General features: G+C 35.9%; 52 protein-coding genes and 1 riboswitch (2 of these 53 cut by a window edge). Of the genes, 31 read left to right on the forward strand and 21 right to left on the reverse strand.

Translation table 11 applies throughout. The annotated features are described in order from the left end of the window. Positions 1-767, forward strand: partial view of a hypothetical protein gene (locus AB9K26_RS04020; RefSeq protein WP_369971252.1) — the final stretch only. Its footprint begins 808 nt before the window's first position; the window shows 767 of its 1,575 coding nt (coding positions 809-1,575); its start codon lies off the left edge, out of view; the stop codon is at positions 765-767. On the opposite strand, the gene AB9K26_RS04025 is transcribed toward AB9K26_RS04020, so the two are convergent. Then, positions 701-1,261 carry a hypothetical protein gene (locus tag AB9K26_RS04025; protein ID WP_369971253.1) on the reverse strand — a complete coding sequence of 187 codons (561 nt, stop codon included), beginning with the start codon at positions 1,259-1,261 and terminating at the stop codon, positions 701-703. The two genes, AB9K26_RS04020 and AB9K26_RS04025, sit on opposite strands and share 67 nt — an antisense overlap. 1,014 nt (positions 1,262-2,275) lie before the next feature. Here AB9K26_RS04025 and AB9K26_RS04030 point away from each other — a divergent pair. Further along, on the forward strand, positions 2,276-3,325 hold the full coding sequence (locus AB9K26_RS04030) for an aldose epimerase family protein (RefSeq protein WP_369971254.1): 1,050 nt from the start codon (positions 2,276-2,278) through the stop codon (positions 3,323-3,325). Positions 3,326-3,421: 96 nt separating this feature from the next. On the opposite strand, the gene AB9K26_RS04035 is transcribed toward AB9K26_RS04030, so the two are convergent. The 3 genes from AB9K26_RS04035 to AB9K26_RS04045 form a co-directional block, all read right to left on the reverse strand. After that, positions 3,422-3,667: a hypothetical protein gene (locus AB9K26_RS04035; protein ID WP_369971255.1), complete on the reverse strand. Its 246-nt coding sequence runs from the start codon at positions 3,665-3,667 to the stop codon at positions 3,422-3,424. Between the two features lie 7 nt (positions 3,668-3,674). Continuing rightward, positions 3,675-4,028 (reverse strand): hypothetical protein, encoded by a 354-nt coding sequence (locus AB9K26_RS04040; RefSeq protein ID WP_369971256.1) that lies wholly within the window; start codon positions 4,026-4,028, stop codon positions 3,675-3,677. Positions 4,029-4,142: 114 nt separating this feature from the next. Continuing rightward, positions 4,143-5,369, reverse strand: coding sequence for a 3-deoxy-D-manno-octulosonic acid transferase (locus AB9K26_RS04045; RefSeq protein WP_369971257.1), 1,227 nt, complete (start codon positions 5,367-5,369; stop codon positions 4,143-4,145). 88 nt (positions 5,370-5,457) lie between these two features. On the opposite strand from AB9K26_RS04045, the gene AB9K26_RS04050 reads away from it, so the two are divergent. The 3 genes from AB9K26_RS04050 (at position 5,458) to AB9K26_RS04060 (ending at position 8,007) form a co-directional block, all read left to right on the forward strand. Then, positions 5,458-6,612 (forward strand): DegT/DnrJ/EryC1/StrS family aminotransferase, encoded by a 1,155-nt coding sequence (locus AB9K26_RS04050; protein WP_369971258.1) that lies wholly within the window; start codon positions 5,458-5,460, stop codon positions 6,610-6,612. A 4-nt stretch (positions 6,613-6,616) separates the two neighbouring features. Beyond that, complete coding sequence (galE, locus tag AB9K26_RS04055; RefSeq protein WP_369971259.1) at positions 6,617-7,639, forward strand: UDP-glucose 4-epimerase GalE; 1,023 nt, start codon at positions 6,617-6,619, stop codon at positions 7,637-7,639. Between the two features lie 176 nt (positions 7,640-7,815). Then, the gene (locus AB9K26_RS04060; protein ID WP_369971260.1) at positions 7,816-8,007 is read left to right on the forward strand and encodes a hypothetical protein; all 192 of its coding nucleotides are present in this window, start codon (positions 7,816-7,818) and stop codon (positions 8,005-8,007) included. A 32-nt stretch (positions 8,008-8,039) separates the two neighbouring features. On the opposite strand, the gene lspA is transcribed toward AB9K26_RS04060, so the two are convergent. The 3 genes from lspA to AB9K26_RS04075 form a co-directional block, all read right to left on the reverse strand. Further along, positions 8,040-8,537 (reverse strand): signal peptidase II, encoded by a 498-nt coding sequence (lspA, locus tag AB9K26_RS04065; RefSeq protein WP_369971261.1) that lies wholly within the window; start codon positions 8,535-8,537, stop codon positions 8,040-8,042. 5 nt (positions 8,538-8,542) lie between these two features. Then, complete coding sequence (fabD, locus tag AB9K26_RS04070; RefSeq protein WP_369971262.1) at positions 8,543-9,436, reverse strand: ACP S-malonyltransferase; 894 nt, start codon at positions 9,434-9,436, stop codon at positions 8,543-8,545. A 107-nt stretch (positions 9,437-9,543) separates the two neighbouring features. Next, positions 9,544-10,473: a dihydrofolate reductase gene (locus tag AB9K26_RS04075; RefSeq protein WP_369971263.1), complete on the reverse strand. Its 930-nt coding sequence runs from the start codon at positions 10,471-10,473 to the stop codon at positions 9,544-9,546. A 299-nt stretch (positions 10,474-10,772) separates the two neighbouring features. On the opposite strand from AB9K26_RS04075, the gene AB9K26_RS04080 reads away from it, so the two are divergent. Beyond that, the gene (locus tag AB9K26_RS04080) at positions 10,773-11,072 is read left to right on the forward strand and encodes an isoamylase early set domain-containing protein (protein WP_369971264.1); all 300 of its coding nucleotides are present in this window, start codon (positions 10,773-10,775) and stop codon (positions 11,070-11,072) included. A 58-nt stretch (positions 11,073-11,130) separates the two neighbouring features. On the opposite strand, the gene AB9K26_RS04085 is transcribed toward AB9K26_RS04080, so the two are convergent. From AB9K26_RS04085 to AB9K26_RS04110, 6 genes are all read right to left on the reverse strand, one after another. After that, positions 11,131-11,997: an energy transducer TonB gene (locus AB9K26_RS04085; protein WP_369971265.1), complete on the reverse strand. Its 867-nt coding sequence runs from the start codon at positions 11,995-11,997 to the stop codon at positions 11,131-11,133. A gap of 5 nt (positions 11,998-12,002) precedes the next feature. Further along, positions 12,003-12,827 carry a thymidylate synthase gene (locus AB9K26_RS04090; protein WP_369971266.1) on the reverse strand — a complete coding sequence of 275 codons (825 nt, stop codon included), beginning with the start codon at positions 12,825-12,827 and terminating at the stop codon, positions 12,003-12,005. Between the two features lie 128 nt (positions 12,828-12,955). Then, on the reverse strand, positions 12,956-14,665 hold the full coding sequence (locus AB9K26_RS04095; RefSeq protein WP_369971267.1) for a nucleoside transporter C-terminal domain-containing protein: 1,710 nt from the start codon (positions 14,663-14,665) through the stop codon (positions 12,956-12,958). A 13-nt stretch (positions 14,666-14,678) separates the two neighbouring features. Next, the gene (locus tag AB9K26_RS04100; RefSeq protein WP_369971268.1) at positions 14,679-15,290 is read right to left on the reverse strand and encodes a bifunctional nuclease domain-containing protein; all 612 of its coding nucleotides are present in this window, start codon (positions 15,288-15,290) and stop codon (positions 14,679-14,681) included. 112 nt (positions 15,291-15,402) lie between these two features. After that, a complete protein-coding gene (locus tag AB9K26_RS04105) occupies positions 15,403-16,365 on the reverse strand; it encodes an electron transfer flavoprotein subunit alpha/FixB family protein (protein WP_369971269.1) in 963 nt (320 codons plus the stop codon). Positions 16,366-16,386: 21 nt separating this feature from the next. Next, a complete protein-coding gene (locus AB9K26_RS04110) occupies positions 16,387-17,133 on the reverse strand; it encodes an electron transfer flavoprotein beta subunit/FixA family protein (protein WP_369971270.1) in 747 nt (248 codons plus the stop codon). 276 nt (positions 17,134-17,409) lie between these two features. Here AB9K26_RS04110 and AB9K26_RS04115 point away from each other — a divergent pair, with 276 nt between their 5' ends. The 5 genes from AB9K26_RS04115 to AB9K26_RS04135 all read left to right on the forward strand — a co-directional run bounded on the left by AB9K26_RS04115 (position 17,410) and on the right by AB9K26_RS04135 (position 25,176). Beyond that, positions 17,410-18,393 carry a pyruvate dehydrogenase complex E1 component subunit beta gene (locus tag AB9K26_RS04115; protein WP_369971271.1) on the forward strand — a complete coding sequence of 328 codons (984 nt, stop codon included), beginning with the start codon at positions 17,410-17,412 and terminating at the stop codon, positions 18,391-18,393. 82 nt (positions 18,394-18,475) lie between these two features. Further along, positions 18,476-20,986 (forward strand): DUF5686 family protein, encoded by a 2,511-nt coding sequence (locus tag AB9K26_RS04120; RefSeq protein ID WP_369971272.1) that lies wholly within the window; start codon positions 18,476-18,478, stop codon positions 20,984-20,986. 67 nt (positions 20,987-21,053) lie between these two features. Beyond that, positions 21,054-21,581: an inorganic diphosphatase gene (locus AB9K26_RS04125; protein ID WP_369971273.1), complete on the forward strand. Its 528-nt coding sequence runs from the start codon at positions 21,054-21,056 to the stop codon at positions 21,579-21,581. A gap of 113 nt (positions 21,582-21,694) precedes the next feature. Next, the gene (locus AB9K26_RS04130) at positions 21,695-24,094 is read left to right on the forward strand and encodes a sodium-translocating pyrophosphatase (RefSeq protein ID WP_369971274.1); all 2,400 of its coding nucleotides are present in this window, start codon (positions 21,695-21,697) and stop codon (positions 24,092-24,094) included. 80 nt (positions 24,095-24,174) lie between these two features. Then, positions 24,175-25,176, forward strand: coding sequence for an App1 family protein (locus AB9K26_RS04135; protein ID WP_369971275.1), 1,002 nt, complete (start codon positions 24,175-24,177; stop codon positions 25,174-25,176). 128 nt (positions 25,177-25,304) lie between these two features. Here the strand turns inward: AB9K26_RS04135 and AB9K26_RS04140 are convergent, their stop codons facing one another. From AB9K26_RS04140 to AB9K26_RS04155, 4 genes are read right to left on the reverse strand one after another with little or no spacing between them, the layout of a single operon-like run. Further along, positions 25,305-25,919, reverse strand: coding sequence for a deoxynucleoside kinase (locus AB9K26_RS04140; RefSeq protein WP_369971276.1), 615 nt, complete (start codon positions 25,917-25,919; stop codon positions 25,305-25,307). A 2-nt stretch (positions 25,920-25,921) separates the two neighbouring features. After that, complete coding sequence (locus AB9K26_RS04145; protein WP_369971277.1) at positions 25,922-26,707, reverse strand: hypothetical protein; 786 nt, start codon at positions 26,705-26,707, stop codon at positions 25,922-25,924. A gap of 33 nt (positions 26,708-26,740) precedes the next feature. Beyond that, positions 26,741-27,421, reverse strand: a complete 681-nt coding sequence (locus AB9K26_RS04150; RefSeq protein WP_369971278.1) for a response regulator transcription factor — start codon at positions 27,419-27,421, stop codon at positions 26,741-26,743. Then, complete coding sequence (locus tag AB9K26_RS04155) at positions 27,414-28,937, reverse strand: sensor histidine kinase (RefSeq protein ID WP_369971279.1); 1,524 nt, start codon at positions 28,935-28,937, stop codon at positions 27,414-27,416. Before AB9K26_RS04155 ends, AB9K26_RS04150 begins: the two co-directional genes overlap by 8 nt. A 125-nt stretch (positions 28,938-29,062) precedes the next feature. On the opposite strand from AB9K26_RS04155, the gene AB9K26_RS04160 reads away from it, so the two are divergent. From AB9K26_RS04160 to AB9K26_RS04175, 4 genes are all read left to right on the forward strand, one after another. Further along, complete coding sequence (locus AB9K26_RS04160) at positions 29,063-29,425, forward strand: hypothetical protein (RefSeq protein WP_369971280.1); 363 nt, start codon at positions 29,063-29,065, stop codon at positions 29,423-29,425. Beyond that, complete coding sequence (locus tag AB9K26_RS04165) at positions 29,425-30,282, forward strand: GLPGLI family protein (protein WP_369971281.1); 858 nt, start codon at positions 29,425-29,427, stop codon at positions 30,280-30,282. Before AB9K26_RS04160 ends, AB9K26_RS04165 begins: the two co-directional genes overlap by 1 nt. A 118-nt stretch (positions 30,283-30,400) precedes the next feature. Continuing rightward, the gene (locus AB9K26_RS04170) at positions 30,401-31,279 is read left to right on the forward strand and encodes a GLPGLI family protein (protein WP_369971282.1); all 879 of its coding nucleotides are present in this window, start codon (positions 30,401-30,403) and stop codon (positions 31,277-31,279) included. A 58-nt stretch (positions 31,280-31,337) separates the two neighbouring features. Continuing rightward, positions 31,338-34,076, forward strand: a complete 2,739-nt coding sequence (locus tag AB9K26_RS04175; RefSeq protein WP_369971283.1) for a carboxypeptidase regulatory-like domain-containing protein — start codon at positions 31,338-31,340, stop codon at positions 34,074-34,076. 199 nt (positions 34,077-34,275) lie between these two features. On the opposite strand, the gene AB9K26_RS04180 is transcribed toward AB9K26_RS04175, so the two are convergent. Together AB9K26_RS04180 and metK are read right to left on the reverse strand one after the other, a co-directional pair. After that, complete coding sequence (locus tag AB9K26_RS04180) at positions 34,276-36,063, reverse strand: carboxypeptidase-like regulatory domain-containing protein (RefSeq protein ID WP_369971284.1); 1,788 nt, start codon at positions 36,061-36,063, stop codon at positions 34,276-34,278. Between the two features lie 272 nt (positions 36,064-36,335). Further along, the gene (gene metK, locus AB9K26_RS04185) at positions 36,336-37,589 is read right to left on the reverse strand and encodes a methionine adenosyltransferase (RefSeq protein WP_369971285.1); all 1,254 of its coding nucleotides are present in this window, start codon (positions 37,587-37,589) and stop codon (positions 36,336-36,338) included. Between the two features lie 265 nt (positions 37,590-37,854). Continuing rightward, a riboswitch (SAM riboswitch) is annotated at positions 37,855-37,974 on the forward strand. Positions 37,975-38,082: 108 nt separating this feature from the next. Here metK and AB9K26_RS04190 point away from each other — a divergent pair. The 7 genes from AB9K26_RS04190 (at position 38,083) to AB9K26_RS04220 (ending at position 46,382) form a co-directional block, all read left to right on the forward strand. Further along, positions 38,083-39,084 (forward strand): homocysteine S-methyltransferase family protein, encoded by a 1,002-nt coding sequence (locus AB9K26_RS04190; RefSeq protein WP_369971286.1) that lies wholly within the window; start codon positions 38,083-38,085, stop codon positions 39,082-39,084. 33 nt (positions 39,085-39,117) lie between these two features. Next, positions 39,118-39,477, forward strand: a complete 360-nt coding sequence (locus tag AB9K26_RS04195) for a four helix bundle protein (RefSeq protein WP_369971287.1) — start codon at positions 39,118-39,120, stop codon at positions 39,475-39,477. A gap of 2 nt (positions 39,478-39,479) precedes the next feature. Continuing rightward, on the forward strand, positions 39,480-42,197 hold the full coding sequence (gene metH / locus AB9K26_RS04200; RefSeq protein WP_369971288.1) for a methionine synthase: 2,718 nt from the start codon (positions 39,480-39,482) through the stop codon (positions 42,195-42,197). Positions 42,198-42,203: 6 nt separating this feature from the next. Next, complete coding sequence (metF, locus tag AB9K26_RS04205) at positions 42,204-43,160, forward strand: methylenetetrahydrofolate reductase [NAD(P)H] (protein WP_369971289.1); 957 nt, start codon at positions 42,204-42,206, stop codon at positions 43,158-43,160. 74 nt (positions 43,161-43,234) lie between these two features. Then, positions 43,235-44,494, forward strand: coding sequence for a pyridoxal phosphate-dependent aminotransferase (locus AB9K26_RS04210; protein WP_369971290.1), 1,260 nt, complete (start codon positions 43,235-43,237; stop codon positions 44,492-44,494). Between the two features lie 44 nt (positions 44,495-44,538). Beyond that, on the forward strand, positions 44,539-45,639 hold the full coding sequence (locus AB9K26_RS04215) for an acyloxyacyl hydrolase (protein ID WP_369971291.1): 1,101 nt from the start codon (positions 44,539-44,541) through the stop codon (positions 45,637-45,639). Next, on the forward strand, positions 45,636-46,382 hold the full coding sequence (locus AB9K26_RS04220; RefSeq protein ID WP_369971292.1) for a head GIN domain-containing protein: 747 nt from the start codon (positions 45,636-45,638) through the stop codon (positions 46,380-46,382). The genes AB9K26_RS04215 and AB9K26_RS04220 overlap by 4 nt, the downstream gene beginning before the upstream one ends. A 3-nt stretch (positions 46,383-46,385) precedes the next feature. Here the strand turns inward: AB9K26_RS04220 and gldA are convergent, their stop codons facing one another. Beyond that, on the reverse strand, positions 46,386-47,282 hold the full coding sequence (gene gldA / locus AB9K26_RS04225; RefSeq protein WP_369971539.1) for a gliding motility-associated ABC transporter ATP-binding subunit GldA: 897 nt from the start codon (positions 47,280-47,282) through the stop codon (positions 46,386-46,388). 280 nt (positions 47,283-47,562) lie between these two features. Between gldA and AB9K26_RS04230 the strand changes: the two genes are divergently transcribed. The 5 genes from AB9K26_RS04230 (at position 47,563) to AB9K26_RS04250 (ending at position 53,291) form a co-directional block, all read left to right on the forward strand. Beyond that, a complete protein-coding gene (locus tag AB9K26_RS04230) occupies positions 47,563-48,390 on the forward strand; it encodes a prephenate dehydratase (protein WP_369971293.1) in 828 nt (275 codons plus the stop codon). Then, entirely contained in the window at positions 48,387-49,532 is a 1,146-nt protein-coding gene (locus AB9K26_RS04235; protein WP_369971294.1) for a pyridoxal phosphate-dependent aminotransferase, read from the forward strand. The genes AB9K26_RS04230 and AB9K26_RS04235 overlap by 4 nt, the downstream gene beginning before the upstream one ends. Continuing rightward, positions 49,533-50,384, forward strand: coding sequence for a prephenate dehydrogenase (locus tag AB9K26_RS04240; protein WP_369971295.1), 852 nt, complete (start codon positions 49,533-49,535; stop codon positions 50,382-50,384). It begins immediately after the preceding gene. 9 nt (positions 50,385-50,393) lie between these two features. Then, entirely contained in the window at positions 50,394-51,476 is a 1,083-nt protein-coding gene (locus AB9K26_RS04245) for a chorismate mutase (protein WP_369971296.1), read from the forward strand. A 171-nt stretch (positions 51,477-51,647) separates the two neighbouring features. Then, entirely contained in the window at positions 51,648-53,291 is a 1,644-nt protein-coding gene (locus tag AB9K26_RS04250; RefSeq protein WP_369971297.1) for a hypothetical protein, read from the forward strand. 65 nt (positions 53,292-53,356) lie between these two features. Here AB9K26_RS04250 and AB9K26_RS04255 read toward each other — a convergent pair whose 3' ends face one another. Next, on the reverse strand, positions 53,357-53,809 hold the full coding sequence (locus tag AB9K26_RS04255) for a hypothetical protein (RefSeq protein ID WP_369971298.1): 453 nt from the start codon (positions 53,807-53,809) through the stop codon (positions 53,357-53,359). A 158-nt stretch (positions 53,810-53,967) separates the two neighbouring features. Between AB9K26_RS04255 and rsgA the strand changes: the two genes are divergently transcribed. The 4 genes from rsgA to AB9K26_RS04275 all read left to right on the forward strand — a co-directional run. Then, positions 53,968-54,918 (forward strand): ribosome small subunit-dependent GTPase A, encoded by a 951-nt coding sequence (gene rsgA / locus AB9K26_RS04260; protein ID WP_369971299.1) that lies wholly within the window; start codon positions 53,968-53,970, stop codon positions 54,916-54,918. A gap of 3 nt (positions 54,919-54,921) precedes the next feature. After that, complete coding sequence (gene dtd, locus AB9K26_RS04265) at positions 54,922-55,374, forward strand: D-aminoacyl-tRNA deacylase (protein ID WP_369971300.1); 453 nt, start codon at positions 54,922-54,924, stop codon at positions 55,372-55,374. Between the two features lie 119 nt (positions 55,375-55,493). Further along, positions 55,494-57,404 carry a DUF3857 domain-containing protein gene (locus AB9K26_RS04270; protein ID WP_369971301.1) on the forward strand — a complete coding sequence of 637 codons (1,911 nt, stop codon included), beginning with the start codon at positions 55,494-55,496 and terminating at the stop codon, positions 57,402-57,404. A gap of 3 nt (positions 57,405-57,407) precedes the next feature. Beyond that, on the forward strand, positions 57,408-57,671 hold the beginning of the coding sequence (locus AB9K26_RS04275; protein WP_369971302.1) for a DUF3857 domain-containing protein. It continues 1,755 nt past the right edge of the window; only the first 264 of its 2,019 coding nucleotides appear in the window; it begins with the start codon at positions 57,408-57,410; the stop codon falls past the right edge of the window.

Raw genomic sequence — 57,671 nt, forward strand, 5'->3', positions numbered from 1 at the left:
AGTTTAGTGAACAATTCGTTTTATCTAAATTACTACGCGAAATTTATGGAAATAGATATGTCCAAAAATCAGGATCCGAACTTGATGATTTTATAGATGGAGCACCAGATTACTACATGCGAAACGGTAACTATATTCATGTTTATGAATCTAAAGATATATTAATAAGTAAGGAAAGTAAACAATCTTATGACCATAGGGATTTAGAAAATGAATTAAGAGTTAAACTTTTTGAAAATGAAAGAGGTAGTGCAAAAGCAGTAAAGCAATTGGTAGAAACGATAAGGAAAATTTTAAATGGAGAAGCAATCTACGACCTCAATATACGTTTGAATAGAGTTCATATATTCCCAGTTTTAATTTTGCATTACAGAATGTTTAATGCAGCTGGATTAAACAGTTTGGTAAATAAATGGTTTGTTCAAGAATTGGCAACATTAGAGGCGTTAGGATTAGATATATCTAGAGTGCATGACCTAGTAATCATTGATATTGAAACTTTAATGTTTAATAGGGATGCACTAATGAATAGAACCATAACAATACAAAATGCATTATTAGAATATGAAAGAGATTATTTGAGATTTAATATCGCTAATGCCAGACCAAGACCAAGAAGTGAGCAAGAGGCTAATGCCCTACTAGAAAAATCGTTTTGGCCTTTTTCAATTTTTCTAGATAACAAAGTAGAAAAATTAGGTTATAGAAGGTCTGGAAAAGACCTACTTGCAAAAGTGAATGTTTTATTTGAAGATGAAGAAGAATAAGTGATTTGATAAATTTTTCTTGGAAAGAATTTAGGCAAAGTGATAACGTGTTTATTAGAATATGAAGCTTGCTCTAATGTGAATTTCAATAGTTTCTTTAAATTTATTCTTATCCTTGATTGGTTTCTAAAGCTATTTTGAAGATTTGTTAATTGGCTATTAGCATATAATGATTTATCCATCAATTGCTTTAATCGATAATCTACATCATCGAAAAAGTCGATTACCTCAGTTTTTATATGAAATGCCTTGTTGTAGTTGTCGTTCAACTTTTCAAATTGCTCTCGTTCTACATCATTTTCAGGATGTTTAAACTCATCTATTTCTTCATAGAAAAAATCAACAACTTTTTCAATCTCAATATTTAAAGTATTTCCTAAACGAAGTGTATATTTAATCTCTTCTGATTTTAGCCCAATCTCATCAAAAACTAATGCGAATTCTTTTGTAATGGTTAAAAGGTCTTCAGATTCCTTTTTCAATAAATCATTCAATCTGCTAATAGATGAGTTAACTACATCTTTTAATGCTTCAAGGTGGTCAATAATAGTTAGCTTACTGTTATTATGAAACTGTAAATCATACCATACCTCAAAATCCTTTATATTTTCAATATCGCTGGATTTGAATTCAGCATATTTTTGAAATGTTTTCTTTAAGGGGAAATGTTTAAGTGGACTATACAGTTTTTTATGAATTAAATCGATAAATTTCTTTGCATAACTGGTAAGCGCAAATTTTAATTTTTCATTTGGTGGTCTTTCAATATAATAATGAAGTAGTTTTCTAACGATTTTTTCTGTATGCGGTATTGAGCCAACTTCTATTTTAGCACTATCATTAATACATTTCTCAATATCACGATATGTAAAGTATTTAGAAATCTTACCTGCCCTTATCCTAGAATCTAAATGTAGATTACCATGCCTTCTTCTTTAGTGAGAACAAGATGGTCATACAATTGATTTATATCTATTATTTCAGATTCTATTTTAATTGAATTTAAGGAATCACCTAATTTAAAAATAAAGAGTAGGATTGCCTCAAAAATTGCATCCAAATTTTAAATTTTGTTTTTTAAATGTATCTTGAATTGATGCTGGTAGATAATCATTCTTTCTTATTGAGGATGATGCAAAAGACATCATTTTTTTAGAATTTATTTTTCATTAAGATTTTTGATTAGCTAAATATTTAAAAAAACTTATCGATTGGTTCGAGAATAGGTCAATGTAGTGTACAGATGAAAAGCCGAAACATGAGTTTCGGCTTTTTTGTTTTCAAAATTATCAGGAGTTTGCTTCCTTAAGAACTTTGAAAGCAAAATAAGCAACTTAAGTTTAAGTTTGGTTTTTCTCAAGATGTTGATATGGGACTCGATACAGGTATTTTTCGTCTTCAGTACAAAGGGATGATAAACCGTAAGATTTATTTTATTATTAGTATGATTAATTTTGTAAGCTTGTATGTTTCACACTAACAAAGAAGATAAGGCAAAAATATAATCTATGGGAAATCATAATCTTCCAATTGACAAAACGCAATTCGGTAAAACACAAGATGGAATTGCAATTGAACAATATACCTTAAGAAATATTCATGGATTAGAATTAAAAGTGATTACCTATGGTGGGCGAATTACGTCTTTAAAAGTGCCAAATAAAAAAGACAATTTTGAAAATGTGATCTTAGGATTTGATACTCTTCTTGACTATGAGAGAGACAATTCGTTTTTTGGTGCCTTGATTGGTCGTTATGGAAATCGTATCGCTAACGGAAAATTTACCTTAGATGGAACGGAATATAATTTAGCGACCAACAATGGTAAAAATCATTTACATGGTGGTGTTGATGGGTTTGATCGTGTGGTTTGGATGGCAGAGCCTATTGAAGGCGAGAAAAACTCAGTCTTAAAGTTGGCTTATTTAAGTAAGGATAATGAAGAAGGGTATCCTGGCAATTTGAAGGTTTTGGTCACTTATACATTAACAGATGAAAATGAATTGGAAGTAACCTATGAAGCAACTACCGATAAAACAACGGTTGTAAATTTAACGCAGCATGCCTATTTCAATTTAACGGGTGACTTTTCTAAAGATATTTTGAATCATGAAGTAGTCATTGATGCAGATGCCTATTTGCCTGTAGATGAAACTTTAATTCCTACAGGTGAAATCAGAAAGGTAGAAGGAACACCATTCGATTTCAATTCAGCTAAAAAAATCGGACAAGACATCAATACTCAGAATGAGCAATTAAAATGCAGTCAAGGCTATGACCATTGCTGGATTTTAAATGGAGATAAAGGATCAATGCGATTTGTAGCTTCTGCTTATGATGAAACCAGTGGTCGTTTTATGGAGGTTTTTACAAACGAGCCAGCAGTTCAGTTTTATACTGCTAACTCCCAAGAAGGAACTTATAAGTCCAGAACTGGTTTTTGCTTTGAAACACAGCACTATCCAGATTCACCGAATCATCCAGAATTTCCTACAACAGAATTACATCCTGGAGATACGTATTCAACACAAACGATCTTTAAATTTTCAACTAAATAACTAAGGATTTCTCAAGAACAACCGAAGCACTTTTTGTGTAAAAAAAAGAGCTTGGTGTTTAACCAAGCTCTAAATAATTTTAGTACACTCTAAAAATTAATTGTCATCGCCATCAATTTCTTCAACGGCTTCCTCTGTAGCTTCCACAGCTTCTTCAGTTTCTTCGACGACATTATCAATAGCCTTTCCAGTTTTTTCTAATGCGCCTTCAGTTTCCTCAACTGCTTCTTCAGTAGTGTTCTCAACCGCTTCCGCAGCTTTTTCTGCTTTTGTTTCTCTACAAGATGATACAGAGATGATTAAAGCAAATACCAAAACGATGTTTAAGATTAATTTTTTCATTGGTGTATTAATTGTTTTTCATTTTATCTGCAGCGTCGTTTAATGCATCAGCACCTTTTTCTTTTGCGTCGTCAATAGCATCAGCAGCTTTGTCCATTGCGTCTTCAGCGCCTTCTTTTACTGAATCAGCTGCTTCTTCTACAGCATCTTTAGTGTCTTCCATTGCTTCTTCAGCAGAATCAGCTGCATCTTCCATAGCCTCACCAGCTTCATCAACAGCATCTTCCATAGCTTCACCAGCTTCTTCTGCAGCGTTTTCAATTTTATCTGCAGCTTCTTCAGCACCTTCTTTTGTTTCTCTACAAGATACAGACACAACAAGTGCCAATACTAGAGCGATGTTTAAAATCAGTTTTTTCATTGTAATAGTTTTAGTGTTAATTAATAATACACGAAATTAATAAGTAAAATTGAAATGACCTTAAAAATTTTAACTTTTGTTAACATTTTTAATGCGCTTTACTTAATTTCAGGTTTATATACGTATAGAATCCATAATTTGGATGACAGCGCCTTTATTTTTTTTAATAAAAAAAGCATTGCTTTTCCCTAATTCCTGTCTATAGTCTTTTGAGTCAATTAATTGGTGTAGTGTTTCTTCCAACGATTTGTAGTCATTTACTGAAATAACACCAGCTTCAGAAATCATATTTGAGGCTTCCGGAAACTTGGAATGATTATTTCCTATAAGAATTGGAACACCAAAAACGGCTGGTTCAAGAATATTATGTAGTCCAGTCGTTCCCATGGCACCTCCAACATAAGCAATGTCAGCATAGCTGTATACTTTAGATAAAATTCCTATCGTATCCACAATAAAAACAAATTTGTTAGCTTTTTCTTCTCGATCTTTTTCTGAAAAGCGTATGTAAGGAACTTCCAATTTTTTTGTTATCGAATCAATTTGGGCATCATTGATGTTGTGAGGCGCAATAATAAACTTAAGGTTTTGGGAAACGTTGGCATTTATAAAAGGAATCAATATTTGTTCGTCTTCAGGCCAAGAGCTTCCTATAACAACACATAAGGCTTCTCCCTTAAATTCTGAAATAAAATCTAGTGTGTTGTCTTCAGACAGTTGTCTGCTAACACGATCAAAACGTGTGTCTCCTGAAACACTCACATTCGTAATATTAATGGATTCCAATAAGACTTTGGAAGCATCTGTTTGCACAAAAATATGCTCAAAGACTTTAAGAGCTTTTCGAAACGGGTTGCCATACCATTTAAAATAAGGTTGCTGTCTTCTAAATTGTGCCGAAATCAAAATGGCTCTTAAATCTTTTCTTTGAAGTGCTTTGAGATAATTAGGCCAAATATCATACTTCACAAAAACGGTAAATTCAGGATGTACAATATCGATGAATCTTTTTGCATTTGAAGGTGTATCAATTGGTAAATACACAACAACATCAGCTATTTTTGAGTGTTTGCGAATCTCATAACCAGAAGGAGAGAAGAAGGATAGCACAATTTTATAGGCAGGATATTTGTTCTTAATAGCTTCAAAAACAGGAAGCCCTTGTTCATATTCTCCTAACGAAGCACAGTGAAACCAAATGGTTTGATCATTTGGGCGTATGTTTTCATTTAAAATCTTAAACGTTTGTTTCCTACCTTCAACACCTAGCTTGATTTTAGGATTGAAAACTGCAACAATTTTTAAGATGAAATTGAGAATATAGATACTAAAAGTGTACAATACTTAAAGGTTTAAGTTGATGCTAAATTACTGTTCTTTGATATAATTTCATTGTTTTATGCTAACGAATTTTGTACTTTCGTCAAGTATGAAAAAAATTCAAATGGTTGACCTTAAAGGTCAATATAGTAAAATAAAAGATGCTGTAGACCAGTCTGTTCTTGAGGTTTTGGAATCTACAGCTTACATTAATGGACCAAAGGTTCATGAATTCCAAAAAAATCTAGAAACGTATCAAGGTGTAAAGCATGTCATTCCTTGTGCTAATGGAACCGATGCCCTTCAAATAGCGATGATGGGACTTGGGCTACAGCCAGGTGACGAAGTGATTACTGCCGATTTTACCTTTGCAGCAACCGTTGAGGTGATTGCACTTTTACAATTGACTCCAGTATTGGTAGATGTGGATCCTGTTACCTTTAATATTGATATTGAGGCCATAAAAAAAGCCATTACACCTAAAACAAAAGCAATTGTTCCCGTCCATTTATTTGGAATGTGTGCCGACATGGAGTCTATAATGCAGATTGCAGAAGAGCACAATTTATTTGTCATCGAGGATAATGCACAAGCTATTGGTGCTAATTATACATTTTCTGATGGTCGGAAAGCTAAATCTGGTACCATAGGTCATGTGGCTTCTACATCATTTTTTCCTTCAAAAAACTTAGGATGTTATGGTGATGGTGGTGCAATCTTTACTAATGATGATGATTTAGCACATACTATTAGAGGGATTGTCAATCATGGAATGTACGAGCGTTACCATCATGATGTTGTTGGTGTCAATTCAAGACTGGATTCGATTCAAGCTGCTATTTTGGATATCAAGCTAAAAAACTTAGATAATTACAATAAGGCGAGACAAAAAGCAGCTCGTGCATACTCCGAAGCTTTTAAAAATATAGACCAAATAATTACGCCTTCAGGAAAGAGCGAATGTCAAGGTATTTGCCATGATTGTGATTGTCATGTATTCCATCAATATACATTACGTATCTTAAATTCTGATAGAGATGCTTTAGTACAGCATCTAAATGATAAAGGAATCCCTTGTGGTGTTTATTATCCGATTCCTTTACATCGTCAGAAAGCTTATTTGGATGAGCGTTATAATGAAGCAGATTTTAAAGTTACCAATCAATTGGTTAAGGAGGTTATTTCACTCCCAATGCATACTGAACTGGATGATGAGCAAATCAATTTTATTACCACAACTGTAATAGAATTTGTAAAGGCTTGATAAGATGAGAAAAATTTTAGTTACAGGCGGATTGGGTTTTATAGGTTCCCATACGGTTGTTGAGCTTCAGAATGTTGGCTTTGAAGTGGTCGTGATTGATGATTTGTCCAATTCTTCAATTGATGTTTTGGAAGGAATTGCCTCAATTACAGGTAAAGCTCCAATTTTTGAAAAATTAGATTTAAAGGAAAAATCACTAGTTAAGAGCTTTTTCCAAAAGCATACAGATATTTCTGGTGTCATTCATTTTGCAGCTAGTAAGGCTGTAGGTGAAAGTGTTGAAAAGCCATTGTTGTACTATGAAAACAATATCAATACACTTATTTATATCTTACAATCGGTTCTGAATCTTGATGCATCGAACTTTATTTTTAGTTCGTCTTGTACAGTTTATGGTCAAGCAGATGAAATGCCAATAACTGAAAATGCTCCAGTTAAGCCAGCAGAATCGCCTTATGGTAATACCAAACAGATAGGAGAGGAAATCATTCGTGACACTTGTAAAGTCAATTCTAGTTTGAATGCTATATCCTTACGATATTTTAATCCAATAGGTGCTCATAAATCAGCTAAAATAGGTGAATTACCAATTGGAGTACCACAAAATTTGGTGCCATTTATTACACAAACAGCTGCAGGACTTAGAGATTGCTTGTCTGTCTTCGGAAATGACTATCCAACTACAGATGGTACTTGCGTAAGAGATTATATTCATGTTGTAGATTTGGCGAAAGCTCATGTTGTTGCTTTACAGCGTTTATTAAAAAATGATAATGTTTCTAATTTTGAAACATTTAATGTTGGTACTGGTGTGGGAAGTTCTGTATTGGAAGTGATCCAATCCTTTGAGCGTGTTTCAGGAGAAAAGCTGAATTATAAGTTTGCTGACCGACGCGAAGGTGATGTTATTTCAGCTTATGCAAATACTGATAAAGCAAACAAAGTTCTTGGTTGGAAAGCACAATCTACTCTTGATGAGGCAATGCTTTCTGCTTGGAATTGGGAAAAATCTGTAAGAAATATCTAAAAATTCGATTGTAAATCTGTTAACTGAAACGAAGGTTTCCTACATATTTGTTAATAATTAGAGTACATACTTAAGGATGTCTAATTTAATTTATTGATTAACAATGTTTTAATGTTTTAAATTTGGGATTGGTCTATCATCTTTGTTTATTTGGTGTTCATGCAAATTGAAAACCAATGAAATTGATTACCGTAAAACGAGAAACAAAACCAGAAGTTAGATTTACTAAAAAGATGGGTGCATTATCAATCAATGTGACCTATATCAAAAAGCAGTTCTTAAATATACCTTATAAAACACTTCATAAATATAGGGAAACCTATTACGGAGAAGTTAAGGATTGTGAAAATATTAATTTAGCAAGATAGTCAATTACAGACCTCTCAAATGAGAGGTTTTTTTATGCTTCTTGTTTTTGTCTTGAAGCTTTCACCCAAGCATAAACCAAAAGTAGTAAACCAAAGGTTACCGACATGTCTGCGACATTGAAAATTCCTGTTTTGAAAACACCTCCTAAATTGATAAAAAAGAAGTCGGTCACCTCACCAAACATAATGCGGTCGTACACATTGGCAATCCCTCCACCTGCTATACAGGAAAGCGCAATGGTACTTATCTTATCAAGCTCTTTATTGGTATAGATGTAATAGATGAGATAGCCTAATACCAAAACTGGAAGCACAAGCAAAAAGATGACTCTTAATGTATCGCTCATGTCACTTCCCATTCCCAAAAAGGCACCTTTATTATAAACATTGGTTAAAATGAATTTCTTACCAATAAGTTCAGTTTCTTCACCAATAGCAACATTGTTTCTAACGATTATCTTAGACACTTGATCAATGATAATATTAAAAACAATGAGTATAAAAATGCCTAGTTTCCGAGATATCTTCATTGGGTTTAGATGTTTGATTCAAATGATGCTGAAGCTGTTTCGACTTCTCTATTGATTTTCTTGACCAAGCCTTGCAACACTTTTCCAGGGCCAACTTCAGTGAAGAGCGTTGCACCATCTGTAATCATTTGTTGTACAGACTGTGTCCAACGAACTGGAGCTGTCAATTGGGAAATCAAGTTGGCTTTAATTTGAGACTCATCTAAGACTGCATTGGCAGTTACGTTTTGATATATCGGACAATTAGGTTTATTAAATGTTGTATTTTCAATAGCAGCTGCTAGTTCTTCGCGAGCAGGTTCCATTAAAGGCGAATGAAACGCACCACCAACAGGTAACACCAAAGCACGTCTTGCACCTTCCTCTTTCAAAACTTCGCATGCTTTATTAATAGCATCTACTTCTCCTGAAATTACTAATTGTCCAGGGCAATTATAATTGGCGGCAACGACAATGCCTTCAGTCATGGCACATACCTTTTCAACAATATCATCATCTAAACCTAAAACAGCAGCCATGGTGCTTGGTTGCAGTTCACAAGCCTTCTGCATTGCTTGCGCTCTTTGGGAAACTAATTTAAGTCCGTCCTCAAAATTTAAGGTGCCATTGGCAACCAAAGCTGAAAACTCACCAAGGGAATGACCAGCAACCATATCAGGTTTAAAACTATCTCCCAAAACCTTAGCTAAAACTACTGAATGTAAAAAGATAGCAGGTTGTGTGACTTTAGTTTGTTTCAGGTCTTCATCGGAACCTTCAAACATGATATCTGTGATTGAAAATCCTAAAATATCGTTGGCATTTTCAAATAAATCTTGTGCGATAGACGATTGCTCATAAAGGTCTAATCCCATTCCTGAGAATTGTGCACCTTGACCAGGAAAAATATATGCGTTCATTGATTCTAAATTTTAATGTTGCAAAAATAGGAATTAATATTCTAATGCTAATGAAGCTTCTAAGCTTCCATGCGTAAATGAAATCTACTTTTAATGAATACAGAAAGTTATTTCCTCACATAGGTAATGAAGGAAAAGGCATATTTGTGTTTATCATCTGCATCATGCGTTTTACGATTGACTTCAGTCCACTTGGAGGCATCCAATTCAGGAAAGAACGTATCAGCATTTTCAAATGAGGCATGAACTCGTGTTAATTCAATTTTATCAGCAAAATCCATTGCTTGCTCATAGATTTGTCCGCCACCAATAATGAAAGGTTGATTGTCGTGTCTGGCAGCATCTAAAGCATCTTCTAAATTATTAACAACAAGAACGCCATGAGGTGCTTGGTAACTTTCTTGTCTTGTAATGACAATATGAATACGGTTTGGCAAAGGTTTTGGGAAGCTCTCGAAAGTTTTTCTTCCCATAATGATGTGATGCCCATTGGTTAACGATTTAAAACGTTTCAGGTCATCACTTAAATGCCAAATCAAATCATTGTCTTTGCCGATAGCGTTATCTTCTCCAGCTGCTACAATGATGGTGAGTTCAGACTTTTTTTTTCCTGAGGAATCCTGGATTTGCTTAGCTTCATTATAAGCTTGGGATTTAGCGATTTCCATTTCCTCTTTCAAGTACTCTTTTTTAAGTGCTTCAATACGCTCCTGTTGTTTTGCAACCAAAGCTTCACGTTGTTTGTCTTCCCAAGTTTTTCCCATAAACTGGTGGGTGACAAAAACAGTTATAAAATGATATAAGAGAATAAATAACCAAAATCCAATAGCAAAAACAAACCACTCTAACCCAGCAATTGTAAAGTTCTTTCCTATTCCTAGAACGGTATTTGCTAAAATAATAAATACAGCACCAATAAGGAATATCACAAAATGAATGTATAGTCGTTTCTTTTGCTTTATGCGTTTTTCAGCAGTTTTTATGAGCGCTAATTGCTCTTGATCTATTTTGGGTGTATTTTTCTTTTTTCCGAACATAATCTAAAATAATTACAAATATAAAGTTATGCTTTTTAACGCAAACGTTGTAATAAATTTAATTTAGAAAATAGTCTTTACAAACGCAAACGATGTAGTCTTAATTGTACTGAAAATCAGTCTTTAAGACCTTGAGATTTATTTGATAAATTCTTAGATATTAAGCATTTTTTATAACTAGTTTAAAGAAATATCTACTAAATATTATCAAATTGATAAATCTCTATTTTAGATGTATTAATTTGTTTGTGAGGCTTTTATTGTTTTATACATTTGCTTAAAATTAATTCATAATTATTATGGCAATTAAAAAACAATTTTTAAAGAGCAAACCAGTTTGTAAAGTTACCTTTACTGTACCAGCTGAAGAAGCAGATAAAGTAACTGTTGTTGGAACTTTTAATGAGTGGAACACTAAAAAAGGGGTTCAGCTTAAGAAACTAAAAAATGGAAGTTTTAAGGGAACTGTAGATTTAGAAACAGATAACTCTTATGAGTTTAGATATGTAGTTGATGGTACTTACATCAACGATGACCAAGCAGATGCTTACGCATGGAATGATTATGCTGCTGCTGAAAATGGTGTATTGAATCTGTAGTTTGTTAAAAAACTTAAATCAAAGGGCTTTCAATTTTGAAAGCCTTTTTTGGTTAGTGCTAATACAAATATATAGTCATTAGTAGACTGAATGGAGTATCTACGGCTACGCCTTCCCAAATGCCTGGTTCTTTGAATTTAGGAAGCCGTTTGGCTATTTTGATAGCTTCAATTGCAATTGCCTTATGGTTAGCTTTGGCATTGATGTTTTCTATCTTTCCTTTTTTGTTAATGGTGAATTCTAAAAGGAATTGAGTAGTTCTAGCTTTAGGCATCACAACGTTTGCCATTTCTATATCGAAGCTCATTTTGATAAAATTCATAATTTTACGTCTTGAGCATTCTTCTAATTCTTCATTACTTAGTTTCTCACTGCAACCTCTAAAAATAGGATATCGCGTAAGTCCTTCATTTGAATTTGGTATGATGTCAACTAAAATAGGCACAGCATAAGGGACTTCTACTGATTTGCCATCAAGCATAGCTGGTGTTAGTTTTGGCATCAACTTGGCAACACGAATGGCTTCAGCTTCAAGATATTGATCTTCAGCACGTGCGACAATATTGGAGATCAAACCATCAGTACCAATTTTAAATATAAGATGAATTCGTTTTTTGCCAGGCTCAAGATCGGATTCTTCATGCATCTCAGTCTTGAAATTTTTTTGGAAAAGCTCCATTATTTTTAGGGACATACAATCTTTTTTGTCGTGATTGCTTTTCTCTTTTTTACATCCTTCATAGATTGGCACAACACCATTCATACTGACGCTCCTACTTAACATGTTTGTTTTGAAAAACTCAATTCTATCGGTATTCTCTATGTCGTTTAGAGAATCCAATTCAGATTGACTTAAGATTTTTTCTTGACTGAAAAGAAATAAGCCATTAAGAAAAAGAAGCAAGACAAATACAAATGGTTTCATGTAAATTATACTGCAACAGCACCTTTGATATGTGGATGCGGATTATAATCTACCAAGGTGAAGTCCTCAAACTCGAAATCGAAGATATCCTTAATTTCCGGATTTAAAATCATTTTAGGTAGCGGTCTGATATCTCTCGATAGTTGTAATTCCAATTGCTCCAAATGGTTGCTGTAAATGTGGGCATCACCAAAGGTGTGGATAAATTCGCCTGCTTCATAACCGCAAACCTGTGCCATCATCATGGTAAGTAAGGCATAAGATGCAATATTGAAAGGCACGCCTAAAAAGATGTCAGCACTACGTTGATATAGTTGACAGGAGAGTTTTCCATCAGCTACATAAAACTGAAAAAAGGCATGGCATGGAGGAAGTGCTGCTTTTCCATTGGCTACATTGTCACTAAACGATTTAGTGGTATCAGGTAAAACCGAAGGGTTCCAAGCTGAAACCAACATGCGTCTGCTGTCTGGATTGTTTTTTAAAGTTTGGATGACATCTTTAATTTGATCGATGTCATCAGAATTCCAATTGCGCCATTGATGACCGTAAACAGGCCCTAAATTACCTTGTTCATCAGCCCATTCATTCCAAATACGGACTCCGTTTTCTGTTAAGTAATTAATATTGGTATCTCCTTTTAAAAACCAAAGTAATTCATAGATAATAGATTTTAAGTGGAGTTTTTTGGTTGTGACCATTGGAAATCCCTCGCTTAAATCAAATCGCATTTGATAACCAAATACGCTTTTGGTTCCCGTTCCTGTTCGATCTGCTTTAACATTGCCATGTTCTAAAACATGCTTCACTAAATCATGGTATTGCTTCATATCGTTTTCCGTTTGACGGTTTCAAATTCTGTCAAGATTCAAGAAATAAAAATAGAAATAAGGCACGAAATGGAAACATTTCCTATGCACATAATATCAAAAGTTATCAACGTCATGTTGACTACTGGTTATCCGATAATCATTCCTGCTATGGTAGCTGAAATCAAAGAGGCCAATGTGCCTCCTATCAAGGCTTTGATGCCAAATTTGGAAAGTTGTGTGCGTTGTCCGGGAGCTAAAGAACCAATGCCTCCAATTTGGATTCCAATGGAAGCAAAATTAGCAAAGCCACATAGCATGTAGGTTGCCATGATAACTGACTTTTCGTATTTTAAATGTGTTGCGCTAGCCACGTTTTTTAAGTCAGCCAACTGAATGTATCCAATAAATTCACTAGCCGCTAATTTAATTCCTAATAATTGACCCATTAGCGCCATGTCTTCTACTGCCACACCAATTAGCCACATTAAAGGAGCAAACACATAGCCTAAAATGAATTCTAAGGATAAAGCTGTATAATCTGTAGCACTCACAATCCATTCATTTATTCCAGTGTAATGACCTATAATATTAAATCCCCAATTTATCATAGCTATAAAAGCAACAAAAACCAATAGCATTGCACCAACATTTACAGCAAGTCTTAGTCCTTCAGTAGTTCCGTTAGCTATAGCCTCCAATATGTTTGAGCCTATCTTTTCTTGAGATACCGAAACATCGGTATTTACATTTTCAGTCTGCGGATATAATATTTTGGATATTACAATGGCACCTGGCGCTGCCATAACAGAAGCTGCTAAGAGATGTTTGGCATAAAACAATCGCAAGGCTTCATCATCACCACCTAAAAATCCGATGTAAGCTGCAAGTACAGCTCCTGCAACAGTGGCCATACCACCAATCATGACAAGCAAGATTTCAGATTTATTCATCTTTTCCAAATACGCCTTAATCAATAAAGGAGCTTCAGTTTGTCCTAAGAAAATATTTCCAGCAACACTTAAACTTTCAGCACCTGAAATCCCTAGCAGTTTGGTAAGTAACCATCCCATGCCTTTTACCACTTTTTGGATAATACCTAAATAAAAGAGGACAGACGTTAAGGCTGAGAAGAAAATAATGGTCGGCAACACTTGAAAGGCAAATATAAACCCGAAAGAATCCACATTAAGCATTCCTCCAAACAGGAATTCACTTCCTGCTCTTGTAAACTCGAGCACTTGTACAAAGAGGCCTCCAATTAACTCAAAGGCTTTTTTAATGAACCCAACTTTTAGAACACCAACTGCTATTAAAAGCTGAAATACCAGTCCAATTCCTACAGTTTTCCAATTGACTGCTTTTCTGTTACTGCTAAATAGAAAGGCAATTACAATAAGTGTAAGCATGCCCAATGCACCTCTCCAAAGACTTTGAAATGTAAAACCTTCGCTAGGAATCATGGTGTCGACTTCGACTTTTTCCAATACAATATTAGAGGTGTTTTTAGGACTTTTAAATTTATAAGCGACGTTCTTTTCAGTAAACACTAAAGTAGAGTCTGTTAGCTCTTTAATTCTATAATGGCGTATAGTGTCATTTGGTTTGCTATAGTAGAGCATTAAGACATTATTCTGAAAAGTATAATCACCTGAAGCCGACAAGTCGCCTTTAGCTTTTAAAAAATAGTTGAATTTTCCTTCTTTCAGACTTAAGCTGTCACCTTCAGAAATATTAAAGAGTGTTTGCCCATTTTCGTTTTGAATAGCATCAAATTGCCAATTTTTTTCCAGTTCTTGAGTAAAACCTAGGTTTAGACCAAAAAAAATAGCTGCAATAGCTAAAAAAAGATGCTTCATTTGAAAAGGGAATTTAACGTTTTGAAATTTCGTCTCTTATTTTTGCTGCTTTTTCATAGTCTTCATTCTTTACAGCTTCATCAAGAAGTTTATTGAGATCATTGAGGCTTTTGTCTTTGTAGTTTTCTTGGGAACTACTTTCGATTTCTTCAGCGACCAAATCATCAACTAAAATACTATCTTGCTGTTCTTCATCTTCTTTCTTGGGATTGACCTTCAGATAGATGCCAGCTTTATCCAAGATGTTTTTGTAGGTGAATATTGGTGCTTGAAAACGTAAAGCAAGAGCAATGGCATCACTGGTTCGTGCATCAATGATTTCTTCTATTTTATCGCGTTCGCAAATCAGACTGGAATAAAATACGCCATCAACCAATTTGTGGATGATGACTTGTTTTACAACGACATCAAAACGGTCTGCAAAATTCTTAAAGAGATCATGTGTAAGTGGTCTTGGAGGCCTGATTTCTTTTTCAAGTGCGATGGCTATGGATTGGGCTTCAAAAGCGCCAATGACGATTGGGAGTTTGCGATCACCATCAACTTCATTTAGAATTAACGCATACGCACCATTTTGGGTTTGGCTATACGAAATTCCTTTTATGTTAAGTTTTACTAAGCTCATAATTTAAAACGCAAAGAACTGTTTAAATGAGGACTTTACCAACTGCAAAATGCAGATTTATGTATAAAGAACCAAATGTAAACAGCCCTTTCCTAACACAATTTAATAAAAATTATGCGTTTTGTGCCTTAAAAGCTTTTAATTTTTCTGTGAGTGCAGGAACAACTTCAAAGGCATCACCTACAACACCATAATCGGCAGCCTTAAAGAAAGGTGCTTCAGGATCTGTATTGATGACAACTTTGATTTTTGAGGCATTGATTCCAGCTAAATGTTGGATAGCTCCAGAAATTCCAATAGCAATATAAAGGTTTGATGCTACTGGCTTTCCTGTTTGTCCAACGTGCTCACTATGCGGTCTCCATCCTAAATCGGATACAGGTTTAGAACAAGCAGTAGCAGCACCTAAAACATCTGCTAACTCTTCAATCATTCCCCAATTTTCTGGGCCTTTTAATCCACGTCCACCTGACACTACGATTTCAGCATCAGCAATACTTACCTTATCAGTAGCTCTGTCAACCGATTCAACAGTGACTCCTGAAGAAGGCACTGAAGGCGAAAAATCTTCCTGTGAAGCATTAGCATCAGATTCTACTAGTCCGAATGCATTTTTTGAAACACCTACAATCTTAACATCCGTATCTATTGATGTATTATTAAATGCTTTATTGGTGAAAGCTGTACGTTTAACGGTAAAAGGTGAAGTGCTCGAAGGAGCTTCAACAACATTAGAAGCATAACCAGCATCTAAGCCGATAGCTAGTATTGGTGCTAAATACTTACTATTAGCACTGGAACTTAATACTACAACTTTTGAACCTTCTTGCTTTGCAGCTTGTTCGATAATATTTGCATAAACACTAGCATTGAAAGTGTCGAGATCATTTTGTGACACATTCAAGACTTTTGAAACACCATACTTGCCCAAATCTGAAGTATTGTTGGCGTTGATGGCAACAGCAGTTACTGAGGTTCCTAATTGATCGGCAACAGCCTTGGCATAAGAAGCCACTTCGAAAGCTGCCTTTTTAAATGATCCTTGTTCTGATTCTGTATATACTAAAACTGACATGTTTTTTTGTTTTGAGGTTAATTATATGGCTTTGGCTTCATTGTGAAGAAGATTGATTAACTGGTCTAAATTATCAGCGTCAACCAAGGTTACGTCTCCTTTTGGTGCAGGTTTTTCAAAACTAACCGATGTTGTTTCGGCTGAAGCATTTGAAGGTTCGACAACCGATAACGGTTTTTTACGAGCCATCATAATACCACGCATGTTTGGAATTCTTAAGTCACTTTCTTCAACCAGCCCTTTTTGACCAGCAATTACTAATGGTAATGAAGTGGAAACCTTCTCTTTACCACCATCAATTTCACGCATAGCAGTAGCATTAGAGCCTTCAACTTCAAGGTTGATACAATTAGTAACAAAGTTCGAATTTGTTAAAGCAGCTAACATGCCAGGAACCATTCCTCCATTGTAATCAATAGATTCACGACCAGCAATCACTAAATCATAGCTACCATTTTTAACCACATTGGCTAATTCCTTAGCGACTTGAAATCCATCCTTAGCTTCGGTGTTAACACGAATGGCTTCATCTGCTCCAATGGCTAAAGCTTTACGAAGCGTCGGTTCGGTTTCAGGTCCACCAACATTAACTACGGTTACGTTAGCACCTTGTTTTTCCTTGAACCACATGGCTCTAGTTAAGCCAAATTCATCATTTGGATTGATGACAAACTGCACACCATTAGTGTCAAATTTGGTGTTATCGTCTGTAAAATTAATTTTTGAAGTCGTATCAGGTACGTGACTAATACATACTAATATTTTCATATCAAATTATTTATGTTGAATGTATATGTTTTCCAGTGCACGAAGATAAATATAATAATCCGAATTTTACTATGCACGCATAATAAATTTTTGTGAAAATTTCAGTTTATGAGCAAATCCTTGTGAATTGTTTACAAAATTAACTTCAAACTATTAAATGTTCAATACTTTCATTGAGGTAGTGAAGAACTTGTTTATGATTTAATTTTCAAATTTTATTCTATGCTTTTATAAGCAATAATTGTTATTTTTGCTATTCGATTAAAAAAGGAATTCATGAAGACAATTCAATTTAGAGAAGCAGTAGCCGAAGCCATGAGTGAGGAGATGCGCAGAGATGAAAGTGTGTATCTAATGGGTGAGGAAGTAGCTGAATACAATGGAGCCTACAAAGCTTCAAAAGGGATGTTAGATGAGTTTGGCCCAAAACGCGTCATTGATACGCCAATTGCCGAATTAGGTTTTGCTGGTGTTGCTATTGGTTCAACCATGACTGGAAACAGACCTATTGTTGAGTACATGACGTTCAACTTTTCTTTGGTTGGAATTGATCAAATTATAAATAATGCAGCAAAAATCAGACAGATGTCTGGCGGACAATTTAAGTGTCCAATTGTTTTTCGTGGGCCAACAGCCTCTGCTGGACAATTGGCTGCAACACATTCTCAAGCTTTTGAAAGTTGGTTTGCCAATACACCAGGACTCAAAGTTGTGGTGCCATCAAATCCTTATGATGCCAAAGGGCTTTTAAAGTCAGCTATTCGTGATGACGATCCAGTGATTTTCATGGAAAGTGAACAAATGTATGGTGACAAAGGAGAAGTGCCTGAAGGAGAATACACGATTCCACTTGGCGTTGCAGATATCAAGCGAGAAGGAACAGATGTGACTATTGTCTCTTTCGGAAAAATCATCAAAGAAGCCTATGCTGCAGCTGATGAACTGGAAAAAGAAGGTATTTCCTGTGAAATTATCGATTTGAGAACGGTTCGTCCGATGGATCGAAAAACAGTCGTGGAATCTGTCAAGAAAACCAACCGATTGGTCGTGTTGGAAGAAGCTTGGCCTTTTGGTAACGTCGCTACTGAAATTACTTATCTTGTTCAATCTGAAGCTTTCGATTACCTGGATGCTCCGGTTGTAAAAATCAATACTGCTGATACACCAGCACCATATTCGCCTGTGCTTCTTGAGGAATGGTTGCCTAATAAGGAAGATGTAATCAAAGCCGTTAAAAAAGTTATGTACATAAATAAATAATGGTTTTTGTTGAGCCATCTAATAATTCGTAATTTTTTACGTTTTAAACTTCATCGGCTTATCCTGATGAAGTTTTTTGCCTATGAATCTTAAACTACTTACATTATTTTTCTTCGTTGGTTTTTCTATTGGATTTGCCCAAACTAAGGTAAGCGGATACGTGTATGATGAAGCTAATGAACCTATCGCTTTTGCCAATGTTATTTTCAAAGGTTCTACTGAAGGAACCATTACAAATGAAAATGGTCGCTTTTATTTAGAGTCTGAAAATACTTGGGATACTGTGGTTATCTCCTTTTTGGGTTACGAGGTTAAGGAAGTCCAATTGGATAAAAAGGTCAATTACGATTTAAGGTTTGTTTTAAAGGAAGAGGCTTCCTCTCTTGATGAAGTGGTTATTGTTTCTGGGAAGCAATCAAAGAAAGCATCTGAAAATCCAGCCATTAGAATTTTAAAGAAAATATGGGAACGTAAGCGTCAAAACGGCTTGAATCAATTCCGTCAGTACGAATACGATAAGTATGAAAAGGTAGAATTTGATCTCAACACCATTGATAGTGCCCTTATTAAAAGCAAACTTTTTAGAGGCATGGAATTTGTCTTTGAAGAGGTAGACACATCAAAGGTTACAGGAAAAACGTATTTGCCTGTGTTCATTAATGAAGCTGTAAGCAAGGTTTATGGTGATAATAATCTGAACAAAGTCAAGGAAGACTTAAGAGGTAATAAGAATTCAGGTTTTAGTAACAACCAAGTGATCATTGACTTTGTCGATGACCTTTATTCCGACTTTAATATTTATGATAATTACCTGAAATTCTTTGATAAGAGTTTTGTGAGTCCGTTATCGCGAACAGGTATTCAAACGTATAATTATGTGTTGTCCGATAGCGCCTTTATTGATAATAAATGGTGTTATAATATTATCTATTACCCTAGACGAAAAAACGAGCTGACCTTTAAAGGTGATTTTTGGGTTAACGATTCTACATATGCCATCAAGGATATAAATCTACAAGCATCTAAAAGCGCCAACATCAACTGGGTTAAGGAAATTTATATTGAACAGGAATATGAAGTTTTGAACGATTCGGTGTTTTTGATTAAACGCGATTACATGTTGTCTGATTTTGCTTTGAATAAAAAGGAAACATCTCGAGGCATTTATGGTAAGCGAACCACTTTATATGAAAACTATGTTTTCGATCAACCCAAAAATGAAGAGTTCTACGATACTAAAGTTTACTACTACGATGAAGATGTTTACAATAGGGATGATCTTTTTTGGGAAGAGAATAGACTAGAGTCTTTAAATAAAGATGAGAAGGGTGTCTATAAAATGTTAGACACTCTAAAAACCGTTAAAAAGTTTAAGCGTCTTTACAATTTAGGAAGTATTCTCGCTTCTGGATATATCGAATTTCCAAGTATCAATTTTGATTACGGACCGATTTTTTCAACCTTCGGTTTTAATGATGTGGAAGGCTTACGATTGCGCACAGGTGGTCGTACCTATTTTGGTCCAAATGACTTATGGCGATTGGAAGGGTTTTTAGCCTACGGTTTTCGTGACGATAAATTTAAATATGGTATTTCAGGAAAGTGGTTATTGGATAAGAAAAATCGCTTTATCATTTTTGGTGGGAACCGACGCGATATAGAACAGATTGGAGCCAGCTTAACCAGTTCTACAGATGTGTTGGGACGAAGTTTAGCATCAAGTGCTGTGATTACGGCAGGCACGAATGATAAGTTAACCAATATCAATTTAACAACACTCGGTTTTGAGCTGGAACCTGTTCGAAATTTAGGCTTTCGAATGGATGCTAGTTATAGAACCCTAGAGTCTGCTTCACCAACGTTCAGCTTAGATTACAATGACCCTTCAGCTCCAAATGGTGTGTCTTCAGAAATCAAACAGTTTGAAACACGCTTTTCGGTCACCTATACCCCAAAACGGGAAATGACTGGGTTTGGAGTGGAGCGTAAAGAAAAGAACGATGATTTTGCAAGGGTTTTTGCTCAAATAAGTCAAGGACTAGATGGGGTTATGAATAGTGATTTTCAATATACCAAGTTGCAGTTCTCTTATATTCAACCATGGCAAGTTGGAGGTTTCGGACGCTTAATGACCACACTTGAAGCTGGAAAAACTTTTGGAGAAGTACCACTCGGATTGTTAAGTGTTGTACCTGGAAACCAAACTTATTTTTCTATCTACAGTACCTTTCCTCAATTAGATTTTTATGAGTTTGTTACCGATACGTATACTTCGATGCATTTGGAACATAATTTTAATGGTCGTTTGTTTTCTAGAATTCCTTTTTTGAAAAAATACAATTTAAGATTTATCTTAGGATTGCGAGGTGTTTGGGGTGAATTGTCTGATGAAAACATTGCTTTGAATACCACAGGAAATCCGGTTGAAATTCCTCTAGTGGCACCAAATAATCGAATATATTACGAATACAGTTTTGGTGTGGCTAATATCTTCAAGATTCTTAGAATCGATTTTAATTTCAGAGGAAACTACTTAGATCGACCAGATGCTAGACGTTTTGGTGTGACTGGAAGTTTCGGGTTTTATTTCTAATTCACTACGTTTTATAATTGTCTAAACCAAAGGCTTGACGTATCTTTGCACTCCAAAAAAATACAATATGACAGCCAAAGGACAACTCACTTTTGATGTACTCATCGAAATCCCTAAAGGAAGCCGTAACAAATATGAATATGATTTTGACTTGAAGAAAATTCGTTTCGACCGTATGTTATTTTCATCTATGATGTATCCTGGAGATTACGGATTTATTCCTGAAACCCTAGCGTTGGATGGAGATCCTTTAGATGTGTTGGTGTTAGGTCATGAGCCTACATTTCCCATGTGTGTGATGGAAGTAAAGCCTATTGGTGTTTTTCATATGGCAGATGAAAAAGGTCCGGATGAAAAGGTGGTTTGCGTTCCAGTATCAGATCCAATTTGGAGTTTAAAAGATGATATTGAAGACTTAAATCCGCATCGATTGGAGGAAATCACACATTTCTTCCAGGTCTATAAAGATTTGGAGAAGAAGAAGGTTGATGTTGGTGCTTGGGGTGATTCCAAAGAAGCTTACGAAATTGTTACCAAATGCATTGAGCGCTATCAAAAAAGCAAGCATAAAACGAAGGGAGACTTTACCATTTAGTATCATAATAGTTATTAAACTGAAAACCCTTTTGTTATATAGTAAAAGGGTTTTTTAGTTTTAACGGATTTCACTACTTTTGCCGAGCTAATTAACAAATCAAATACATTTATATGGAATCGAATATGATTTTTGTGCCAATAGCAATGGCAGTCTTAGGGCTTATCTTTATGATGGTTAAAATGTCCTGGGTAAAAAAACAAGCCGCTGGAAATGAAAAAATGCAAGGAATATCTAAGGCTATCAAAGAAGGAGCTTTAGCTTTTTTAGGAGCTGAATACAGATTGCTTTTAGTCTTTGTAGTGATTGCTGCAGTAGCTTTAGGTGTCATTTCAATGTTGGTTGATACAACCCATTGGATCATCATTGTAGCATTTATAGTTGGAGCATTCGCTTCTGCACTAGCAGGAAATATTGGAATGCGTATTGCAACAGAAGCTAACGCTAGAACTGCTGAGGCCGCTAAAACAAGTTTGCCACAAGCACTTAAAGTGTCTTTTGGAGGTGGAACGGTTATGGGTCTTGGTGTTGCAAGTTTGGCAGTATTAGGATTGAGTTTATTCTTCTTTGCTTTTGTAAAGATGTTTGTCGATGGTGGTGCATCATTTTACGAAGATATGACCATGGCTTTGGAAGCTTTGGCAGGATTCTCTTTAGGTGCTGAATCTATCGCTTTATTTGCACGTGTTGGTGGAGGAATCTACACAAAAGCTGCTGACGTTGGAGCGGATTTGGTTGGTAAGGTTGAAGCTGGTATTCCAGAAGATGACCCTCGAAATCCAGCTACAATTGCTGATAACGTTGGAGATAATGTTGGTGACGTTGCAGGTATGGGTGCCGATTTATTTGGATCATATGTAGCAACCGTTTTAGCTGCGATGGTATTGGGTAATTACCTTATCAAGGATATGTCGGTTAACGCGCCATTTACAGATAACTTCAATAATATGGGACCAATTTTGTTACCTATTGTTATTGCAGGTGTTGGAATTTTAGCTTCTATTTTAGGAACTTTCCTTGTAAAAATATCCAGTAATGATGCTAAGGAAGCTCAAGTTCAAAAAGCTTTGGATATGGGTAACTGGGTGGCTATCCTAATTACTCTAGCTGCGAGTTTCGGATTGATTAAATATATGTTACCAGAAACCATGAGCATGAAGTTCTTTGGTGAAGGTTATGTTGATGTATCTTCAATGAATGTATTCTGGGCTGCGTGTATCGGATTAGCCGTTGGTGCTTTGATCTCTGTAGTTACGGCTCACTATACATCTTTAGGTAAGAAACCAGTTCTAGAAATCGTTCAAAATAGTTCTACAGGTGCTGCAACAAACATTATTGCAGGTCTTGCTGTAGGAATGAAATCGACATTTTTATCTGTAGTTTTATTTGCTGCTGCTATCTATGGATCTTACGCTTTAGCTGGATTCTATGGTGTGGCTTTAGCTGCTTCAGCTATGATGGCAACTACTGCGATGCAATTGGCTATCGATGCGTTCGGACCGATTGCTGACAATGCAGGTGGTGTGGCTGAAATGAGTGAATTGGAACCTCATGTTCGTGAGCGTACTGATATTTTGGATTCTGTTGGAAACACAACGGCTGCCGTTGGAAAAGGTTTTGCAATTGCTTCTGCGGCATTAACTGCTTTAGCCTTGTTTGCTGCTTATGTCACCTTTACCGGAATTGATGGAATCAATATCTTTAAAGCGGATGTATTAGCAATGTTGTTTGTCGGTGGAATGGTACCAGTCGTATTCTCTGCTTTAGCAATGCAATCTGTTGGTAAAGCTGCCATGGAAATGGTGCACGAAGTACGTCGTCAATTCAAGGAAATTCCTGGTATCATGGAAGGTACTGGAACACCTGAATATGCAAAATGTGTTGATATTTCAACTAAAGCTGCATTACGTGAAATGATCTTACCTGGCTTGATCACGATTATTACGCCTATCTTAATTGGATTGGTATTTGGTGCTGAACCATTAGGTGGATATATGGCTGGTGTTTGTGTATCTGGTGTGATGTGGGCGATTTTCCAAAACAACGCTGGTGGTGCATGGGATAATGCTAAAAAATCATTTGAAGCTGGTGTTGAAATCAATGGTGAAATGACTTACAAAGGTTCTGATGCTCATAAAGCTGCGGTTACTGGTGATACAGTTGGAGATCCATTTAAAGATACTTCTGGACCTTCAATGAATATCTTGATTAAATTGACCTGTCTTGTTGGTTTGGTAATTGCTCCAATATTAGGGGGTCATGGTGACGAAGACATGATGATGGCTTCAGAGCAAGACGTTAATGTTGAAATGACAGTACAATCGGATGATATAGCTCAAGCTACTGTAACCTATACTACCGTGGAAAATGGTGTTGAGGTTACTAAGAAAGAGACATTTGAAGGTACAACTTCTGAAGTTGAAGCTAAATTGGAAGCACTTGAAACCAAAACGACTGAAGGTGATTCTAAAAAGATAGTTAAGGAAGTTAAAGTAACTAAAGAGAAGCAATAATATTTTCTTTTAGAAATATATAAAGCCACGCTAGTCGTGGCTTTTTTTATTACCTTGAATTCACAAATAGTTTTATTTCCATGAGTTGGTTGAAAAAAGATCCCTTACAAATCATAAGTTTTAAAAGTTATGGTACTAAAACGCATTTCTATTGTCGTGGACGTGCCTTGGAAGATGAAGCCATTGACTTAGAACAAAAGGGCTTGTTCGGCTTATTTTTGAATTCGTGGAAACGCTTTGAAACCGACGAAATCAAATATGCCAATCTGGAAGTTCTATTACCAAATGGTAAGCGACTTGAAACCACAACAGACGATCATGGTTATTTTCGAATAGATACACAAATTCAAGATATGCATACGATGGTCAATGAAGAAGGCTGGTTGAATTTTGAGTGGTCATTTAGTGATGAGATGCCTAAGCGGACTATACAACGTGAGAATCGATTTCCAGGTTCGGTGTTGATTCCTTCTGAAGCTTCTGATTTTGGTGTAATCAGCGATATTGATGATACGATATTGCATACAGGAGTAGTATCAACCTTAAAATGGCGTGTATTGGTGAATAGTATCTTTAGAAGTGCTTCAAGCCGAATGCCTTTGGAAGGCACTTCGGAATTCTATCATAAACTGCATCGTGGTCCTTCAGGCAAAAATGCCAATCCGATTTTTTACGTGAGTCACAGTCCGTGGAACATGTATCGCTACTTAGACTTTTTCCTGAAGCAAAACAAGTTTCCAAAAGGGCCTATTTTGTTGCGTAGCTTTAAGGATATTTTTAGTAAAAAAGCCAACGAAAAAGCCCAAAAGCACATTGAAATTTTACAGATCCTGAAAACCTATCCGAGGATGCAATTCATTTTGATTGGTGATAGTGGTGAGCATGATGCCGATATTTATATGGAAGTTGCCAAAGCGCATCCTGAGCAAGTGAAAGCAATCTACTTACAACGCGTGAACCATAAAAAGAAAATGTTGCGTGTAGCATCGTTGTTTGCCAATTTTGATCAGATTCCTGTACTGTTGATTGAAGATAGTGCGCAAGCCATGACACATGCCAGAACACATGGTTTTATAGAATAGTGCTTGCGTTAAGGATTGAGGCACTTCGACTGCGCTCAGTGCAGGCGCTGTTGGAGCTCTTTAGGCTTTTAGTAAAACCTAAAAGCGACTGCCGAAAGCCTGACCAACCTATTTGGGTTGGGAACGCCCTAAAATAAACCATTGATCTGAGCATCGATTTTATTGATAATACCTCCCAAATCTTCAGGATTGGCTACAAAATCGAGATGATCGACGTCGATAATCAATAAATTTCCTTTGTTGTAGTCGTGAATCCAAGCTTCGTAACGTTCGTTGAGTCGACTCAAGTAATCGATACTGATCGTATTTTCATAGTCGCGACCACGTTTATGGATTTGTGCCACCAAATTAGGAATGGAACTACGTAGATAGATCAAAAGATCTGGACCTTCAACAAAAGATTCCATAAGGTCAAACAACGAACGGTAATTTTCAAAATCACGATTGGTCATCAGGCCCATAGCATGAAGGTTGGGCGCAAAAATATGCGCATCTTCATAAATGGTGCGATCTTGAATGATGTCTTTGCCACTTTCACGAATTTGTGTGACTTGACGAAACCTGCTATTTAAGAAATACACTTGCAGGTTGAAACTCCAACGTTCCATCTGATTGTAAAAATCATCGAGATAGGGATTGTCCACAACGTCTTCAAGCTGTGGTTCCCATTTGTAATGTTTAGCGAGTAATTTGGTTAATGTCGTCTTCCCAGCACCTATATTTCCTGCTACTGCAACATGCATGTCTAATTGATTTTTAGTTGGTATTTATGGAGTTTTTCAGAATCGTAAATATACAAGGTTTCATTGGTCAATAAAAACTGATTTATTAACAATTTTGGAAGATTTAGAGCTGAGATGATATTCTCGTTTTCAGCCTTAAAATACAAGGCATCTTCTTTTTTTAAGACTAGGTTGCCGTTGTTTTTGGCAATTTCTGTGAACCCTGTATTTTCAATTTTAGAAATCATACTTCCAAAATAATTATACTGATACAGATACTTTTCGGTAAGTAACCAGCAATAATTATAATCGCTTTTGAGATCCAGTACCAAAGATTGTACAGGAACTGCTGTGAATCTCGTTTTATTGGTTTTGTAGTCGTAAAGTTCCAAACGTTGCAGATCTACATTAAACAGCCAAAGTGTATTATCAAAACCTGTTGCGATGTGAGTGACATTTTTGTAAGGTTGAAGCGTGTTGAAATCAATTTTGAAAATTTCCGCCAAGCGGTTGTCCAAAATGATGACTTGGTTGAAATCCTGGTAAAATAAATTGATTTTTAAAGGATTGAACGCATTGGCAGAACTGATATCACCTAATTGGTAATTGCTATAGTTAATGATTTTACCATCTTTTGTTTGCTTATGAAGGCTATTGTCTTTGGTGTAATAAAACGTTCCGAAGTTATCAATGGCAACAATCATGTCAACATTGAAATCGGTTGAACTTAAATGAGTGACTTCAATAGGGTTTTGACCGTAAAGTACCGTTACAATAAAAAGACTTAGAATGCCAAAAAGGTTTTTCATAGGAATTTGAAAAGTACAAAAATCAAACCACTTTTAGCAGATTAATTTATACCCAAATCCTCTAACGTTCAATATTTGAAGCGAATTGTCCTGACTTAGTTTTTTACGAAGTTTACTGATAAAAACATCCATGCTTCTGGCGTTAAAGAAATCGTCGTTGCCCCAGAGCTTGTTCAAGATCAGTGAACGGTCCAAAACTTGGTTTTTGTTCTTCACCAAATGAAATAGTAAATGCGATTCGCGATGTGTTAACTGAACCGCATTATCGTCTTTGTATTGAAGAGTTTGTTTAGGAAAATCGAATGTATAATCTCCAATGCTAAGAATTTCAGACGTTTTTTGAAGCGCTTTTCGGTTCAATAAATTTTTTATCCTCACAATAAGTTCTTCCATACTGAAAGGTTTTTTTAGGTAATCGTTTCCTCCGATACTAAAGCCTTCAACCACATCTTGGGTTTGCGATTTTGCGGTCAAAAAAATAATGGGAATGGTATCATCAATGGCCCTTATTTCCTTGGCTAAGGTGAAACCGTCTTTTTTGGGCATCATCACATCCAAGACCAATAATTCGGGAGCTTCATTTTGATAGGTGTCCAAAGCTTGTTTGCCATCACTGCACAACCATACGTCAAAATCTCTGGTTTCAAGACTTTCTTTAATGATTTGACCTAAAGCAGGTTCGTCTTCGGCAAGTAGGATGGTTGTTTTAGGCATATGGCAAAGTGATTTTAAAAACAGTTTCAGTTTTAGCAAGAATGACTTCAATGCGACCAAGGTGTTTTTCAATGATCTTCTTGGTATAGTAAAGACCTATTCCAAAGCCTTTCACGTCATGGGTGTTTCCTTTTGGAACACGATAGAACTTTTCAAAAATTCGTTCTTTATGAGCTTTTGATAGCGTAGTGCCATTATCTGAAACCTGAATTTCAATGTTATCTGACAAACCTTTCAAACTTACATTTATCTGTTGTCCACCATATTTAAAGGCATTATCAATAAGGTTATTAATGGCATTCTCGAAATGAAAGATGTCTACTTTTGCAAAGATATTATCGTCGATACCTAAGGCTACCGATTTATCATTTTGAAGTTGATGCCTTTTGACTATTGACATGACAACTTCTGAGAGATTGTATTGTTCTTTGTTCAGTTCGATATTTTCTGAATCCAAGGTTGCTGTTTCCAATAGTTTTTCAACCATGGTATTCAACTTTGACAATTGCGTGTTGGACATCTCCAAATAGGTTTTGGTCTTTTCTTTGTCTTTGATGGCATCAAAGTTCTGCAAGCTTTCCAAGGCCACACCAATAGTTGCTATAGGTGTTTTGAACTCGTGGGTGATATTACTTATCAAATCGTTTTTGACTTCAGCCAATTGCTTTTGATGCTTGATTACTTTAAGCAAATAAAACAAACTGCTTATTACGGCTAAAACAATCAAAAGAGAGATGATCATGCCTCCTAGAATGCGTTTGAAAACCAACCAAGTTTTATTCTCAAAATGCATCTTGAGTTTACTGCCTTTTGGAAGCAGCTTAGATTTTGAAGTCGCTGTTAATTGATGCTCAGAAGAAGAGATTGACTTATCGTATTTTACAATTTGGTTACCTTTTGAAGCAACATCAGATTTAGGGCGTTCATATTCTAAAAGGAAATCGATAAGCATGTCTTTACTTTTCAAGTCGCTTATAATTAAGCTGTCAATGGTGTTAAGGTTTAAAGTATCATTACTTATTGAAATCATGACCTTCGAGGTGAAGATTTCAAAGCTCGAAAGTTTAATGCTATCGTTTGAAGATTTAAATTCTCCAATAATATCCTTAGCTATAATTTTATGGGAAACAGAATCTCTTGTTTTTTGAGTCATAAACGAATCAGCTTCAAAGCCTCTCAAAATAGTGATGCCTTTAAGGTTTTCTTCATTAATGGAGTCGATACCTACAAAAGAGCCCTTATTGTTGTCTATAGATTTAGAGATTCTTTCCAAAACACCATCATCATCAAATATATTCTGAGCATGGTCTTCAATTTTAAGTCCTAAGGTTGTTTCCTGGGCAATGTTGGTATAATAATCATCAACAGCCTTATCTAAACTTACTTGGATGTCGGTAAGAAATTGTTGTTTGTTAGACTTGTAATTCTTGTAATTCCAATAGGCCTGAATACCAATGGTTGCTATGATAACAGCCACAATTAAATAAAGGGTATATCTGTATTTAGAATCGTTCATAATTCAAAAGTAAACCTTAAAGTACTTAAAAACTAATCGGTTAACACACGTTAACACTGGTTAACTAAGAACTTTCATTTCAGCATTTAGATTTGTAATCGTATTAATCATTAAAACCAAAACAAATGAAATTCTATTTAATTTTACTTTTTGTGTGTACCATAGGATATGCGCAAACAGATTCGAAAGACCAAAATTCTGAACTTAATGAGGTCAAGCTAACCAACATCAATGTGTCTGTAAGTGTAGATTCAGCAGAAGATGTAAAATCGACATTTGATGTTAAAGACATTGCTGAACTTGTTGATTTGGCAGAACCAAATGAAACCCTAGTATTTGAATTGAAATGCGAGGATGGGACTGTAAATAGCGAAAAGAATTATGTATCGTATCGTGTTAAGGGAAATTCAAGTGATTCAGAAAGTTTCTTAAAACGAGTTGAAAAAGTAAAACAAGCTGCAATTAAGTATTATAAAAACAAAAACTAATGAATACAATCACAAAACTTTTAGTAGTAACTGCGGTCATGCTCCTACATGTTGTAGGAGCTTTTGGCCAGGATTTTCAGGGTGAAGCTACCTACAAATCAAAACGTAAGGTCGATATCCAATTGGATAGCACACAAATGGATACAGGAATGCACCAACAAATGATTGAAATGCTCAAAAAACAGTTTGAGAAAACCTTTATTTTGACTTTCAATAAAGAAGCATCAACTTACAAGGAAGAAGAATCATTAGCACCTCCGCAACCACAAGGTATGCAAATGGTGATGGTAAGCACTGGAGGCTCTGATGTGTTGTATAAGAACATCAAGGAAAAACGCTACACCAACCAAAATGAGTCGTTTAGTAAAGTCTTTTTGATACAGGATAGCTTACAGGATATTGAATGGACACTGGAAAAAGAAACCAAAAATATTGGTGATTATACCTGTTTTAAAGCGACAACAACACGCCAAATAGAAGTTGTTGAAAGTGGCATCAGTGTCAATGGTGATAAAGATTTAAGCACTGATGAAAATGAGGCGCCTAAAATGAAAGATATTACCATAACCGCTTGGTACACACCTCAGATTCCAGTGAGTAACGGTCCTGGAAATTATCATGGACTTCCAGGATTGATTTTGGAAGTTAACGACGGAACCGAAACTGTTATTTGTAGTAAGATCATCATTAACCCAAAAGATGCCATGGCAATTGAAGAACCTAAAAAAGGTAAGGAAGTATCACAAGAAGAATACGATAAAATTATGGCTAAGAAACTTAAGGAAATGGAAGAGCGCATGAGGTCCAATCGACGTGACAGTGATGGTCAAAATATTGAAATTCGTATTGGAGGTTAGTGAGTTTTAGGTGTTTGTTTTAAGAAAAGTTTAACCTTTTTCCATTTAACTATTGAGTGTTTTTTGAGTCTTATGTTTTTTAAATGAACTAATTTTACAAGACATAAACTCAATAATCATGATACCATCAATTGCAAGAATTTGTACTGTAGCACTTTTGTGTTTCACAACCTTAACCTCAGCTCAAGACTTTCAGGGACAAGCCATTTATCAAACCAAAACAACTGTTGATATGAGTAGTTGGGGTGGCGAAATGAGTGAACAGCAAAAAAAGATGATTGCTGAACGAATGAAAAGTATGTTAGAAAAAACCTATGTACTTAATTTCAACAGAAGTGAATCCACCTACAAGGAAGAAGAAAAGTTGGAAGCTCCTGGCTCTGGTGGAGGCGGAAGATTTCGAGGCATGATGAGTAGTTTTACGGGTGGACCGCAATACAAAAGCATCAAGGAAAATGTCATTTTACAAGAGCAGGAATTCTTCGGAAAACAATTTTTGGTCAAGGATTCACTACCCGAACTAGTATGGAAACTCGAAGATGAAACAAAACAAATCGGTCAGTATACCTGCTTTAAGGCAACAACTACTAAGAAGGTTGACGAAATGGATTTCATGAGCATGCGTCGACGTGGAAGAAACAATGATGAAAAAAAGGAAGCAGAGAAAAAAGCAGATTCTACAAAGGCAACAGATCCTATGGATGAAATTGAAGTGCCTAAGTTTATAGTGGTAACGGCTTGGTACACACCTCAAATTCCTGTAAGTAATGGTCCTGCGGAATACCATGGACTTCCAGGATTGATTTTGGAGGTTTCTGCTGACAGAACCGTTATGCTTTGTACTAAAATTGTGATGAACCCTCAAGACAAAGAACCTATCGATAAACCAAGCAAAGGCGATTTGGTAACACGTGACGAATACAATACCATCATGAAAGAGAAAATAGAGGAAATGCGAGAAATGTATGGTGGTCGTGGTCGAGGTAGAGGTCGCTAATATCCAATAACTTCTAAACTGACTTTTAAAAAAATAATCAAGAGTTTAAAATCTACAAATGAAAAATATTTACTTCCTCCTGTTACTATTAGTAACCAGCACACTTAGTGCACAAGTTTCAGTTCAAGGTGTGGTTAAAGATAGTATTGGTACACCTTTGGAATTGGCTAATATCATTGCTATAAATAAAGAAACCAAAACCATGGCGTCTTATGCTATTTCCAACGATAAAGGACGTTATAAATTAGATTTGGAAAAGAACACGACCTATAATATTCAAGTGAGTTATATAGGTATGAAGACCTTTTCTGAAGAACTTGCCACCAAGGAAGAAAACATTACTAAAGATTACACGCTTCAAAATGACAATACGCTTGATGAGGTTCAGTTAACCTATGAAATGCCAGTTACCATTAAAGGTGATACCTTGGTTTATAATGCCGATTCCTTTAAGGATGGTACCGAACGAAAACTGGAAGACGTCCTTAAGAAATTACCAGGAGTTGAAATCAATGATGACGGACAAATAGAAGTGGAGGGAAAAGTGGTTTCGAAAGTCATGGTCGATGGAAAGGATTTCTTTGATGGCGACTCTAAATTGGCAACCAAGAACATACCATCTAATGCGGTTGATAAAGTACAGGTCTTAAAAAATTATGCTAACGTTGGGCAACTGAGTGGTGTGACCAATAACCAAGATAATGTGGCCATCAATATCAAACTGAAAGAAGGAAAGGAAAATTTCTGGTTTGGAGATGTTACTGCTGGAGCTGGTGTAGCCGATGATAACGGACTCTACATTGTACAACCAAAACTCTTTTATTACAGTCCGAAATACAGTATAAATCTTATTGGCGACTTGAACAATATTGGAGAAGTTGCCTTTACAAGACGTGATTTCTTTAACTTTTCTGGAGGCTTTAATCCGCCGAGCCAACAAAGTGGAACCAATATCAATTTAGGAAATAATAATCTTGGGTTTTTGACACTTCAGAACAATCAAGCCAAAAGTATTCAGACCAAATTTGGAGCTGCAAACTTTAGTTATTCACCTAAGAAAACATTAGACTTGAGTGGTTTCGCCATTTTCACAAGTTCAAGAATTGACCTTCAGGAAAACCGTTCGGTTCGATATACCGATTCAGATTTAGGCATTCCAGATGAGGATACCGAAAGTAAGACGAACCAAAAAAGTGATTTGGCGTTGTTCAAGCTCAAGGCGAAATACCAACCAAACTCTAACAATCAATTAGATTATGCTATTTTGGGACGTACTTCCAAAGAATCACAAGATCAAAACTTTACCTCTTCAGTCGTGGGAAGTACTTTGCAGTTTGAAGAAAACAGTCCGTACAGCATTAATCAGGATTTGAATTACTACTACACTTTAAACGACAATAATATTTTTGCCTTGGAAGCGCAACACTTAATTCAGGACGAAGATCCGTTTTACAATGCCTTGTTGCAAAATGACCCAACGAATAATGATGCAAGTCCCGAAGATCGTGATCCTTTCGATAATACAGCCGCAGGCTTAGGGTTTGATCAAACCTTAGACAATTATAATGTAGCCCAAGACAAGCGTATCAAGTCGAATCAGTTGGATGCTAAATTGGATTATTGGAACATCCTTAACAACAAAAGTAATATCAATTTTACGTTGGGAACCATTTTGAGCCGTCAGGATTTTGACAGTAATATTTTTCAGTTTTTAGATAATGGAACGGTTTTCGATTCCAGTCCAACTTTTAATAACGGATTGGATACAAATGATGTTGCCTATAATTTCAGTGATTTGTATTTGGGTGTTCACTACCGATTGAAAAGTGGCATGTTCACGTTTACACCTGGATTTTCAGCGCATGCCTATGGAGCAAAAAACACCCAGTTTGGAACCGAATATAAAGACAATTTCTTCAGGTTATTGCCAGATGTCAATGTTAGAATGGAACTCAAAAAGAGTGAAAACATCGAATTTAACTATCGTATGCAAACCGAATTTACCGATGTGACCCAATTAGCACAAGGATTGGTGATGAACAATTACGATTCGTATTTTACAGGAAACCAAACCTTAAAGAACGGAACTTCACATACGGTGAGTTTACGATATTTCAGTTTTAATATGTTTAACTACACCAATGTCTTTGGTAATTTAACCTATAGCAAACGTATTGATCAAATAAGAAACTTATCAAATTTTGAAAGTATTATTAGAACAAGTTCCCCATTCAATTCCGGATTTGCAGACGAGACCTTTAGTGCCTTTGGACGTTTCCAGAGAAGTTTCAAAAAGATAAGAGCAACCTTAAGTGGGAATTTTACCTATTCAAAATTCAATCAGTTCATTCAGAACAGACGTTCCATTAACGAGAGCTATAATCAAAACTATCGTGCACAATTGCGAACCAATTTTAGGGAAGCGCCAAATGTAGAGGTGTCGTATCGCTATGGTATCAATAACAACAAGCAAGGTGGAACCAATACTACTTTCTTTACACATGCACCTACGATTGAGTTCGATGCGTATATCTGGAAAACCATTACGTTCAGAACCGATTTTACCTACAACGAAACACGTGATAAATCAAGATCCTTAAACGATAACGAGCTTTGGAATGCTTCGCTATCGTACCGCAAGGATAAAGATGCCAAAATGGAATATGAGCTAAAAGGCACCAACTTATTGAACACCCAATCGAGATTCAATACCAGTCAAGGGAATTTCTCGGTAAGTGCCACAGAGTATTTTATCCAGCCACGATTTTTGACTTTTAGAGTGATTTATTCATTGTAAGATTTTGGGCGTTACCAACCCAAAAGGTTGGTCAGGCTCTCGGCAGTCGCTTTTAGGTTTTTGTCATTCCGCACTACGATGCGGACTATTACACAACCTAAAGAGCTCCAACAACGCCTGCACTGAGCGCAGTCGTAGTGCCTCCATCCTTAACGCAAATAAAAAAGCCTTCTCATTCGAGAAGGCTTTTTTGTTTTAATTAATTATCTCTTAAAGCATGTATGGTTCCAGAAATTGGAATGGTATCATCTGAATTAAAATCATTAATGACACCACTAAAATTGATATCCATATAATCACCAACCTCACCAAAATAAGTCACGTTGGTAGTTCCTACAAAATAGTTTTCAAGACTTGTGGAACTGTTGTTTTCATCAAAAATTTGTATTTCAGCATCGGTATACGAATTCGGCCCATTAAAACTAGCTATTGATAAGGAGAAGTAATATGGTGAGTTTTGATTTGGATCATAATAACTAACATACAAATAGGAGCCATCAACACCACCAAAAACATTAAAGTTGTATGCGATTGGAGGATTCCCTTCAACTTGATAGGTGATAAACTCCTCAATTGTGTTGCAAGACTGTAGCGTTCCAATATTTGTAATGGGTGTTGTGAAAGTATAGGCTATAGAGTCTGTCTGTTGTACGTTAACATAATCGTAAGCTTCAATTGAAAATTGATTACTACTTGAACATCTTATTAAATTAATTTCAAAAGTTCCATCGGTAACAATATCTGAAAACGTTTCATAGCCATATCCAAGTAGTACATAACCGTCAGTAACAGGATCACCATTACAGGTTGTAAAATCACCAATAACAGTTTCCGAAATCAGATCTGCATCGTCTTGAACGGTAATACTGATTATTGAATCCGAATTAAAAGGTCCAATACTTTCTGTGTGAATCGGATTGCTACCGCAGATATCAAAATAGTAAACATTCATTGTTAGGGTTTCTCCACTAGGAACCAATCCGCAAACTTCTCCGTTTTGATTCGTGTAACCAGAAGTAGTGCCATAAGAATTACTTGTAAGCGTAATAGTTAAATTTGATAAGAAGTCTCCATCTACATTGGAAGTAGTTATACAGAGATTTACGGCTTCAGCTGGAATGTCACAGTTCCAAAACGAAAAATGACTAACTGTTCCAACATATTCATTACCGACTAAAGTAGCCTCACCTTCCTCAACCCAATAACCATGCGTCTCATCAAAATACCACAATGGGATTGAACTTGGTGCATCGGCCATCAAACTGGCATCTAAAGGGACTTTTATTTCAGCAGTCGAGCCCTCAGCAAGATTCAAGTCCTCACCATTCTCACCACGCAGTTCTACAGCCAGCATTCCAAAGGTCTGAAGCATTCGCTCCTCATTCTGTGCATTGGCAGCATAGAGCATGCCTGGCATCTGGTCTGGCATGTTCTCATCGGCTGGATCCAAATGGTGCATGATCACGTTGACGTTTCCAGAATATGACGTGCCATCTGCTTTACTATAGTCGCCTTCCAAAGCTACAGAAGCACCATTGGACAAGCTTATGGTTTCCTGAGTTCCACTTGATGTGGTGCCAACAACGGTTTCAGGTAACATCATGATGCGTACTTTGTTGGTTCCCGAACTTGGAACGACTGAGCGTGAGGCATGGATAAAACCTGCCTTTTCTGCCATGACATATCCAAAACGTTCATTGACCGTAGCTGCATTAATGATAAATACACCATTACTGTCGGTCATTGCCGTGGAGCTGCCAATGCTAATCATTACATTCTCTATGGGATTGTTATTGGTGTCGACCACAGTCCCTAAAAAGTTTCTGTTAATCTCATTGCCAAAATTCTCAGCAAATGCTGAGGGGTTAGGGCCTTGGTTTTGGTTGGGATTGTTGGTGACACTGTCATCATTATTACAAGAAAGAATAAAGAAGGAGTAAAAAAGGATTATAATAATAAATCGAGAATAGTTTTTTAAGGACGTCATGAAATGGAATTTTATAATTGTTACTAATATAACAGATAGAACGCAGAAAACCCTAATTATCTGCTTATTAAAAAATTTCAAATAAAAAAAGCCTTCTTAATCAGAAGGCTTTTCAATGAAAAATATAATCAAAATAATACCATTTAAATCTAAAAGATTATATCCTTTGTTATTTAGATGTAAAATTCTCTAAAAGGTTGCGCGACAATCATTAAAAAATTAAAAACCTCTGAAATTTCAGAGGCTTTAAGATTTTATTATGTCAAGCTTTATTAAAGATCAAATGCTTTTTTGATGTCGTCAACATAATCTAATTTTTCCCAGGTAAACAATTCAACCTCTAATGTCTTAGGATCACCATTAGGTTGCTCAAAAGTTTTGGTCACTGTTTCAGAATCGCGTCCCATATGTCCGTAAGCTGCAGTTTCGCTGTACATTGGCTGGCGTAATTTAAGTCGCTCTTCAATAGCGGCTGGACGCATATCAAAAATGGTCTTGATTTTCTGAGCAATCTCACCATCGGTTAAATTGAAAGGACAAGTTCCATAAGTATCCACAAAAATTGAGGTTGGCTCAACGACGCCAATAGCATAACTCACCTGAACCAAAATTTCATCACAAACACCTGCCGCAACCATATTTTTAGCAATATGTCTCGTGGCATAAGCAGCACTCCTGTCTACTTTACTTGGATCTTTTCCAGAAAATGCACCACCACCATGAGCACCTTTTCCACCGTAAGTGTCTACAATGATTTTTCGACCTGTTAAGCCAGTATCACCATGTGGTCCACCAATCACAAATTTTCCTGTCGGATTGATATGATAAGTAATATCGTCATTAAAAAGTGCTTGTATATGCTCAGGAAGTTTGGCAACCACTCTTGGGATTAAGATATCAACAATATCTTTTCTAATCTTTGCCAACATTTCCTCATCAGTTCCAAAATCATCGTGTTGCGTCGAAACAACAATAGCATCAATTCGTTGCGGCACATTGTCATCACTATACTCAATAGTCACTTGACTTTTAGAGTCTGGACGTAAATAGGTAATGTCTTTGTTTTCTCTTCGTAAAGCAGCTAATTCCTTTAAGATCATGTGCGATAAATCCAAGGCTAAAGGCATGTAGTTATCCGTTTCTTTAGTAGCATAACCAAACATCATACCTTGGTCACCAGCACCTTGTTCTTCTTTAGAAGCTCTATCTACACCACGATTAATATCTTCAGATTGTTCGTGAATAGCAGAAAAGACACCACAGGAATTCCCGTCAAACATATATTCACTTTTGGTATATCCAATTTTGTTGATCGTATCTCTAGCGATTTTTTGAACATCCAAATAGGTATTCGATTTTACTTCACCAGCTAGAACCACTTGTCCAGTAGTCACTAAGGTTTCACAAGCTACTTTTGAATCAGGATCAAAGGCCAAGAAATTATCGATCAGCGCATCACTGATTTGATCGGCTACTTTATCTGGATGTCCTTCAGAAACACTTTCCGAAGTAAATAAGTAAGGCATAATAGTGTTTTTAATGTTTGAAGGAAAAAAGTAATGACACTATTACTAAAGAAGTTGATAACTGCTTTAGCATTTTTTTTCTTCTGAATCTGATTCAGAAGAAGAGGTCGCAATCAGAACAAATTTTTCCTCTTTGATTAGTTCTCGGCAAAAGTAAAAAAAATAAAAATGAGAGAAAGTCGAATTTAAGTTTTTTCTATATTATTTGGAATTGTAAACGTTTTGTTGCAATATTTGTACTGTAAAAGTTCAACTACTTATTGAAATGTTATCGAGAAAGGCGGAGGGAATAGACCCGTTGAAACCTTAGCAACCCTTAATCATTTAAGAAGGTGCTACATTCTACTCGAATCGTGATACAGTATCACATTCAGATAGATAACCAAGCGTAATTACAGTTCTGTAATTATAAATATTCTCATGACATTTTTTAAAGTATGCTTTAGGTTAAGCCTTAGTTAAGGTTTGGTATTAATTGTTATTTAATCAATCTATGTATAGCATAAGAGAAGAAATTAAGAAACGGATTTTGGTGTTGGATGGTGCAATGGGAACCATGTTGCAACGCTATAATTTTTCGGAGTCAGATTTTAGAGGGAAGCGTTTTGCCGACTTTCCATTACCACTGAAAGGAAACAACGATTTGTTGTCGCTAACTCAACCCGAAGCTATTGCTGAAGTACATCGCCAGTATTTTGAAGCAGGTGCAGATATTGTTGAAACCAATACCTTTTCAGGAACAACCATTGCCATGGCAGATTACAAGATGGAAGATCTTGTTTATGAATTAAATTACGAGTCGGCAAAAATAGCCAAACAAGTCGCTGATGAATTCACAAAAGCCAATCCAGAAAAACCGCGTTTTATCGCTGGAAGTATTGGTCCGACCAATAAAACCGCAAGTATGTCGCCAGACGTGAACCGACCAGAATATAGAGCGGTTACTTTTGAAGAATTACGTTTAGCGTATAAAGAGCAAGTAGAAGCTTTGATTGATGGAGGTGTTGATGTGTTGTTGGTTGAAACGATTTTTGATACGCTTAATGCCAAAGCTGCCTTATTCGCTATCGAAGAAGTAAAGGAAGAACGACAGATAGATATTCCTATTATGGTTTCAGGTACCATAACCGATGCTTCTGGACGAACATTATCAGGTCAAACCGTAGAGGCATTTTTAGTGTCCATTTCCCACATACCACTATTGAGTGTTGGTTTCAATTGTGCTTTAGGAGCCGAACAGCTCAAACCATATTTGCAGCGTTTATCTCATGAAACCAAATTCTATACGTCGGCGCATCCCAATGCTGGATTACCTAATGCGTTTGGAGAGTACGATCAATCGGCTCTTCAGATGCAAAACCTTATTGAGGATTATTTGAAAGATGGTTTGGTGAACATTGTTGGAGGCTGCTGTGGAACCAATCCGCAACATATTAAAGCTATTGCAAAAGTGGCTAAGAATTATGGCCCTAGAAAAGTGGTTGTTGGTGTATAGTGTTTGGTTTATAGAAATTAAAGAACAAGAATTATGAAGGATTATACAGAGTTAGAAGTTTGGATTGCCTCAAGAAAGTTAGTTAAGACAGTTTATGGATTAACATCGAAATTTCCTAACACAGAAATATATAGTTTGACAAATCAAATAAACAGAAGCGTAATTTCTGTACCTTCAAATATTGCTGAAGGCATAGGAAGGCAATCAGACAAAGAGACTATTCAATTTTTATACATTTCAAAAGGTTCGCTTTTTGAACTGGAAACACAATTATATTTAGCTTATGATTTAGAGTATATTTCAAAAGATCAACTTGAAAACGTTTTAAATGAAACTACTTCGAGTAAAAAACTATTAAACGGATTCATTAATTATTTCAAAAGCAAAAAATAATTATGAGCTCAACAAAACACATGTTGCCACACACCATACACAAAACACCAAAAACAAAGTACTTAAAGCTTTCCGGTCTTGAACCCTTAATTGTTACTCCAGAAAGCAACTTTATCAATGTAGGTGAACGTACCAATGTTACAGGCTCTAGAAAATTCTTAAGATTAATCAAGGAAGACAAGTTTGATGAGGCTTTGGATGTTGCGAGAGATCAAGTGGAAGGTGGGGCACAAATTCTCGATGTGAATATGGATGAGGGCATGCTTGATGGTAAAGAGGCCATGGTACATTTCTTAAACCTGATAGCTTCTGAACCTGATATTGCTCGTATTCCTATTATGATCGATAGTTCCAAATGGGAGATTATTGAAGCTGGTTTGCAGGTTGTACAAGGTAAAAGTGTGGTCAATTCCATTAGCTTAAAAGAAGGCGAAACTGAATTTATCAGACAAGCTACATTGATAAAAAGCTATGGTGCTGCTGTCATTGTGATGGCATTTGATGAGATTGGTCAGGCCGATACTTATGAAAGACGCATCCAAATCTGCGAAAGATCGTATAAAATATTGGTGGATATTGTCAAATTTCCGCCTCAGGATATCATATTTGATCCTAATATTTTTCCCGTGGCGACAGGAATGGAAGAACATCGATTGAATGCACTGGATTTCTTCAAAGCCACGAAATGGATTCGAACACATTTGCCTTATGCTAATGTGTCTGGTGGTGTGAGTAATGTGTCCTTTTCTTTCCGAGGAAATACAGTCGTTCGTGAAGCGATTAATTCTGCATTCTTATACCATGCCATTCAACATGGAATGAATTTAGGGATTGTCAATCCGACGCAGTTGGAAGTTTATGATGAAATTCCAAAAGAGTTATTGAAGCATGTTGAAGATGTTTTGTTTGATCGTGATGATCAGGCAACAGAACGCCTATTGGAATTTGCAGAATCGGTTAAAGAGGTTGCCAAAGATAGTAACACAAAAGTTCAAGAGTGGCGCAATGAATCTTTGCAGGAACGCATAACGCATAGTCTTGTTAAAGGGATTGATACATTTATTGTCGATGATGTTGAGGAAGCTCGCCAAGCAACTGAAAAACCTATTGAGGTTATTGAGGGTTATTTAATGACAGGAATGAATGTGGTTGGTGATCTCTTCGGAAGCGGAAAAATGTTCTTGCCACAGGTTGTCAAATCGGCTCGTGTCATGAAAAAAGCAGTAGCCTATCTGAAACCTTTTATCGAAGCTGAAAAAGATGGACAACAAGAATATGCTGGGAAAATTTTGATGGCTACGGTTAAAGGTGATGTGCATGACATCGGTAAAAATATCGTGAGTGTGGTTTTGGGTTGTAATAATTATGAAATCATCGATTTGGGTGTTATGGTTCCGCCAGAGAAAATCATAGAGGTTGCCAAAAAGGAACAAGTCGATATTGTTGGATTGAGTGGCTTGATTACCCCTTCACTTGATGAAATGGTCTATCTTTCCAAAGCTATGAAAAAGGAAAATTTAACCATCCCATTGATTATTGGAGGTGCTACAACATCAAAAGCCCATACTTCTGTAAAAATTGCTCCTCATTATGATCATACAGTCGTTCATATCAATGATGCTTCAAGAGCTGTGACTGTTGTCGGTAATTTGTTACAAAAAGACAATCAGGTGTATAAATCTGAAATCAGAAAAGAGTACGACAACTTCAGGGAACAGTTTTTAAAACGTGGCAAGCGTAAAGCATATTTGAGTATTCAAGAAGCGCGACAAAACAAATTCAGAATAGATTGGGATGTTAATTCAGTTGTTACACCTAAGCAACTAGGTGTTCAGGTTATCAATGATTTTGACATCACGCTACTGGAAGATTATATTGATTGGAGTCCGTTTTTCAGAAGTTGGGATTTACACGGAAAGTTTCCGGAGATTCTAAACGATGAGATTGTTGGAACGCAAGCTTCCGAATTGTTCAAGGATGCACAAGACACTTTACAGGAGATTTTCAAAAACAAATTATTGAAAGCTAAAGCTGTATTCGGATTGTTTCCAGCAAACACCGTAAATGACGATGATATTGAAGTCTATGATGAACATGGCGAACTCAAGCATACCTTCCTAACATTACGACAACAACTCAAAAAACGAGAAGGTGTCCCTAATCATGCCTTATCCGATTTTATTGCACCGAAAACTTCTGGAATTCAAGATTATATTGGTGCTTTTTGTGTATCGACAGGCTTTGGTACAGATGCTTTGGCAAAGCAATATGAAGCGGATAATGATGACTATAATGCTATTATGATAAAAGCGTTAGCCGATCGTTTGGCAGAAGCTTTTGCTGAATACTTACACAAACATGTAAGAACAGAGGTTTGGGCTTATGCAAGTCAGGAAAACTTAAGCAACGAAGAATTGATACAAGAGCAATATAAAGGTATCAGGCCTGCGCCTGGCTATCCTGCTTGTCCAGACCATTTAGAAAAAAATACCATTTGGAAACTTTTGGATGTTGAAAAAAATATTGGTGTAAAACTTACCGAAAGTTTGGCCATGTGGCCAGCTGCTAGTGTAAGTGGTTATTATTTTGCGCATCTAGAATCTAAATACTTCGGATTGGGAAAAATTACCGACGATCAATTGGAAGATTATGCCAAGCGAAGACAAATTAGTAAAGACGAAGCTAAAAAATGGTTAAATCCGAATCTAGCAGATAACTAAAAATATATGAAGGTTACAGAACATATTGAAAAAGCGAATGGAAATACTCAATTTTCTTTTGAAATTTTACCGCCTTTAAAAGGGCAGCATATCCAATCCATTTTTAATAATATTGATCCATTAATGGAATTTAATCCACCTTTTATTGATGTGACTTACCATAGGGAAGAATACCTTTACAAGGAATTGGAAAATGGCTTATTACAGAAAAAAATTGTCAAGAAACGACCTGGAACGGTTGGGATTTGTGCAGCAATTCAAAACAAGTACAGTGTTGATGCCATTCCGCATATTCTTTGTGGCGGATTTACAAAAGAAGACACCGAAAACTTTCTGATTGATCTTGATTTTCTAGGTATTGAAAATGTCATGGCTTTACGAGGTGATGCCGTGAAGACCGAAACCTATTTTAAACCTGAAAAAGAAGGGCATCATTTCGCAAGTGAACTGGTCACGCAAATTTCAGAACTCAATAAGGGCAATTATCTAGACGAAGACCTTCAAAACTCTTCAAAGACCAATTTTTGTATAGGTGTAGCAGCTTATCCTGAAAAGCACATGGAAGCTCCTAGCTTGGATAGTGATATCCATTTTCTGAAAAAGAAAATCAAAAATGGCGCCACCTATATTGTCACTCAAATGTTTTTTGATAACCAGAAGTATTTTGATTTTGTGGATAAGTGTCGAGCCTCGGGAATAACCGTTCCAATCATTCCAGGCTTAAAGCCAATTGCGACCAAAAAGCAACTGAATTTAATTCCGCATCGTTTTCATGTTGATTTGCCTGAAACTTTGATTATGGAAATTGTAAAATGTAAAGACAATTCTCAAGTTGCCCAAGTTGGTATCGAGTGGTGTATTGAACAATCTAAAGCGCTTCAAAAAGCAGGTATTCCTGTATTGCATTATTATTCAATGGGTAAAAGCGACAATATCAAATCGATAGCTTCTAAAGTGTTTTAAAAAAGGATTTCAATTTCTAAAATCAGTTGAGAAAGCGTACTTTTGCAAAACGAAATTGTTAGGGTAAATTAGGTATGAAAACATCAAAATTAGCTGAAGGATTAAAAGGATCCGAAATTATTAAAATTGCTGGTGAGGTTAATGCTCTTAAAGCAAAAGGTGAAACCGTTTACAACCAAACTATAGGTGATTTCGATTCTAGTGTATTTCCAATTCCAAAAGCCTTGAAAAGAGAAATTGTTGAGGCTTACGAAAATGACCAAACCAATTACCCAACAGCAAATGGAATGGAAGAGCTTCGAGAAACGGTTTCTTCCTATTTGGCCAATCGTCTTGGGTTGCGTTATACTAAAGATGAAATACTTATCTCTGGTGGTGCGAGACCACTTATCTATGCCTTGTACCAAACAGTATTAGATTTAGAAGACACCGTTTTATATCCTGTACCATCATGGAATAATGATGCTTATACCTATTTAGCTAGAAATAAAGCTGTGGTTGTTGAAACCAAAGCTAAAAACAAATTCATGCCAACCGTTGAGGATATCGAACCTCATGTTCAGGATATTGCATTATTGGCACTTTGTTCTCCGCTAAATCCGACTGGAACCACATTTGATAAAGAGACCTTATTAGAAATTTCCAATTTGGTGATTACTGAAAACGAGCGTCGCAAGAAAGAAGGTCAAAAACCTTTGTATGTGCTTTACGATCAAATTTATTGGCAGTTAACGTATGGTGAGACGGCACATTACAATCCAGTAGAACTCAATCCTGACATTCGTGAATATACCATTTTTATTGATGGTATTTCCAAAGCTTTTGCTTCAACTGGTGTTCGAGTGGGTTGGGCTTTTGGTCCAAGTCATGTCATCAATAAGATGAAAGCCTTGTTGAGCCATATTGGTGCTTGGGCTCCAAAAGCTGAACAGATGGCAGTTGCCTCTTATTTGTCGCAAACAGAAACGGTGTCCCAATATTTAGGTTATATCAAACAAGAATTGCATTACAGATTGAAGAAGTTTTATGACGGATTTCAAGATTTAAAATCTCAAGGCTTTGCAGTTCATGCTATCGAACCTGAAGCGGCTTTGTATTTAACTGTTCAATTTGATCTGATTGGAAAAACCACAGTTGATGGAGAACAATTGAATTCCATAGAAGAAGTCACGAGCTATTTGCTCAATGAAGCCAAATTAGCAGTTGTTCCTTTCTATGCCTTTGGAGCTTCAAGAACTTCAAATTGGTTTCGACTTTCTGTTGGAACTTCCAAAAAGGAAGAAATCGATACCATTTTTGATTTGCTGAAAAAAGCTTTGGAAAATTTATCCTAAGCTCATTACATTTATTCTGTTACTTTTGTTTGAGAAAAAATGGAATGCAACGTTACCTAACTTTTTTATTGCTGATTCTGTCTTATAGCTTATTAGCGCAGGACAAATCTAAAAGCCATCCCTTTACTTTGGATGCCAATTTGTTCTATGGGACGATTCTAGAACACAATCCTGATATTTCCCATTTAATAACAGATCATCCCACAGGTCTGATTTTAAGTTACAATCAGAAAACCTACGGATTTAAGAACTGGGAAAGCAGATACAACTATCCAGATTGGGGATTTTCATTCATTTATCAAGACATGAAGAACCATTATCTTGGTGAGAATTATAGCGTTTATGCACATTTCAATTTTTACTTTCTGAAGCGACATCTTAATTTCCGTATCGGACAAGGAATTGCATACAATACCAAGCCATACGATAAAATTGAGAATTTCAACAACAATGCCTACGGATCACACTTGTTGAGTACTACCTATGTGATGCTGAATTATAAAAAGGAAAACATTTTTAAAGGTTTGGGGCTTCAAGCCGGATTTTCAATCATTCATTATTCGAATGCCAACTTTAAGGCACCAAATAATTCAACCAACACTTTTGTGTTCAATGTTGGAGCAAATTATTTATGGGATTATGCGAATGAACCAGATTATATTCCTTCAAGTGAAGAGAAAAAATTTACAGAACCTATCAGGTATAATTTTGCATTCCGTACTGGGTTGAATGAAAGTGATATCATAGCAGTTGGTCAGTTTCCATTTTATATTGTATCAGCTTATGCCGACAAACGACTGAATCGTAAGAGTGCCATCCAATTAGGAGCTGATGTGTTTTTTTCAAAGTTTTTGGAAGAGCTTATTTATTTTTATTCTGTTGCATTTCCTGAACTGAACGTGAGTGGCGATGAAGATTGGAAGCGTGTCGGGTTTTTTGTAGGTCATGAACTTTTTATCAATAAGATGTCTTTTATAACCCAACTGGGTTATTATGTATACTATCCTTACGATTTTGAAGGTCAAGTGTATAATCGTATCGGATTGAAACGGTATTTTGGAGATCGCTTTTTTGGAGCAATCACTCTTAAATCACATGCTGCAAAAGCTGAAGCTGTCGAATTTGGAATAGGGATTAGATTATGAAAAAATTTAGCTACATCGTACTGTCAATTTTGCTTTTTGCCTGTAATGGCGAAAATGCTCCAGATTGTATTCAAAATGCTGGAAATATCATTCAGCAAGAATTTGTGGTCAATAGTTTTACTAAGATTACAGTGTTTCCAAGAGTTCAACTCATTATCAAACAAGACCAAGACCAAAGTGTTGTGGTTGAAACAGGAGAAAACTTATTAAACGACATTGAAATTAGAGTAGAGAACAACAAATTGGTTGTAAAAAACAATAACGCTTGTAATCTTACCAGAAATTATGGCATTACCAAAGTGTTTGTTAGCGCTCCAAATTTGAACGAAATTAGAAATGCTTCAGGATTAACGGTTCAAAGTGAAGGTATTTTGACTTATGACACCTTGCAATTGATTTCTGAGGATTTTACTTCGGAAGAATTTAACACAGATGGTAATTTTAATGTGTCTGTCGATTGCAATACCTTAAGGTGTGTGGTGAATAATTTATCTACCATTTTTATCAATGGTCAAACCGAAGATCTATATATTGATTATTTTTCAGGAGATGCGCGATTTGAAGGACGAAACTTAGTTGCCCAAAATATTGAGATTTTCCAACGCAGCAGTAATGATATGATTGTAAATCCGCAACAGTCTCTAATCGGTGAGATTCGCAGTACTGGGAATGTGATTGTAGTCAACACACCACCAACGGTTGAGGTACAACAATTTTATACAGGACACCTGATTTTTGAATAATAGCTATTCTGAAGTCAAAGCTCTAAAGAGGTTTTCCAAACTCTCATTTTTTTGGTTCAGTTGAAGGATTTTCAATTGGTTGTCATGGGCAAAATCAAACACGTGTGATCGCATATCTTGAGAAGTTCCAAAGGTTATTTCATATACAAAATCATGTGTGTTATTAACCGAAATAGCGTTTGGAAGCTTGAGTAAAAATTCATCTTCAACACGATAGTCAAATTCCACGATAACGGTTTGTTCTTTTCCATCACGTAAATCCTTGAGGGCTTTATCGGCAACAATTTCACCTTTATTGATAATAATAACCCGATCGCAAATGGCCTCAACTTCTTGCATGATGTGAGTCGAAAGAAAGACCGTTTTGTCTTTGCCAATAGATTGGATCAATCGTCTAATATCTACCAACTGATTGGGATCTAATCCAGTAGTCGGTTCATCCAGAATCAATACATCAGGTTCGTGTAATAAAGCATTAGCTAACCCAACACGTTGGCGATAGCCTTTTGAAAGCTGCCCTATTTTTTTATGGGCTTCAGGCGTTAAACCTGTTTGCTCAATGACTTCTGAGACACGCTGTTTTTTAATGTTATAAACGTTGGCATTAAAACTGAGATATTCCTTTACGAACATGTCAAGGTATAACGGATTGTGCTCTGGAAGGTAACCAACACTTTTTTGTACATCGGTCTTATTGGTGATGACATCAAAATCATTAACCTTGGCAATTCCTTCCGTAGCTGGAATATAAGTGGTTAAGATTTTCATAAGCGTTGACTTCCCTGCGCCATTAGGTCCAAGAAACCCAACAATCTCTCCTTTCTTTACAGAAAAGGAAATACTGTTCAAAGCCTTTTGCTCACCGTAAAGTTTTGTAATGTTTTCAACCGCAATTGACATACTATCGATTTGTTTATCCAAAAATAACAATTATAAGCAACGGACTAATTTAAATTATGAAATCTTTAAAATTTATCATATCAAACCAAAAATGTTGGGCTACAATTTTAATTTCTCAAAATAATAATTACATTAGCAATTCAGTTGATTATGAAAACATTCAATTATACATATTATAGCTGGTTTTATTTCTTTTTTAGCGAAAAGAAAGAGACGTTGTATGTATAATTTATAACCTATAAATTTAATATGAGTCTCGATGCAAATCGGGACTTTTTTTATGATTAATTCAGTAGCCATACAAGGAGTAAAAGGATCGTTTCATCATATTGTGTCCCAACAGTACTTTGATGCAAATATCAATGTCAATGAGTTTTTAACCTTTGATGAGGTTGTTGATAGCGTACTTGATAAAAAAAGCGATGCTGCTATTATGGCTATTGAAAATTCCATTGCAGGTTCAATTTTACCTAATTATGCCTTGATTGATAGCCAAGGTTTACATATTGTAGGTGAGCACTATTTAGATATTCAGCACCACTTGATGGCTCTCCCAAATCAGCGTATTGAAGATATTAAGGAAGTACATTCGCATCCTATGGCTTTATTACAATGTAAGGCCTTTTTGAAAAACCATCCGCATATTAAATTGGTGGAAGATCGTGATACAGCTGAAGTTGCCGCTCGAATACATAAAGAAAATATTAAGAATATTGCCGCAATTGCATCCAAATTGGCCTCTGAACTTTTTGAATTGGACATTATAGCAGAAAGCATTCAAACCATCAAACACAATGAGACACGATTTTTTATTGTGAAGTCGAAAAATTCTGAAATTCCAACAGAAGACATCAATAAAGCTTCCATAAAGTTTGAATTAGACCATAAAAGAGGAAGTTTAGCGACTATTTTAAATGTGTTAAGCGATTGTAAGTTAAATTTAACCAAGATACAATCGCTTCCAAAGATTGAAACACCTTGGAAATACGCGTTCTTTGTTGATATCACTTTTGAAACCTATAGTGATTATGCAAAGGCGAAGTCCATAATGGAGATTATGGCTCAGGATTTTAAGGTTCTTGGAGAATATAAAAACGCAAAGCAATGATACCCTTAGCTAACCGATTACAAAACGTTGAAGAATATTACTTCTCAAAAAAATTGAGAGAAGTAAGACTATTGGAGTCCCAAGGGAAACCTATAATCAATCTTGGAATTGGGAGTCCAGATCTGAGTCCGCCAGAACGTGTTTTAAATGCTTTGGTTGAAACCTTTAACGAAGATGGCGCCCATAAGTACCAAAGTTACCAAGGCATCCCAGAGCTAAGGGAAGCCATAACCGATTTCTATAAGCGACACTTTAATGTGCCTTTAAGTCCGTTGTCGGAAGTATTGCCATTGTTGGGAAGTAAAGAAGGTATCATGCATGTGTCATTGGCATTTTTGAATCCAGGAGATGAGGTGTTGATACCAAACCCAGGTTATCCTTCGTATGAATCGGTAACTAAATTGGTAGGTGCTCAACCGAGGTTTTATGATTTAAAGGAAGAGAATCAATGGTTTCCTGATTTGTTGGAATTGGAGAAACAAGGAGTGGAAAAGGTGAAGTTGATGTGGGTAAATTATCCACACATGCCAACAGGAGCTCAAGCGACCAATAAGTTGTTTGAAGATTTGATCACTTTTGCTAAGCGCCATCAAATTTTGATTGTAAACGACAATCCCTACAGTTTTATATTGAACCGCTATCCGAGAAGTATTCTCAAATATAGAGATGCCAAAGAAGTTTGTATGGAACTGAACTCCTTGAGTAAAACCTTTAATATGGCTGGATGGCGTGTTGGTATGCTCATGGGCAAACCAGAGTATATCCAAGCGGTTTTGCGTGTGAAAAGTAATATGGATTCAGGAATGTTTTTGGGAATCCAAAAAGGCGCTATTGAAGCTTTGAATTGTTCCGATATGTGGTTTATGAGCTTGAATAGTGTTTACGAACAACGTCGCGAAGTGGTCTGGAAAATTGCTGAAGCACTTAATTGCACTTACGATTCCACTGCCGCTGGATTGTTCGTTTGGTGTAAACTTCCAGATTATTTGAATGCTGAGGATTATGTTGATGTGATACTAAAGGAAAAATCAGTCTTCATTGCACCAGGAACTATTTTTGGTAGTAATGGAGATCGTTATATAAGAATTTCGCTTTGTGCCTCTCAAGATGCATTGGAAGAAGCCCTGAAAAGATTATCATAAATGAAAAACGTTTACATCATAGGAGTTGGTTTGATTGGTGGAAGTCTAGCTATGGATTTGAAAAGCAGCAATACACAAATACAAGTTTTCGGAATCGATAGCAATGCATCGCATTTGGAAGAAGCTTTATCACTTGGTATTATTGATGCCACAGCTGAACACTCCGATTTGGATAAAGCTGATTTGGTCATACTTGCAATTCCTGTTGATAAAGCCCTTGTGGAGTTGCCTAAAGTTTTGGATGCTATTTCAGATGAAACTCTTGTGATTGATGTTGGCTCCACTAAATTACCTATTTGTAATGTGGTAAGTAATCACGACAAACGTCGTAACTTTTTGGCAACCCATCCTATTGCTGGAACTGAATTTTCGGGTCCGAAAGCAGCTATTCATAACTTGTTTCAGAATAAAACAAATATTATATGCGAGGTTGAAAAAACAGCTTTCAAGCTTCAGGAGGAAGCTTTGCAGCTCTTTTCAGATTTAGGGATGCGTATTCGCTATATGAATCCTGAAGCACACGACAAACATATTGCTTATGTATCGCATTTATCACATATCAGTTCATTTATGTTGGGAAAAACAGTCATCGAAAAAGAGAAGAATGAGCGTGATATTTTTGATATGGCTGGTAGTGGTTTTGAAAGTACGGTTCGATTGGCAAAGAGTTCACCAGCCATGTGGACACCCATTTTTAAACAAAATAAAGCAAATGTCATTGAAACACTTGATGAGTACATTCAAAATCTGAAACACTTCAAGCAACTTATGGAAAGTGATGATTTTGATGAGATTTACAATGACATGGAGAATACAAATCATATAAAAGAGATATTAAAAGGAATTGCTTAAAAAATAACTATGGAAAATAAAAAAGAAATGAGAGCATGGTTAGATGATTTAAATTTAAATCATCCGTTGGTAATCGCTGGACCATGTAGTGCGGAAACAGAAAATCAAGTCATGGCTATAGCTCATGAACTAAAAGATACAGATGTTAATTATTACAGAGCAGGCATTTGGAAACCAAGAACGCGTCCTGGAAATTTTGAAGGTGTTGGCGCTTTAGGTCTAAAATGGCTGCAGCGCGTAAAGGAGGAAACTGGATTGAAAACAGCTACCGAAGTTGCTAATCGTACACATGTAGAGTTGGCCTTGCAGCACGATGTTGATTTGCTATGGATTGGCGCACGCTCCACCGTAAGTCCTTTTATAGTTCAGGAAATAGCTGATGCCTTGAAAGGAACAGATAAAATTGTTTTGGTAAAAAATCCGGTCAATCCTGACTTGCCCTTATGGTTAGGCGCTATTGAGCGATTGAGTTCTGCCAATATCAAAAAGTTGGGCGTGATTCATAGAGGGTTTTCAACCTATGAGAAATCAAAATATCGAAACAATCCAGAATGGCAGATTGCTATTGAGCTTCAAACTAGATTTCCAGATTTGCCTTTAATCAATGATCCTTCACACATTACTGGAAAGCGTGATATGATTTTTGATGTGTCGCAAACGGCTTTAGATTTAAATTTTGACGGATTGATGATTGAAACGCATACCGATCCAAACAATGCATGGAGTGATGCTGCGCAACAGGTAACGCCACAAACTTTGGTTCAAATCATGAAAGATTTGAGAATCCGTAAGGAAACCGATCCCGAAGCCGATTACAATAATGAACTGAATAATTTAAGAGCTCAAATTGATGTGGTAGACCACCAGTTGATTGAATTGCTAGGAAAACGTATGAAAGTAGCCGATAATATTGGTCAATTAAAAAAGAAAAAGAATGTAGCTGTGTTGCAAAGCAAGCGCTGGAATGAAATTTTAGGCAAAATGGTTCTTGAAGGTGATGAGAAAGGTTTGAGTGAGGAATTTATCTTACGACTGTTTAAAGCCATTCACCAAGAATCGATAAACCATCAAGAAAAGATTATCAATCACTAATAAAAAAGCCTCGAGAAATCGAGGCTTTTTGCTTAAGTTTCAGAGTGTCAAATATTTGTTCGCTGCATGATTTTATAATATTAATCAAATTTTAATTTGATAACTTAATTAAAATTCTATTTTTGTTTCTGAAAGAAAATACTTTCACTAACAACAACAAGATTAATACTTATGATTAAAAAATTAATGTGTCTATCCATGATGCTAAGTCTGTCATGGATGGTCAATTCACAAACTATTGGGCCAATAACGATTACCCACGGTCAAGAAATTGAAGCAGACAAAGAAAAAATCGTTAGAATTGCTGGTGAAGCCAATGGAAAAATCTACACTTTAGCTTCAAAAAAGGATAATTTTTACATTAAAGTCTTTAACTCAGAAGACATGTCCTTGATTTCAACCAATGAAATCGAAATGAAGGATTTTAAAGATAAAGAACCTGAATTCGAGGAAATTGCTGTAATTGATGGTCGTATTTATATTCTAGGGAGTGTTTATGACAAAAAGGAAAAAGTGGCAAATCTTTTAGCTGTAGAGATTTCTGAAGATGGAAAGCTTACAGACAACGCTAAAAAATTATTTTCTACAAAAGTGACTAAAAATCGTGAAAGAGGTGCTTTTTATATCAAGGAGTCACCAAATCTTGACCGACTTTTAATTCTTCACGCAGCATTATTTGATAAAGAGGAAGTCATTCAATATGAAATCAAATTGGTCAATAACAATTTGGATATTATGGCTGAATACTTAGAAAAAGTCCCTTTTAACGATAGAAGAGATCTCGAGTTTGACATTGCAGATTTTGATGTGAATTTTAATGATGACTTTTTTATAGTAATCAATGAGAGTTTTAGAGACAAAAAGACTAAAACCAATCATGAGAAATTTCAATTACATGCTTTCAAAGCTGCTAATGGTTACCAAAAGGAAGTGACAGATATCGCTTTTACCGATAAGGAAATCATCAATTGCGAAATGCTTGCTGGTGATGATGGTAGAGTGCGTTTGGTTGGATTTTATTCTAGTGTAAGGAAGAGCGGAAAAGCCAATAAAGAGCTTAAAGGCGTTTATGCTTCTGTTGTAGATGTGAATTCAAATAGCGTTGAGCAATTGAAGTTCAATGAATTTGATTACGAAACCAAAGTGAAGCTTATTGGTGAAAGAAGAGCTAAAAAAGGAAAGGATGTAAAACCACTTTATGTAACCCATAGTTTGGTTCAGAAAAGTGATGGTGGACTCATATTGTTGTCTGAATACCAACAAATTGTCGTTGGTCGTTCTTCTGGAATTGGTCCATTAGCGTTTACGCCTGTGACACACATTAACAATGAAATTATTGTGACGTCTATCAATCCTGATGGAACTGTAGGTTGGTCTAATGTCATCCCTAAAAAGCAGAAAGCAGCCTATACAACGATGTCTATTGGTTTTGCTGCATTTTCTGGAAACTCGAATTTTACAGTAAGTGCTGGAGTTAGTGTCCCTGTTGCGGTTTTAGGAAAAGGACCAGAGTACTTAAGTGCTATGCCTGTTTACGAAAACGGTAAATTGACGGTTATTTTTAATGATAACACCAAAAACTATGGTGTTACAGATATTGAAGAAATTAAGTGGTTAGGAAATTATAACAAGGCAGTTCCAACAGCTATGACTTTTGATGATAACGGTGAAATTACTCGTTTAGATCAAGAAGATGTACAAAAGCAACAACTGGTGTTAAGGCCAAGAGTGTTTTTTAGAAAAACAGATAAAGAATATATTATTTATTCTTCTAGAAAATCTCAAGATAAACTAGGACGTATGTCTGTAAACTAAGATAGATAGGGTTTCTTATCGAATAAAAAAGACCATCATTTGATGGTCTTTTTGTTTTTTTGGAATTATTGTTTGTTGCGTTTGAATATATAACGTGTAATAAAAATTCCGTTGCCATCACCTTTACCGCCTTCACTTTCAACAGCACTGGTTACAAAAGCCAATTCCCAACCTTCCTCAATCATGGCATTTATTTTAGAGGTAATAACGGCATCATTTGCAGCGATATTTTGAAAACGGATTCCACCTAAATTATAGAAATTCAACAATTTGGTTTCCTCAAAATTCTTGACTCTGATGTCTTTCCGTTTTGATTTGTTTCTTGTGTTATCCTCTTCAGTTTGTTCAGAAGTGAATTCCTTGTAATCACGTTCTTCCGTAGCTGAAACTATTCTTGAGCGACCTAATCCGTTTGGTACAATAGACTCGACACTGGTAATGATTTTGTATTCAACTTGGGCTAACACATCTGAAAATGATAAAAGTGCAATAGCACTTAACAACGCTAATTTTTTCATGTTTTTGAGATTTTTGAAGATTAAAAAAACAAGATACTGGTTATGAGTGAACTATAAAAATATTATTCTTAGTACCAAAATGGAATAGCGAATAATAGAATACGAAAATAGAGATGTTGTGTTTAGAAAATTCCTTAATTTGCTCGATATTTAACTGAATGACTGGAACTGTTTACAAATCTACTGGAAGCTGGTACACCGTAAAGACCGATTTAGGGGCTTTATACCAATGCCGAATAAAGGGTAAATTCCGAATTAAAGGAATCAAAAGCACCAATCCAATTGCTGTTGGTGATGTCGTCGATTTTGAATTGGAAACCCACAACGATGATACTACGGGAGTTATCAATTTTATTCATGACCGGAAAAATTATATCGTTCGTAAATCTGTAAACTTATCGAAGCAAACCCATATTATCGCTTCCAATGTTGATCAGGTGTTTTTATTAATTACCATAAACAACCCGCAAACCTTTACTAGTTTTATTGATCGCTTTTTAGTCACTGCGGAAGCTTATTCTATAACAACCATTTTGGTTTTCAATAAAGTAGATTCATACGACCAAGAGGCTATGGACGAGCTCAAATTTTTAGCGCATACATACAGAAAGATAGGTTATGAATGTATTGAGGTGTCTGCACTAACAGGTCAAAATGTCGATAAGATAAAGTCCTTAATGACTGATAAAGTAAGCATGTTTTCAGGGCATTCGGGTGTCGGGAAATCAACCTTGATCAATACCATTGAGCCAGAACTGGATCTTAAAACCAAATCCATTTCAGTACAACACCAACAAGGTCAGCATACCACCACATTTGCGGAAATGTTCGATTTGAGTTTTGGAGCCAAAATAATTGATACGCCTGGAATCAAAGGTTTTGGTGTTGTGGATATGGATAAGGAAGAAGTAGGTGATTATTTTCCAGAGTTTTTCGAGCTGAAACAACACTGTAAGTTTAATAACTGTTTGCATCTTGAAGAACCCAAATGTGCTGTTAAGGAAGCATTAGACAATAATGAGGTGTCCTTTTCAAGATATCGAAGTTACCTTCAGATTTTAGAGGGAGAAGATGAACATTATCGAACTGATAACTACGATGAACAATAATAAATGAAGGTAGTAATCCAAAGGGTAACCAGCGCTAGTGTGACAATAGCAACCAATAAAGTCGCTTCCATTGGAAATGGGATGTTGGTATTGCTCGGGATAGAAGATGAGGATGCATTTGAGGACATTCAATGGTTAGTAAACAAAATAGCCAATCTTCGTATTTTTTCTGATGAAGCTCAAGTGATGAATAAATCCCTTTTAGATATAGATGGTGATGCCATAGTTGTTAGCCAATTTACGTTGCATGCAAGTACCAAAAAAGGGAATCGTCCAAGTTATATTAAAGCCGCAAAGCCTGATATTGCTATTCCTTTGTATGAGGCATTTGTAGATGAACTAGAAGCTAAGCTTTCCAAAAAAGTTCAGACAGGTGAATTTGGAGCTGATATGAAAGTTGAGCTGTGTAATGATGGTCCTGTTACCATTATTATTGACACCAAAAATAAAATCTAACCCCATTTTTTTGTCACTCTTCTAAGATTAAATTTAGATTAAATGGAGTAGAATATAATCTAAAAATTTTCTAGTCAAGCATTTATTTTTACTTTAGTAAACTCACTAAGTCAATAAATATGATTAGAACGTCGTGGTTGCTTTTTCTGCTTTTGCTTATACCGACATTTGACTATTCACAAGAAAAAGAATTACTTCAGTCTTTTTTGATTTCACTTGAACTCACTGAAAATGCCAATGCTGTTGTGAGAATGGAAAATACCAATATTGAAATTCTCTCCATAGATAGAATGGTTATGACCAAGAAAAGAATTGTAACCATCCTGAATTCTTCAGCCAATAATAAGCATAGAGCCTATGCAAACTATGATGAAAGCACAAAAATCAAAAAGCTTGAAGCTACAATTTATGATAAGTTTGGAGAAGAGATCAAAAAGATAAAAGAACGTGATTTTATTGATCAATCTGCAGTTAGTGGTGGAACTTTGTATTCTGATAGTCGTGTAAAGTATTTAGATTACACACCTATTTCATATCCTTATACGGTTGTTTTTGAGGTTGAAGTCGAGTATAGGTCCACTGCGTTTATTCATTCTTGGACACCAATCGAAGGTTTTTATACAAGTACACAAAGCGCATCCTATAGAATTCAAAATAATACAGGTATAGAGCTTAAGGTTAAAGCTACAAATTTGGAACATTACAATATTGAAAAGATTGATGACACGAATTATAAAGCAAAAAATCTAAAAGCTTTACGATATGAGTCTTACAGTCCGTCATTTGATGTTTTTGCACCCAAATTAGAAGTGGCTTTATTAGAGTTTTCTTATGAAGGTTACAATGGTCATACCAGAGATTGGGAAAGTATGGGTAAATGGATGTATGATGAATTGCTACAAGATAGAGACCTTGTGTCTGAATCTACAAAAGCTATTATTTTAGGTCTTGTTGAAGGTATTGAAGATCCCATTGAAAAGGCTGAAATAGTTTATAATTATGTTCAAGAAAACACCAGATATGTTAGTGTCCAAGAAGGAATTGGAGGAATACAACCTATTGAAGCTTCTATGGTAGATAAGGTTAAGTATGGAGATTGTAAAGGGCTTTCCAATTATACCAAAGCATTACTAGACATTGTTGGTGTTGAATCTTACTATACCAGAGTTTATGGCTCTGATGAGTTGGTTAATGTTAATGAAGATTTTGTGACTTTTATTGGGCAAACAAACCATGTCATCCTATATCTGCCATATGAAGGAACTGATTACTGGCTAGAGTGCACTAGTCAAACAACTCCTTTCGGATTTACGGCAAATTTTACAGATGATAGGGACGTTTTTGTAATTTCACCTGAAGGTGGTAAAATTGTCCATACTAAAGCCTATAAAACCGACGAAAATTTATTGGATACAAAAGCTGAAATTGTTTTTGATGAAAACGGGAGTTTTGAGGCCAAAGTCGTTTCAAAATCTTATGGTACTCAGTATGGACGTCATAGTGAAAAGGAACTTCTGACTAGTAAAGACTGTGAGCTTTCCTTCAAGAATTATTGGAGTTATATCAACGCCCTTAATATTCAGGAAATAGATTTTGAAAACGATAAGGATAGTATCGTTTTTACTGAGTCCTTAAAGTTATCTGCTACTCGCTATGCAGCAAAAGCAGGGAATCGACTCTTGCTTCAGCCAAATGCGTTCAATAGAATTGAATCTGCTCCTAAACGTTATTCAAAAAGAACCTTGCCATTTGAAATTGAAAGGGGTTTTTCAGATACCGACAGTTATACCATCGAAATCCCAGAAAACTTTACAGTGGAGGCTCTTATGGATGCCATTTCCATAGAAAATAAATTTGGAACGTATAAAGCTTCCGTAACCAAAATAGCTGATAATAAGCTTGAATACAAGCGTGAATTTGTGATACATAAAGGCCAGTATGCTAAAGAAGAATATAAAGACTTCAGGGAATTTTGGCTTAATGTTGTAAAACACGATAAATCTAAAATTGTTGTAAAACCTAAAACCTAATACATGAAAAAAATCCTATGTATCATCATCTTGTTGGTATCACAAATATCAATCAGCCAGAATTATAGATTTGGTAAAGTAAGTGAGGAGGAAATTCAAGAAAAAACGCATCCAGAGTATCCAGAAGCAAGTGCAGCTATATTGTATAAAAATATTAAGGTGAGTTTTGATTATCAGCAAAGTAGAGGTTTTGTACAGAATAAAGACGTGCATGAGCGTATTAAGATCTACACTAAAGAAGGCTTTGATTATGCCACTCGAATATTC

The sequence above is a fragment of the Psychroserpens sp. XS_ASV72 genome (assembly GCF_041224425.1).
Classification (GTDB): Bacteria; Bacteroidota; Bacteroidia; order Flavobacteriales; family Flavobacteriaceae; genus Psychroserpens.

Excerpts from the sequence above, each read along its gene's own strand:
- AB9K26_RS04220 (WP_369971292.1), top strand. The coding sequence starts at position 45,636 with ATGAAAAAATTTAGCTACATCGTACTGTCAATTTTGCTTTTTGCCTGT.
- AB9K26_RS04250 (WP_369971297.1), top strand. The coding sequence starts at position 51,648 with ATGATTAAAAAATTAATGTGTCTATCCATGATGCTAAGTCTGTCATGG.
- AB9K26_RS04080 (WP_369971264.1), top strand. The coding sequence starts at position 10,773 with ATGGCAATTAAAAAACAATTTTTAAAGAGCAAACCAGTTTGTAAAGTT.
- AB9K26_RS04230 (WP_369971293.1), top strand. The coding sequence starts at position 47,563 with ATGATTAATTCAGTAGCCATACAAGGAGTAAAAGGATCGTTTCATCAT.
- AB9K26_RS04210 (WP_369971290.1), top strand. The coding sequence starts at position 43,235 with ATGAAAACATCAAAATTAGCTGAAGGATTAAAAGGATCCGAAATTATT.
- fabD (WP_369971262.1), bottom strand. The coding sequence starts at position 9,436 with ATGAACGCATATATTTTTCCTGGTCAAGGTGCACAATTCTCAGGAATG.
- AB9K26_RS04270 (WP_369971301.1), top strand. The coding sequence starts at position 55,494 with ATGATTAGAACGTCGTGGTTGCTTTTTCTGCTTTTGCTTATACCGACA.
- AB9K26_RS04125 (WP_369971273.1), top strand. The coding sequence starts at position 21,054 with ATGACAGCCAAAGGACAACTCACTTTTGATGTACTCATCGAAATCCCT.
- AB9K26_RS04035 (WP_369971255.1), bottom strand. The coding sequence starts at position 3,667 with ATGAAAAAATTAATCTTAAACATCGTTTTGGTATTTGCTTTAATCATC.
- AB9K26_RS04180 (WP_369971284.1), bottom strand. The coding sequence starts at position 36,063 with ATGACGTCCTTAAAAAACTATTCTCGATTTATTATTATAATCCTTTTT.
- AB9K26_RS04095 (WP_369971267.1), bottom strand. The coding sequence starts at position 14,665 with ATGAAGCATCTTTTTTTAGCTATTGCAGCTATTTTTTTTGGTCTAAAC.
- metF (WP_369971289.1), top strand. The coding sequence starts at position 42,204 with ATGAAGGTTACAGAACATATTGAAAAAGCGAATGGAAATACTCAATTT.
- AB9K26_RS04090 (WP_369971266.1), bottom strand. The coding sequence starts at position 12,827 with ATGAAGCAATACCATGATTTAGTGAAGCATGTTTTAGAACATGGCAAT.
- AB9K26_RS04100 (WP_369971268.1), bottom strand. The coding sequence starts at position 15,290 with ATGAGCTTAGTAAAACTTAACATAAAAGGAATTTCGTATAGCCAAACC.
- AB9K26_RS04235 (WP_369971294.1), top strand. The coding sequence starts at position 48,387 with ATGATACCCTTAGCTAACCGATTACAAAACGTTGAAGAATATTACTTC.
- AB9K26_RS04050 (WP_369971258.1), top strand. The coding sequence starts at position 5,458 with ATGAAAAAAATTCAAATGGTTGACCTTAAAGGTCAATATAGTAAAATA.
- AB9K26_RS04160 (WP_369971280.1), top strand. The coding sequence starts at position 29,063 with ATGAAATTCTATTTAATTTTACTTTTTGTGTGTACCATAGGATATGCG.
- galE (WP_369971259.1), top strand. The coding sequence starts at position 6,617 with ATGAGAAAAATTTTAGTTACAGGCGGATTGGGTTTTATAGGTTCCCAT.
- dtd (WP_369971300.1), top strand. The coding sequence starts at position 54,922 with ATGAAGGTAGTAATCCAAAGGGTAACCAGCGCTAGTGTGACAATAGCA.
- AB9K26_RS04110 (WP_369971270.1), bottom strand. The coding sequence starts at position 17,133 with ATGAAAATATTAGTATGTATTAGTCACGTACCTGATACGACTTCAAAA.
- AB9K26_RS04060 (WP_369971260.1), top strand. The coding sequence starts at position 7,816 with ATGAAATTGATTACCGTAAAACGAGAAACAAAACCAGAAGTTAGATTT.
- AB9K26_RS04155 (WP_369971279.1), bottom strand. The coding sequence starts at position 28,937 with ATGAACGATTCTAAATACAGATATACCCTTTATTTAATTGTGGCTGTT.
- AB9K26_RS04030 (WP_369971254.1), top strand. The coding sequence starts at position 2,276 with ATGGGAAATCATAATCTTCCAATTGACAAAACGCAATTCGGTAAAACA.
- AB9K26_RS04170 (WP_369971282.1), top strand. The coding sequence starts at position 30,401 with ATGATACCATCAATTGCAAGAATTTGTACTGTAGCACTTTTGTGTTTC.
- AB9K26_RS04115 (WP_369971271.1), top strand. The coding sequence starts at position 17,410 with ATGAAGACAATTCAATTTAGAGAAGCAGTAGCCGAAGCCATGAGTGAG.
- AB9K26_RS04075 (WP_369971263.1), bottom strand. The coding sequence starts at position 10,473 with ATGTTCGGAAAAAAGAAAAATACACCCAAAATAGATCAAGAGCAATTA.
- AB9K26_RS04240 (WP_369971295.1), top strand. The coding sequence starts at position 49,533 with ATGAAAAACGTTTACATCATAGGAGTTGGTTTGATTGGTGGAAGTCTA.
- AB9K26_RS04245 (WP_369971296.1), top strand. The coding sequence starts at position 50,394 with ATGGAAAATAAAAAAGAAATGAGAGCATGGTTAGATGATTTAAATTTA.
- AB9K26_RS04175 (WP_369971283.1), top strand. The coding sequence starts at position 31,338 with ATGAAAAATATTTACTTCCTCCTGTTACTATTAGTAACCAGCACACTT.
- AB9K26_RS04190 (WP_369971286.1), top strand. The coding sequence starts at position 38,083 with ATGTATAGCATAAGAGAAGAAATTAAGAAACGGATTTTGGTGTTGGAT.
- AB9K26_RS04215 (WP_369971291.1), top strand. The coding sequence starts at position 44,539 with ATGCAACGTTACCTAACTTTTTTATTGCTGATTCTGTCTTATAGCTTA.
- AB9K26_RS04150 (WP_369971278.1), bottom strand. The coding sequence starts at position 27,421 with ATGCCTAAAACAACCATCCTACTTGCCGAAGACGAACCTGCTTTAGGT.
- AB9K26_RS04165 (WP_369971281.1), top strand. The coding sequence starts at position 29,425 with ATGAATACAATCACAAAACTTTTAGTAGTAACTGCGGTCATGCTCCTA.
- AB9K26_RS04145 (WP_369971277.1), bottom strand. The coding sequence starts at position 26,707 with ATGAAAAACCTTTTTGGCATTCTAAGTCTTTTTATTGTAACGGTACTT.
- AB9K26_RS04140 (WP_369971276.1), bottom strand. The coding sequence starts at position 25,919 with ATGCATGTTGCAGTAGCAGGAAATATAGGTGCTGGGAAGACGACATTA.
- AB9K26_RS04105 (WP_369971269.1), bottom strand. The coding sequence starts at position 16,365 with ATGTCAGTTTTAGTATATACAGAATCAGAACAAGGATCATTTAAAAAG.
- lspA (WP_369971261.1), bottom strand. The coding sequence starts at position 8,537 with ATGAAGATATCTCGGAAACTAGGCATTTTTATACTCATTGTTTTTAAT.
- metH (WP_369971288.1), top strand. The coding sequence starts at position 39,480 with ATGAGCTCAACAAAACACATGTTGCCACACACCATACACAAAACACCA.
- AB9K26_RS04085 (WP_369971265.1), bottom strand. The coding sequence starts at position 11,997 with ATGAAACCATTTGTATTTGTCTTGCTTCTTTTTCTTAATGGCTTATTT.
- AB9K26_RS04120 (WP_369971272.1), top strand. The coding sequence starts at position 18,476 with ATGAATCTTAAACTACTTACATTATTTTTCTTCGTTGGTTTTTCTATT.
- AB9K26_RS04040 (WP_369971256.1), bottom strand. The coding sequence starts at position 4,028 with ATGAAAAAACTGATTTTAAACATCGCTCTAGTATTGGCACTTGTTGTG.
- AB9K26_RS04130 (WP_369971274.1), top strand. The coding sequence starts at position 21,695 with ATGGAATCGAATATGATTTTTGTGCCAATAGCAATGGCAGTCTTAGGG.
- rsgA (WP_369971299.1), top strand. The coding sequence starts at position 53,968 with ATGACTGGAACTGTTTACAAATCTACTGGAAGCTGGTACACCGTAAAG.
- gldA (WP_369971539.1), bottom strand. The coding sequence starts at position 47,282 with ATGTCAATTGCGGTTGAAAACATTACAAAACTTTACGGTGAGCAAAAG.
- AB9K26_RS04255 (WP_369971298.1), bottom strand. The coding sequence starts at position 53,809 with ATGAAAAAATTAGCGTTGTTAAGTGCTATTGCACTTTTATCATTTTCA.
- AB9K26_RS04135 (WP_369971275.1), top strand. The coding sequence starts at position 24,175 with ATGAGTTGGTTGAAAAAAGATCCCTTACAAATCATAAGTTTTAAAAGT.
- AB9K26_RS04195 (WP_369971287.1), top strand. The coding sequence starts at position 39,118 with ATGAAGGATTATACAGAGTTAGAAGTTTGGATTGCCTCAAGAAAGTTA.
- metK (WP_369971285.1), bottom strand. The coding sequence starts at position 37,589 with ATGCCTTACTTATTTACTTCGGAAAGTGTTTCTGAAGGACATCCAGAT.